Annotated in this window: 77 protein-coding genes and 2 pseudogenes (2 of these 79 cut by a window edge); 11 read left to right on the top strand and 68 right to left on the bottom strand. The window is 37.3% G+C overall.

What is annotated here, in order from left to right; translation table 11 throughout:
- The 12 genes from C1726_RS26440 to C1726_RS16090 form a co-directional block, all read right to left on the bottom strand.
- On the bottom strand, positions 1-981 hold the 5' portion of the coding sequence (locus C1726_RS26440) for a hypothetical protein (RefSeq protein ID WP_216629095.1). Its footprint begins 648 nt before the window's first position; only the first 981 of its 1629 coding nucleotides appear in the window; its start codon is at positions 979-981; its stop codon lies off the left edge, out of view.
- A 2-nt stretch (positions 982-983) separates the two neighbouring features.
- Complete coding sequence (locus C1726_RS16145) at positions 984-1655, bottom strand: phage tail-collar fiber domain-containing protein (protein ID WP_102274106.1); 672 nt, start codon at positions 1653-1655, stop codon at positions 984-986.
- A gap of 2 nt (positions 1656-1657) precedes the next feature.
- Positions 1658-2311, bottom strand: a complete 654-nt coding sequence (locus C1726_RS16140; protein ID WP_180968226.1) for a putative phage tail protein — start codon at positions 2309-2311, stop codon at positions 1658-1660.
- Positions 2304-3359 carry a baseplate J/gp47 family protein gene (locus tag C1726_RS16135; protein ID WP_102274104.1) on the bottom strand — a complete coding sequence of 352 codons (1056 nt, stop codon included), beginning with the start codon at positions 3357-3359 and terminating at the stop codon, positions 2304-2306. Before C1726_RS16135 ends, C1726_RS16140 begins: the two co-directional genes overlap by 8 nt.
- The gene (locus C1726_RS16130) at positions 3359-3769 is read right to left on the bottom strand and encodes a DUF2634 domain-containing protein (RefSeq protein WP_102274103.1); all 411 of its coding nucleotides are present in this window, start codon (positions 3767-3769) and stop codon (positions 3359-3361) included. The genes C1726_RS16135 and C1726_RS16130 overlap by 1 nt, the downstream gene beginning before the upstream one ends.
- 5 nt (positions 3770-3774) lie before the next feature.
- On the bottom strand, positions 3775-4128 hold the full coding sequence (locus C1726_RS16125; protein WP_216629073.1) for a DUF2577 domain-containing protein: 354 nt from the start codon (positions 4126-4128) through the stop codon (positions 3775-3777).
- Positions 4121-5083: an XkdQ/YqbQ family protein gene (locus C1726_RS16120; protein WP_216629072.1), complete on the bottom strand. Its 963-nt coding sequence runs from the start codon at positions 5081-5083 to the stop codon at positions 4121-4123. Before C1726_RS16120 ends, C1726_RS16125 begins: the two co-directional genes overlap by 8 nt.
- Positions 5076-5738 carry a LysM peptidoglycan-binding domain-containing protein gene (locus C1726_RS16115; protein ID WP_102274102.1) on the bottom strand — a complete coding sequence of 221 codons (663 nt, stop codon included), beginning with the start codon at positions 5736-5738 and terminating at the stop codon, positions 5076-5078. Before C1726_RS16115 ends, C1726_RS16120 begins: the two co-directional genes overlap by 8 nt.
- 3 nt (positions 5739-5741) lie before the next feature.
- The gene (locus C1726_RS16110; protein WP_102274101.1) at positions 5742-7931 is read right to left on the bottom strand and encodes a tape measure protein; all 2190 of its coding nucleotides are present in this window, start codon (positions 7929-7931) and stop codon (positions 5742-5744) included.
- A 24-nt stretch (positions 7932-7955) separates the two neighbouring features.
- Positions 7956-8351, bottom strand: coding sequence for a hypothetical protein (locus C1726_RS16105; protein ID WP_102274100.1), 396 nt, complete (start codon positions 8349-8351; stop codon positions 7956-7958).
- A gap of 2 nt (positions 8352-8353) precedes the next feature.
- A complete protein-coding gene (locus C1726_RS16100) occupies positions 8354-8695 on the bottom strand; it encodes a hypothetical protein (protein ID WP_102274099.1) in 342 nt (113 codons plus the stop codon).
- Positions 8696-8936: 241 nt separating this feature from the next.
- Positions 8937-9365: a phage tail assembly chaperone gene (locus tag C1726_RS16090; protein WP_102274097.1), complete on the bottom strand. Its 429-nt coding sequence runs from the start codon at positions 9363-9365 to the stop codon at positions 8937-8939.
- 78 nt (positions 9366-9443) lie between these two features.
- Between C1726_RS16090 and C1726_RS16085 the strand changes: the two genes are divergently transcribed.
- On the top strand, positions 9444-9770 hold the full coding sequence (locus C1726_RS16085) for a hypothetical protein (protein WP_102274096.1): 327 nt from the start codon (positions 9444-9446) through the stop codon (positions 9768-9770).
- On the opposite strand, the gene C1726_RS26245 is transcribed toward C1726_RS16085, so the two are convergent.
- From C1726_RS26245 to C1726_RS15980, 23 genes are all read right to left on the bottom strand, one after another.
- A complete protein-coding gene (locus C1726_RS26245; protein ID WP_180968332.1) occupies positions 9759-9905 on the bottom strand; it encodes a hypothetical protein in 147 nt (48 codons plus the stop codon). The genes C1726_RS16085 and C1726_RS26245 overlap by 12 nt on opposite strands.
- 64 nt (positions 9906-9969) lie before the next feature.
- Positions 9970-10494: a phage tail tube protein gene (locus C1726_RS16080; RefSeq protein WP_102274095.1), complete on the bottom strand. Its 525-nt coding sequence runs from the start codon at positions 10492-10494 to the stop codon at positions 9970-9972.
- 19 nt (positions 10495-10513) lie between these two features.
- Positions 10514-11827 carry a phage tail sheath family protein gene (locus C1726_RS16075; RefSeq protein WP_102274094.1) on the bottom strand — a complete coding sequence of 438 codons (1314 nt, stop codon included), beginning with the start codon at positions 11825-11827 and terminating at the stop codon, positions 10514-10516.
- The gene (locus C1726_RS16070) at positions 11827-12006 is read right to left on the bottom strand and encodes a hypothetical protein (RefSeq protein WP_102274093.1); all 180 of its coding nucleotides are present in this window, start codon (positions 12004-12006) and stop codon (positions 11827-11829) included. The genes C1726_RS16075 and C1726_RS16070 overlap by 1 nt, the downstream gene beginning before the upstream one ends.
- A gap of 2 nt (positions 12007-12008) precedes the next feature.
- The gene (locus C1726_RS16065; RefSeq protein WP_102274092.1) at positions 12009-12446 is read right to left on the bottom strand and encodes a phage tail terminator family protein; all 438 of its coding nucleotides are present in this window, start codon (positions 12444-12446) and stop codon (positions 12009-12011) included.
- On the bottom strand, positions 12443-12937 hold the full coding sequence (locus C1726_RS16060) for an HK97 gp10 family phage protein (protein WP_102274091.1): 495 nt from the start codon (positions 12935-12937) through the stop codon (positions 12443-12445). Before C1726_RS16060 ends, C1726_RS16065 begins: the two co-directional genes overlap by 4 nt.
- Positions 12937-13296 carry an ABC transporter ATP-binding protein gene (locus tag C1726_RS16055; protein ID WP_216629071.1) on the bottom strand — a complete coding sequence of 120 codons (360 nt, stop codon included), beginning with the start codon at positions 13294-13296 and terminating at the stop codon, positions 12937-12939. The genes C1726_RS16060 and C1726_RS16055 overlap by 1 nt, the downstream gene beginning before the upstream one ends.
- Entirely contained in the window at positions 13293-13688 is a 396-nt protein-coding gene (locus C1726_RS16050) for a hypothetical protein (protein ID WP_142385098.1), read from the bottom strand. Before C1726_RS16050 ends, C1726_RS16055 begins: the two co-directional genes overlap by 4 nt.
- A 5-nt stretch (positions 13689-13693) precedes the next feature.
- Entirely contained in the window at positions 13694-13963 is a 270-nt protein-coding gene (locus tag C1726_RS16045) for a hypothetical protein (protein WP_102274088.1), read from the bottom strand.
- A 16-nt stretch (positions 13964-13979) separates the two neighbouring features.
- Positions 13980-14999, bottom strand: a complete 1020-nt coding sequence (locus C1726_RS16040) for a major capsid protein (protein ID WP_102274087.1) — start codon at positions 14997-14999, stop codon at positions 13980-13982.
- 35 nt (positions 15000-15034) lie between these two features.
- Positions 15035-15349 carry a hypothetical protein gene (locus C1726_RS16035; RefSeq protein ID WP_102274086.1) on the bottom strand — a complete coding sequence of 105 codons (315 nt, stop codon included), beginning with the start codon at positions 15347-15349 and terminating at the stop codon, positions 15035-15037.
- 16 nt (positions 15350-15365) lie between these two features.
- On the bottom strand, positions 15366-15962 hold the full coding sequence (locus C1726_RS16030) for a phage scaffolding protein (protein WP_102274085.1): 597 nt from the start codon (positions 15960-15962) through the stop codon (positions 15366-15368).
- Positions 15963-16056: 94 nt separating this feature from the next.
- Complete coding sequence (locus tag C1726_RS16025) at positions 16057-17085, bottom strand: minor capsid protein (RefSeq protein WP_102274084.1); 1029 nt, start codon at positions 17083-17085, stop codon at positions 16057-16059.
- A complete protein-coding gene (locus C1726_RS16020; RefSeq protein WP_216629070.1) occupies positions 17069-18574 on the bottom strand; it encodes a phage portal protein in 1506 nt (501 codons plus the stop codon). Before C1726_RS16020 ends, C1726_RS16025 begins: the two co-directional genes overlap by 17 nt.
- Positions 18575-18590: 16 nt before the next feature.
- Positions 18591-19982: a phage terminase large subunit gene (terL, locus tag C1726_RS16015; RefSeq protein ID WP_102274083.1), complete on the bottom strand. Its 1392-nt coding sequence runs from the start codon at positions 19980-19982 to the stop codon at positions 18591-18593.
- A complete protein-coding gene (locus tag C1726_RS16010) occupies positions 19979-20497 on the bottom strand; it encodes a transposase (RefSeq protein WP_102274082.1) in 519 nt (172 codons plus the stop codon). The genes terL and C1726_RS16010 overlap by 4 nt, the downstream gene beginning before the upstream one ends.
- Positions 20498-20578: 81 nt before the next feature.
- A complete protein-coding gene (locus tag C1726_RS16005) occupies positions 20579-21115 on the bottom strand; it encodes a hypothetical protein (protein ID WP_102274081.1) in 537 nt (178 codons plus the stop codon).
- A 254-nt stretch (positions 21116-21369) separates the two neighbouring features.
- Positions 21370-21510 carry a hypothetical protein gene (locus C1726_RS26240; RefSeq protein ID WP_180968224.1) on the bottom strand — a complete coding sequence of 47 codons (141 nt, stop codon included), beginning with the start codon at positions 21508-21510 and terminating at the stop codon, positions 21370-21372.
- A 60-nt stretch (positions 21511-21570) separates the two neighbouring features.
- Positions 21571-21750 carry a hypothetical protein gene (locus C1726_RS16000; RefSeq protein WP_102274080.1) on the bottom strand — a complete coding sequence of 60 codons (180 nt, stop codon included), beginning with the start codon at positions 21748-21750 and terminating at the stop codon, positions 21571-21573.
- Positions 21751-21859: 109 nt separating this feature from the next.
- The gene (locus tag C1726_RS15995) at positions 21860-22327 is read right to left on the bottom strand and encodes a sigma-70 family RNA polymerase sigma factor (RefSeq protein ID WP_235822791.1); all 468 of its coding nucleotides are present in this window, start codon (positions 22325-22327) and stop codon (positions 21860-21862) included.
- A 57-nt stretch (positions 22328-22384) separates the two neighbouring features.
- Positions 22385-22573 carry a hypothetical protein gene (locus C1726_RS15990; RefSeq protein WP_102274079.1) on the bottom strand — a complete coding sequence of 63 codons (189 nt, stop codon included), beginning with the start codon at positions 22571-22573 and terminating at the stop codon, positions 22385-22387.
- On the bottom strand, positions 22570-22905 hold the full coding sequence (locus C1726_RS15985) for a hypothetical protein (protein ID WP_102274078.1): 336 nt from the start codon (positions 22903-22905) through the stop codon (positions 22570-22572). The genes C1726_RS15990 and C1726_RS15985 overlap by 4 nt, the downstream gene beginning before the upstream one ends.
- Positions 22906-23015: 110 nt before the next feature.
- Positions 23016-23294, bottom strand: coding sequence for a hypothetical protein (locus C1726_RS15980; RefSeq protein ID WP_102274077.1), 279 nt, complete (start codon positions 23292-23294; stop codon positions 23016-23018).
- A gap of 460 nt (positions 23295-23754) precedes the next feature.
- Here C1726_RS15980 and C1726_RS15975 point away from each other — a divergent pair, with 460 nt between their 5' ends.
- A complete protein-coding gene (locus C1726_RS15975; protein ID WP_102274076.1) occupies positions 23755-24138 on the top strand; it encodes a hypothetical protein in 384 nt (127 codons plus the stop codon).
- A 525-nt stretch (positions 24139-24663) separates the two neighbouring features.
- On the opposite strand, the gene C1726_RS15970 is transcribed toward C1726_RS15975, so the two are convergent.
- Positions 24664-25278, bottom strand: coding sequence for a hypothetical protein (locus C1726_RS15970; protein ID WP_102274075.1), 615 nt, complete (start codon positions 25276-25278; stop codon positions 24664-24666).
- Positions 25279-25377: 99 nt separating this feature from the next.
- Positions 25378-25644: a hypothetical protein gene (locus tag C1726_RS15965; RefSeq protein ID WP_102274074.1), complete on the bottom strand. Its 267-nt coding sequence runs from the start codon at positions 25642-25644 to the stop codon at positions 25378-25380.
- Positions 25645-25878: 234 nt separating this feature from the next.
- Here C1726_RS15965 and C1726_RS15960 point away from each other — a divergent pair, with 234 nt between their 5' ends.
- Positions 25879-26208 (top strand): hypothetical protein, encoded by a 330-nt coding sequence (locus C1726_RS15960; protein WP_102274073.1) that lies wholly within the window; start codon positions 25879-25881, stop codon positions 26206-26208.
- Between the two features lie 58 nt (positions 26209-26266).
- Here the strand turns inward: C1726_RS15960 and C1726_RS26235 are convergent, their stop codons facing one another.
- From C1726_RS26235 to C1726_RS15860, 25 genes and pseudogenes are all read right to left on the bottom strand, one after another.
- On the bottom strand, positions 26267-26437 hold the full coding sequence (locus tag C1726_RS26235; protein WP_180968223.1) for a hypothetical protein: 171 nt from the start codon (positions 26435-26437) through the stop codon (positions 26267-26269).
- 61 nt (positions 26438-26498) lie between these two features.
- Positions 26499-26729: a hypothetical protein gene (locus tag C1726_RS15955; protein ID WP_102274072.1), complete on the bottom strand. Its 231-nt coding sequence runs from the start codon at positions 26727-26729 to the stop codon at positions 26499-26501.
- 24 nt (positions 26730-26753) lie between these two features.
- The gene (locus C1726_RS15950) at positions 26754-26972 is read right to left on the bottom strand and encodes a DNA translocase FtsK (protein WP_102274071.1); all 219 of its coding nucleotides are present in this window, start codon (positions 26970-26972) and stop codon (positions 26754-26756) included.
- Positions 26973-26983: 11 nt separating this feature from the next.
- Positions 26984-27211 carry a hypothetical protein gene (locus C1726_RS15945; protein ID WP_102274070.1) on the bottom strand — a complete coding sequence of 76 codons (228 nt, stop codon included), beginning with the start codon at positions 27209-27211 and terminating at the stop codon, positions 26984-26986.
- A 35-nt stretch (positions 27212-27246) separates the two neighbouring features.
- On the bottom strand, positions 27247-27741 hold the full coding sequence (locus C1726_RS15940) for a YopX family protein (protein WP_235822790.1): 495 nt from the start codon (positions 27739-27741) through the stop codon (positions 27247-27249).
- A gap of 16 nt (positions 27742-27757) precedes the next feature.
- Positions 27758-28177 carry a hypothetical protein gene (locus tag C1726_RS15935; protein WP_102274068.1) on the bottom strand — a complete coding sequence of 140 codons (420 nt, stop codon included), beginning with the start codon at positions 28175-28177 and terminating at the stop codon, positions 27758-27760.
- A gap of 38 nt (positions 28178-28215) precedes the next feature.
- Entirely contained in the window at positions 28216-28758 is a 543-nt protein-coding gene (locus C1726_RS15930) for a site-specific integrase (RefSeq protein WP_102274067.1), read from the bottom strand.
- A 21-nt stretch (positions 28759-28779) separates the two neighbouring features.
- Entirely contained in the window at positions 28780-28965 is a 186-nt protein-coding gene (locus C1726_RS15925; RefSeq protein WP_102274066.1) for a hypothetical protein, read from the bottom strand.
- Between the two features lie 36 nt (positions 28966-29001).
- Positions 29002-29361, bottom strand: a pseudogene (locus C1726_RS15920) (DUF1064 domain-containing protein); the annotation flags it as partial.
- Positions 29339-29536: a DUF6011 domain-containing protein gene (locus C1726_RS15915; protein ID WP_102274064.1), complete on the bottom strand. Its 198-nt coding sequence runs from the start codon at positions 29534-29536 to the stop codon at positions 29339-29341. The pseudogene C1726_RS15920 and the gene C1726_RS15915, both read right to left, overlap by 23 nt.
- Before the next feature lie 9 nt (positions 29537-29545).
- Positions 29546-29731, bottom strand: coding sequence for a hypothetical protein (locus C1726_RS15910; RefSeq protein ID WP_102274063.1), 186 nt, complete (start codon positions 29729-29731; stop codon positions 29546-29548).
- A 118-nt stretch (positions 29732-29849) separates the two neighbouring features.
- Complete coding sequence (locus C1726_RS25930; RefSeq protein ID WP_142385097.1) at positions 29850-30098, bottom strand: hypothetical protein; 249 nt, start codon at positions 30096-30098, stop codon at positions 29850-29852.
- 196 nt (positions 30099-30294) lie between these two features.
- Complete coding sequence (locus C1726_RS26230; RefSeq protein ID WP_180968221.1) at positions 30295-30459, bottom strand: hypothetical protein; 165 nt, start codon at positions 30457-30459, stop codon at positions 30295-30297.
- Positions 30460-30510: 51 nt separating this feature from the next.
- The gene (locus C1726_RS15900) at positions 30511-31374 is read right to left on the bottom strand and encodes a DnaD domain-containing protein (RefSeq protein ID WP_102274061.1); all 864 of its coding nucleotides are present in this window, start codon (positions 31372-31374) and stop codon (positions 30511-30513) included.
- Positions 31375-31376: 2 nt separating this feature from the next.
- Positions 31377-31541: a hypothetical protein gene (locus C1726_RS26225; protein ID WP_180968220.1), complete on the bottom strand. Its 165-nt coding sequence runs from the start codon at positions 31539-31541 to the stop codon at positions 31377-31379.
- On the bottom strand, positions 31534-32349 hold the full coding sequence (locus C1726_RS15895; protein ID WP_235822789.1) for a PD-(D/E)XK nuclease-like domain-containing protein: 816 nt from the start codon (positions 32347-32349) through the stop codon (positions 31534-31536). The genes C1726_RS26225 and C1726_RS15895 overlap by 8 nt, the downstream gene beginning before the upstream one ends.
- Positions 32291-33172, bottom strand: coding sequence for a hypothetical protein (locus C1726_RS15890; protein ID WP_102274060.1), 882 nt, complete (start codon positions 33170-33172; stop codon positions 32291-32293). Before C1726_RS15890 ends, C1726_RS15895 begins: the two co-directional genes overlap by 59 nt.
- Entirely contained in the window at positions 33147-33344 is a 198-nt protein-coding gene (locus tag C1726_RS15885) for a hypothetical protein (protein ID WP_102274059.1), read from the bottom strand. Before C1726_RS15885 ends, C1726_RS15890 begins: the two co-directional genes overlap by 26 nt.
- A gap of 89 nt (positions 33345-33433) precedes the next feature.
- Entirely contained in the window at positions 33434-33637 is a 204-nt protein-coding gene (locus C1726_RS15880; RefSeq protein WP_102274058.1) for a YqaI family protein, read from the bottom strand.
- A gap of 326 nt (positions 33638-33963) precedes the next feature.
- A complete protein-coding gene (locus C1726_RS15875) occupies positions 33964-34236 on the bottom strand; it encodes a helix-turn-helix domain-containing protein (protein WP_180968219.1) in 273 nt (90 codons plus the stop codon).
- Positions 34237-34378: 142 nt separating this feature from the next.
- Positions 34379-35173 carry a BRO family protein gene (locus C1726_RS15870; protein WP_102274056.1) on the bottom strand — a complete coding sequence of 265 codons (795 nt, stop codon included), beginning with the start codon at positions 35171-35173 and terminating at the stop codon, positions 34379-34381.
- Positions 35173-35361 carry an excisionase family DNA-binding protein gene (locus C1726_RS15865; RefSeq protein ID WP_102274055.1) on the bottom strand — a complete coding sequence of 63 codons (189 nt, stop codon included), beginning with the start codon at positions 35359-35361 and terminating at the stop codon, positions 35173-35175. The genes C1726_RS15870 and C1726_RS15865 overlap by 1 nt, the downstream gene beginning before the upstream one ends.
- A complete protein-coding gene (locus tag C1726_RS26220) occupies positions 35362-35520 on the bottom strand; it encodes a hypothetical protein (protein ID WP_180968218.1) in 159 nt (52 codons plus the stop codon).
- 12 nt (positions 35521-35532) lie between these two features.
- On the bottom strand, positions 35533-35685 hold the full coding sequence (locus tag C1726_RS26215) for a hypothetical protein (protein WP_180968217.1): 153 nt from the start codon (positions 35683-35685) through the stop codon (positions 35533-35535).
- 11 nt (positions 35686-35696) lie between these two features.
- The gene (locus C1726_RS15860; protein WP_102274054.1) at positions 35697-35930 is read right to left on the bottom strand and encodes a helix-turn-helix transcriptional regulator; all 234 of its coding nucleotides are present in this window, start codon (positions 35928-35930) and stop codon (positions 35697-35699) included.
- Positions 35931-36087: 157 nt separating this feature from the next.
- On the opposite strand from C1726_RS15860, the gene C1726_RS15855 reads away from it, so the two are divergent.
- The 6 genes and pseudogenes from C1726_RS15855 (at position 36088) to C1726_RS15830 (ending at position 40398) form a co-directional block, all read left to right on the top strand.
- Complete coding sequence (locus C1726_RS15855; protein ID WP_180968216.1) at positions 36088-36441, top strand: helix-turn-helix domain-containing protein; 354 nt, start codon at positions 36088-36090, stop codon at positions 36439-36441.
- Positions 36442-36506: 65 nt separating this feature from the next.
- Positions 36507-37136 carry an ImmA/IrrE family metallo-endopeptidase gene (locus tag C1726_RS15850; RefSeq protein ID WP_102274052.1) on the top strand — a complete coding sequence of 210 codons (630 nt, stop codon included), beginning with the start codon at positions 36507-36509 and terminating at the stop codon, positions 37134-37136.
- The gene (locus C1726_RS15845; RefSeq protein WP_102274051.1) at positions 37129-37491 is read left to right on the top strand and encodes a hypothetical protein; all 363 of its coding nucleotides are present in this window, start codon (positions 37129-37131) and stop codon (positions 37489-37491) included. The genes C1726_RS15850 and C1726_RS15845 overlap by 8 nt, the downstream gene beginning before the upstream one ends.
- On the top strand, positions 37491-37871 hold the full coding sequence (locus tag C1726_RS15840; RefSeq protein ID WP_102274050.1) for a hypothetical protein: 381 nt from the start codon (positions 37491-37493) through the stop codon (positions 37869-37871). The genes C1726_RS15845 and C1726_RS15840 overlap by 1 nt, the downstream gene beginning before the upstream one ends.
- A gap of 14 nt (positions 37872-37885) precedes the next feature.
- On the top strand, positions 37886-39085 hold the full coding sequence (locus C1726_RS15835; protein WP_102274049.1) for a site-specific integrase: 1200 nt from the start codon (positions 37886-37888) through the stop codon (positions 39083-39085).
- Between the two features lie 255 nt (positions 39086-39340).
- Positions 39341-40398 (top strand): annotated as a pseudogene (locus C1726_RS15830) (IS3 family transposase).
- 209 nt (positions 40399-40607) lie between these two features.
- Here the strand turns inward: C1726_RS15830 and C1726_RS15825 are convergent.
- The 5 genes from C1726_RS15825 to C1726_RS15805 form a co-directional block, all read right to left on the bottom strand.
- Positions 40608-42185 (bottom strand): SagB family peptide dehydrogenase, encoded by a 1578-nt coding sequence (locus C1726_RS15825; RefSeq protein ID WP_102274048.1) that lies wholly within the window; start codon positions 42183-42185, stop codon positions 40608-40610.
- 21 nt (positions 42186-42206) lie between these two features.
- The gene (locus tag C1726_RS15820) at positions 42207-44153 is read right to left on the bottom strand and encodes a TOMM precursor leader peptide-binding protein (protein WP_102274047.1); all 1947 of its coding nucleotides are present in this window, start codon (positions 44151-44153) and stop codon (positions 42207-42209) included.
- The gene (locus C1726_RS15815; protein ID WP_102274046.1) at positions 44150-46105 is read right to left on the bottom strand and encodes a putative thiazole-containing bacteriocin maturation protein; all 1956 of its coding nucleotides are present in this window, start codon (positions 46103-46105) and stop codon (positions 44150-44152) included. Before C1726_RS15815 ends, C1726_RS15820 begins: the two co-directional genes overlap by 4 nt.
- Before the next feature lie 155 nt (positions 46106-46260).
- Positions 46261-46515, bottom strand: a complete 255-nt coding sequence (locus C1726_RS15810) for a heterocycloanthracin/sonorensin family bacteriocin (RefSeq protein WP_322091019.1) — start codon at positions 46513-46515, stop codon at positions 46261-46263.
- A gap of 329 nt (positions 46516-46844) precedes the next feature.
- On the bottom strand, positions 46845-51200 hold the full coding sequence (locus tag C1726_RS15805) for a S8 family peptidase (RefSeq protein ID WP_102275826.1): 4356 nt from the start codon (positions 51198-51200) through the stop codon (positions 46845-46847).
- 789 nt (positions 51201-51989) lie between these two features.
- On the opposite strand from C1726_RS15805, the gene C1726_RS15800 reads away from it, so the two are divergent.
- Entirely contained in the window at positions 51990-52517 is a 528-nt protein-coding gene (locus tag C1726_RS15800; RefSeq protein ID WP_102274044.1) for an RNA polymerase sigma factor, read from the top strand.
- Positions 52518-52605: 88 nt separating this feature from the next.
- Here C1726_RS15800 and C1726_RS15795 read toward each other — a convergent pair whose 3' ends face one another.
- The gene (locus C1726_RS15795) at positions 52606-54072 is read right to left on the bottom strand and encodes a methyl-accepting chemotaxis protein (RefSeq protein WP_180968215.1); all 1467 of its coding nucleotides are present in this window, start codon (positions 54070-54072) and stop codon (positions 52606-52608) included.
- Positions 54073-54313: 241 nt separating this feature from the next.
- Between C1726_RS15795 and C1726_RS15790 the strand changes: the two genes are divergently transcribed.
- Positions 54314-55436, top strand: the 5' portion of a protein-coding gene (locus C1726_RS15790; protein WP_102274042.1) for a short-chain fatty acid transporter. 197 nt of this gene lie beyond the right edge of the window; 1123 of the gene's 1320 nt are visible here — the first part of the coding sequence; it begins with the start codon at positions 54314-54316; its stop codon lies off the right edge, out of view.

Raw genomic sequence — 55436 nt, 5'->3', positions numbered from 1 at the left:
ATCATCTGCCCAAACCTTTAATTTATGGTCTATGTTTTCGGCTAAATCTACTGTTAGTGGAGTTTCACCATCATAAATTTTCTTGTCTTTATAAGTGAAACGTTTAGAGAAAGGAATTGGTGTCGATCCATCAGAAATTTTCGATTCAATATTTCTAATGGTCCCATCGTTAAACTGAACTTTAACTGTAACGGTATTATTTGCATCAGTATCTTTTGCGGTACCTTCAACAAGGATTTCATTTTGCCCTGCAGCCACTGATAATGATAAATTATTTGCTGTATTTAGTATTAACGTTGGAGCTTTATTTCCTGGTATTACAGTGAATACACTGGATTCCCTTATAGCAGAATTAATAGTGCCATCATTTGCTTGAACTGTAAATTTTAACGATGTCGTGCCTTCAGGAATAGTATATGTTCTTGATGTGCTTCCGCCATTACCTAAGGATATTGGAACTACTGCTCCGTTTCTATGAGCAAAGGGATAATAAGTAATAGGATAACCTTCCGCATCAAATGAAGCTCCCCAAGCTACAGTTACTGTTTCCCCAACCTTTAAAACCGTTCCAATTGCTGGGCTTATAAATGCTCCAGGTGTAGTTGGTTCTGTGTTGTTGTAGAAAATTTCTCCAATAGAAACAGTGTCAATTGTATAACCGCTCCCAAATCTAACATCGGAAATGAACACTCCATCGGATTGCACTTTTCCAACAAATGTCTGAGGGCTGTAAAACCAGCCAGAACCCGGAAGGTACGCATGGAATGAACATGTTACACGCAATTCCACCCCTAAATAATTTAGAATAGGGAAATCTGTAATTGTACCAGACAACAACAAGCCGCCTGTACTGCCGTTATACATAGCGAAATTAACTGTATTGTTTCCTGCATTCGATAATCTTAGCTGAAAGTAATTATCCGGCCTTCCATCGATGGGGTACGCAGATGTAACACTATTTTTTATAATAATTTTCGCCATTCTTAAATCACCAGCCTTTTATTAACACTGTCATAAACCCCACGAGTGACAACCACATCAACCAGCGTATTTAAATCCTCGGTAAATTGATTCGATGTAAAATTATTTGAGTAAGACTGCTCAAGATTAGTAAGCCGCAGCCCAATTTTAGAAATATCCTCTGTGTTCTTATCTGTTTTTTCACTAGTGACATTAAATCTGAGGACAAGCTCATCAAATTCCTCTCTTGACACATATCCCACATTGGAAATATTCGCTGTTATATTAGAAGCATTCGCTACAAAAATAGTAATTTCAAATTCGCTATTTATTGCAGTCGTTCCACCAACTGCAGGGAGATAATCAGCTTCCTTTGCCAGTGCTACAGCAAAAAGGATCTCACCCTCGTCCGGATCATATGCATATAAACCCATTTCCCTAAGGTAAAACCCTTGATTCAGTCCCTCATTTGTGATTGCTGACGATACTTTACATCGGTCAAACTCCACATTAATACCTGTGATCCATAAATCCTTAATCGGATTTTGCAAGACTTCTATTTCCTCAATGTTTTGGCTACCATGGGTGCCATCACCAATAGCAACCTTTGTAAAGTTAAGTCGTACTCCACTTTCAGCTTTAGCCTGTAGGATCTTTCCCTTTTTTGTTAAGACCATGCCTGTATACTCTGCCATTGTCACACCTCCATTTTGATAACTGTTATTGTCCGCATAGAAATAAATCCAGCATAGTATTTTGTCTGCTGGATCGATGGCTGCTTAAATGCTGCAGGCCGTATTTGGATTTTATTGCGGGTGGAGATAAGCCCCCCGAAGTTCATCCCTAAATTAATACTCCTTCGATGGGTAATACCTATACCTAAATTTAATGGGACTACCTTATCAAGTAATTCAGAGAGCTCTTTATAATATCTCACTTGCATTTCTGCAGAAACTCCACTTCCAAAGCTCATTAAAACTTCAAGATGTTCATTTATTATATCCAAATTTACTTGATACTCAGTTTCCCCTAATAAGGCATTCAATAGCTTTTTTAAATAACGAATTGTATACGGTTCCTTGCCCTGCATTCTACTAAGTAATCTACTCTTTCTAAACTGTAGAGTCTCATCTTTAGCAGCATTAATTTTCAACATCTTTTCCCAACGAGAAATACCAATCTCATTAGTTTCGTTTATAAACCGGGTTTTAAAAATATTGATTAAGTTCAACCGAACCTCATTAAAATTTTCATTTTCAACCCTAACTATTTCTTGCATTTCTTTTAGTTCATTAACTGTCGGAGGTAAATATTTTTGTAGTTTAATTTCTTGAATTAAGTAATCATTCACTGATAATCCCCCTTGTCGGAATATCATTTTGACCAAGAATTAAGTTCTCTGAGAGATTATTGATTAAAGTATTAGAAATATCTATGATACCCTCAATCTCTAATACTCTAGATTCAATATGAGAAATACGAACAGTAAGCTGCTGACTGCTCTCCCAATTCTTTTTTAGGTCAAGAAAATACTCATCTAAAAGGGTTAATATTTCATTTTCAACATAGGACCAGTCATAACCCGTGTCATAAATTAAATTGAATGTAATATTCACTGGAACCTCTGTTACACCAACAACATTCACAACATGACCAATCGGAGCAATTCCCATTCCTTCCCCATGATTGGTTTCCGGATCTATAGCAGTTTGTAATTCTTCAAGTAAAGCTGAAGTAGGTGAATTAAAATTGGTATCCATAATAACTAATTTCACATTATAGATATCATTTTTAACTCTATAGCCTTTTACTCCTCCAACACCTTGTAAATCATGGACCTTTTCTTGATAGTCTTTTCTATTACCACCATACGCTTGGGAATCGAAGCTTTCTAAATATCGTTTTCGTAAGTCTTCAGTTGCTTCTTCATCTTCTCCAGGGATAAGTAACTCAACTAACGCTGCTGATTGTAAACCATCAATGTAATTTACAGGTATTAATGGACCAAACCAATTATTACCTACTGTGCCCGGTGTTTCGCACTTCAATTTAAAAATGCCATCACTGATTTTTTCAGTAATGACATAGTTTAAGGAATCAAGATTAAATCTTGAGCCTATAGGTACATCAATATTAAATACTCCTTTTAATACCGCATTTGTAGCAGGTTCAGGAACTATTCCCCGATCTAAACAGAGCTTTATCAAGAATTCTCTAGTTGCTGTATCTCCAAACATTTCCCTAAGCAATCCGTCCATAGACAAATATAATTCGTATAACTGAATGGAATGCGGTGCAAGGGCATCGTAAATTATTGAACCTTCTCTCTTATCAACATCATTAGGTACCTTTGAGAGCGCATCATTTAATAAGTCATCTTGCTTTATATGTTCAAACATTAAATCGGCACCTCTGTTTCAATGGAAATTTCACCAACTACCGTATGGACTATAAAACTCACAAAGACTTTATTTTTTTGATGTGAAAACGAAAAAGCATCAACACTGTCGATTCTGTCATCTTGTGTTAATGCTTCTGATATTAGTCTTTTTAGTTCAGAGTACACATAAGGAATCGGCTGCCCAAATAACTTAGCAATTTCTGCTCCGTAATTCCAAGAATAGATTAAATGATCATATCGCTCTGTTCCAATTGCTTTATAAATCGCCTGTTCTATAGCTTCACGCCCATCCGTATAGCCGATTACACGCTTACGTACTAAGTCTAATTTATATGTTTTTGAAGGCCTCCTCTCTTCCTCAAATTCGATGTCTAAATCATCATTTCCTCCATTAACTCGAGGTATCATGAGCATTACTCCTTATCAAATACGACATATTTCTGACCACCTTGTACACGTAAGAGTTTTACTTTATCACCCATGACTAAACCATTATGAATAATAAATTTCTTACGACCGGTATATGGGTGTGCATGTAGATCAACAACTTCTGTCATATGATCCACTGTCATTTCTACTTCATAGTCTCGAACAGCACGAGTTAATATTAAAAGCTCATCATCTAACTCCAACCGTTGTTCAACCAATATTTTTAATGGTGAAATACCTGTTACCTCACCATATAAAATATGAACAGGATCCGTCGAGTTTACTGCTCCTCTGCCAGCCTTTTTCAAAACTGCTGCAAAATCATTTATATTACGCAATGAACTCACCACCAATTAACCTTAAGTCCATATAATGTTCATTTTCATTAAATGTATGTTTTACATTTTCGACTATCATGTAATTTGCAACTGTAATATCCCCTAAATAAAGTCCAACTCCTAAACTACTTCCGGCCCTTACACGGGGATCTCCAAATGCCTTTTTTATACTTAAATCACGTGTCTTTTGATTATAAAGCGAAAGTAATGCGTCAGCTTTTGCTTTGCCATTCACATTATTCTGGATCGTCTCAAATAATTGCAGTATTCCCCAATCATTCATCCTCTTGCTATCTTGAGCAATATAGATTTCACGGGTTCCTTTATCCTTATTTTCAAAAGATAATTTAATTTTGTTGTAGGTGTTTGAATCTATGGATGATGTATAGTCAAAACTTTCACCTGTCTCTTCGTCAATTAATAAATCTAGTTTCATTGATTCAATATTTTGTAGAGTGACTGCTCCAAAATCATCATAAAGAACATACATTTTACGAGTACTTTGCAGTGTAAAATCTAAAGCACTTTGTACCATATCAAAAAGTGTTTTATTGTCCTCAATTCTCGAAGGAATCTTAAAACCTGTATTTTCAATTTTTCCTGCTTTCATGTTGAAGTCAGCAATTAACATTTGCAAAAACTCGCTGGCAGTTTTATTTTTGTACACATATGTGTCTTTATTTTTAAAATACCGCAGCTGGTCATAACAGGTGACAGCAATTAAATCGTTACTGCTGCGCTTTTTTGTAAATACAAATCCGTAGAAGATTTTTACTCCATCATAAATAAAACGGACTGCATTCCCTTCTTGGAAATTTAACGCCTCATCTTTTACAACAGAAAAAGTAAGTTTACCTGGTACACCCTTTCGTGTGGTTTCCCAAATAACCCCTTCTTCAGCAGCCACCTCCATTATTTGTGAACCATTTTGGATGATTAATTGTGCATTAGCCAAACTTAATCACCTGCCCAATATTAATCATGTTTGGATTCTTAATGCCGTTTAATTTTGCAATTTCATCAACTTTTGAACCATCCCCTAAAACCTTCTTACAAATAGCCCACAAAGAATCACCAGACTTCACAGTGTACGTTTTAGGAGGCGTTTTACTAGTTGGTCTAGTTTTAGTTGTCGTTACCTTTTTGGTAGTCTGAGAGCCGCTTGTATTGGTTTTAATAACAAGTTTTTTTGTTCCATAATCTCTATATTGTTTCAACTCTATTCTGACGGTAATATCAAAACCTTCTTCAGCATCTTCAATAATTTCATACTCTTCAAGTGTAACCTTCAAGTTGGTATCAAAGAGTAAATCACCATTGGGTTTAGAGCGAGTAACAATAAACTGGAATGGTTGCTTATCTGTTTTAAATTTCTCAAACTTTTCGAGGAAAAATGTTGCTGGCTGATATCCATTTGGATACACAGCAAAAGGATATTTTACATTTGGCAATAAAACATCAAAAGACAGCTCGGTTAATCCAGCTGTCTTCAACATATTGACTTCACCTTCATTGATTAAAGTGATCGTCTTATTCTTATTTCGTATTTTTGTTGATAACTTGGATGGCGCAACAGGTAACTGCACATCATCCATATATACGCCATACATCTGTTATTCCCCCTCAGCAGCAATATCGATTGCTTCCTCTAGTTTCTCAGTAAATTTATCGATGATACCATCGAGATCAAGTTCAGAGTTAATTGTGTTCTGGCTGCTAAAATCAACTTTAATCTCTGCTGTTGTAAATCTATTAATTACTTCTTGTTCTGCAAGATCACGGAGATATTTCAAATCTTCCTCAGAAGCTTCCATGGAGTCGGCCATTTTTTTCGTATTTCCAGCAGTGTCTGAACCTTTATCACCGATTTTATCAAGTGCATCTGCCACTGGAAAATTATCTAATACCCCTGCATTACCAAGAAGATCATCCATCTTGAATGCACCACTAATTTTATCCTCTACACCTTTTCCCCAATCATAACCAGTATCCCAGGCGTTCGAGTACTCAAAACGGTCTAATTTTACTCCTAAGTCAGCAAGTACACTATCCATATCCAATTTGTCATAAAGAACCTCATAAGTTCCATTTCCGTACTTTTCTGCAGCCCAGTTTGTCATTTCACTTAGGGTAGAACGCCACCCTGAAACAGTACTTGCTAAATTCGAACCAAACACAAAATCTAGTGCTTTGGCTATTTTTTCAATTACACCAAGAACGTTATCAGCCAAATCCCCAAATAAATGAATGATGGATGCAACAGGATCATTAAATACATTCCCTAAAAAGTTTGCAAATGTAACCCAGTTATTATAGAGGAACTCTATAACTCCAAAAATAATTTCTAATAATCCCATAAACACATTCGCAATAAACGCTCCCATAACAGCAAAAGCACCTGAAATAATTCCAGTTGCAGAATAAGATGTTCCCGCAAATTTGTTTATTGCTGCAACTGCTAGATAAATAACGGATATCACAGCAATTATACCTAGAATAATCCATGTGATAGGACATGCATATAATGCTGCGTTTAACCCATATTGAGCTGCTGTTTGCATAAATGTTGCTCCTGCTGCCATAGTAGTTGCCGCAGCTTGACCCGCTGTTCTTAAAGCTAAAATTGAATTCCATGCCGCTACTCCCATCAAAGCAACTTTATGGGCAATCAGTACCCCTGTATAAATTCCTAAAGTAGTAGCTAATCCCATTATCACTGGACCGATTATTGACCAATTATCATAGATAAACCCACCTATGGACATAAATACAGAAAGAGTTGATAATACAACATTTGATAGAGTATAAAACGAATTAACAATTCCATTAATTGCACCATGAAATTTATCATTATTTGCTATTTCGTTTATCTTTTGAAGCACTGGTTGGAAAGCCAAAAAAGAATCACTCTTAAAATTCTCCCACAGTTGAGAAAATGTAAGTGGCATAGAATTAAACTTTTCATTAATTTCATCAGCTGCCGAAAACATTGCACTCTTAATTATATCAGCCGTAAGCAAACCTTCAGCTGACCATTCTTTCATACTTCCTTTAGGATCGATTTTTCTCATTTGTTCCTCAATCGCTTGGGCGAGTAACGGAGCGTTTTCCGTAATTGATCGGAATTCATCCCCCTGTAATTTACCTGCCGCCATTGCTTGAGTAAGTTGATACATTGCCGCAGTTTGTTCCTGTATACCCTGCCCGCCAATTGCAAAGTTCTTATTCATTAGTTCTGTAAAAGCAATAATTTCATCATTACCGGTAAATGCCTTTCCTGCAAGAATGCCGAGTTTGGATACAACAGCAGCAGTATCTAAGTATGAACTGTATGAACGTTGAGCAGAATCGAATATCATGTTTTGTAAATTGTCTAATTCTTGTTGAGTGCTGTTTTCATCTAGTAAAAGATTTAAACGGGCCGTTGTATTTGTCGCCTCATCCGAAAGTTTAATAATGTTCCCTGATGTATGAATTCCTAAATAAGTAGCTACTATCGCTCCTAGCTTGGTTAATAACCCATTAGCAGCTGAAGTTCCTCCGCGTATATTGTTATTAAGTATTTGTTGCTGGCGATCTGCTTCTCTTATTTCTTGTTCAATCCGGTTAAAAGCTGTTTCAGCTCTTACTAATTCTTGTCTAGCAGTTTGAATACTACCTGTATCAATTGTATTTCCAGAAGCCCTCTGCAGGCTTTCAAAGGAATTTAGAACAATATTCATGGCGTTATTCATAGATCTAAATGCTGGTGACATACCATCATAAATCTGTATAGCTGTCCTAATTGTTGCCAGATCAACCACCCACTTAAATAAAAAAACGCAACTTCAAGTCGCGTTTAAATGTTTTTTTATATACAATATCCAATGGTCTATTCCGTCAATATAATCATTTAGGTTACCTTCCAAAGTCTCATACTCATATAAATCTATTAAAATTTGCATCCACGTTTTTCTTCCTTGTAACCTTACCTTACCAATTGGATAGGTATTGTATGTTACAGAAATTGCTTTATTACTCATTCTTGTTAACCTTATACTTTTTGTTTCCCCACATCGAAAAAGTTTAAGTATTAATTGATAGATAAATTGCATTTCTTCTTCCGAAATACTACAATACTTACTTTTTTCTATATCTCCTAAAACTCTCTTATAGATGCTCATATTAATAAACGATTGTTCATCTTTAGCTCTATATTTTTTGGAAAATACACTAAATAACATAATCAGAACAACCTTTTGATTAATGCCTTATACAATTTTTCATCAATTTCTATAAGGCTTTTCTTTCCATCCTTAAATTCAATGGCAATTACATGTGTTCCTTTTGTTTTTGCAGTTAAACCAACTAGCAATCCAACTGGACCCAATAAAGCTCCACCAACTAAACCCCTAGTAATTCCACTAGCAGCACTTTTTCTGTGCTCTTCGGTGATGACCTCATAACTATTTACATTCTCTTTCGTTAGTTCTATTGGTGTTTTTGGTGTTGGATAAATTCCTGGTGTAACAAACCCCATAACTATACTTCCTTCGTAATCGCCAGCAATTACTTTATTTTGAGCCATATGTATCCCTCCTTTTCCACAAGTATACAAAAAAGGAGGGATACTTTCTATTTCTTCTTACCACGTCTACCTTTTCTCTTGGCTTCTTTCTCAGCTTTCTTCTCTGCCTCTTGTTTAAGTTGAACAGCAGCTATAACCATTGCTTTTTCATTCTTTGGAAGCCCATCAAACTCAGAAGGCCATTTATGCAACTTATGAAGGCAATAATAAGCTATGTTAGCCTCATAATCACCTTCATTTATTAGTTTTTTGCTTCTTCAACCAAATCTTCCATTGGTACTTCAAAACCATTTACCTCTTGGACTTTTGCTAAGTAATCAGCATACTCACCAGGAGTTAACATTGTTTTAAGAAGAGCATCTGCACCCATTACACCATAACTATTCTGCAGTTCTGCTTCATTAAGGTTAGGAAAAACTGTACATCTAGCAGCCAACTTTCCAAGGTAAGCATTATAATCTGTTTCTGGAACAAACTGGTTCCGTTTGCCTGGAACCGGAACCTTTTTAGTACAAGCTTTTCTTAGAGCTTCGTCTTCAGTAGAAGTAATGCCGCAGATTTCCCACTCCATCGGCTTTTTATTTTCATCTAGGAATCTTTTAGATGCCGCATATTTAACATTTTCGACTTTCACAGCATTTTGACTTAAAAATGCACTAAAATTACTCATTTAATAATCCTCCTAAAATTGAAATAGGTATTTTATCCTTTTATGTCGAATAAAAACATAAGAAAGGGGGTGGAAATAATGTCTAAATTTAAAGTCAAGGGTTTAGATAAATTACAAAAACAGTTAAAAAATATGGAAAGTGCTGCAAAGGAACTTGGAAAAACTACCAGTATTTCTTTTGATGAATTATTTATTACATCATTCATGAGTAAAAACACAAAGTTTAATTCATTTGATGAGTTTTTAAAAGCTGGTAGCTTTAAAGTTGAAAGTCAAAATGACTTTGAAGCTATTCCTGACGATGAAATGGATCAACATGTTATGAAAAATACCAATTTTAAAGATTGGCAAACGATGTTAGAAACTGCTACTCAAGAATATATTCAAAAAAAGTTAGGTTTCTAGTTTAGTTTCAAAATTCAATTCAAATTTATTAATCTGCTGAAGAGTTTCTTCTAATTGGTTTGAGAGGCTAGCAGCTTTCCTTAACAATTTTTGAAACTCTTCTGCATTTTTCAATTGAATACTTAAATTCACCATTTACAACCTCCCTTAACGAAAAGACACCCTCAATTTGAGAGTGCCTTAGAATAATCATCCAATGTTATTGCATGCCTGATAGCAAAGTAAATTTCTCTGGAATTTCCCAATCGTCAAATGTAAAATCCATATCCTCATCTAAGTATTCTGCATCTGCATCAAACTTAGTTAGTATACCACCATCAATATTGCAATCTTTTAAAATGACGGTTTGGCGACCTGCACCTGATGTAGGATCTTCATTAGTGACTTGAATATCGAAATAGATATCTTCTCCCGTCTTTTTAAAACGGTAGAGCAATTCACGGAAAATAGAAGTATTATAATGAAATGTTGCTGATCCACTTCCAGTCCATCCCGTAGCTTTATTTCCTTTACCGGTCTTGCCAAGGATCGGAACCTCACTTTTAGTTTTTTCCATTGATGCTTCCAGATTAATTGCTTGCATAAAGTTATATCGAATACCTTCCATCGTTACAAAACATTCCGCAAGAGAAGCACTAATTGTATCTTTGGCATTCATACTTTGGGCAAACAATTGCAAATCTAATTTTAAAAAATGTTTATTGTTTTTTTCTTTTTCTTTCATTTCAATACCAACCCCTTTCTTAAGCAACCATCACAGTCATATATAATTGAGCCATTGCATTAACTGGAGTTACATAATCAGTAACAACAACTGATTTTTTAGTTTCCCCTTTTTCTACAGTCACATTATCAGGGTCAAAATCTTCAAGGGCTCTTAATCTTTCTAATTCTTGATGGTGCTTGGTGATATCATTCCAGAGTGCAATCTGACCACCTTTGTCATTCGGGACTTGTCCAAGATATTTAGTATTAAACAAGACAGCAATATCATTGCCTATCTGATCAAGAACACGAATAGTTTGATTACTAGAAAAATCAACATTTTTATCAACAGTGAAAGAGATAAATGTATTGATGTCATCCAGTACCCGCACTTCATCCCCAACATTATGGAAAGTAAATTCTCCTCCATCAATCGCTGCTTCTAATTGTGGTTGGCTAAATTTTGTCTCAATAGCAAACTCACCATCATATTTCTTGTTAGTGTTTGACTTATTAACTGCACAACCAGCTGCAGCACCAGTTACCCAAAAAACTGCTGAAGCAATATTCGTATCATCAATCACATCATTTTTAACAGAAATAACCCCTTCATGGTCCACATCGTTCTTTTTATGGAGGATACATTGAAATTTAACACCTACTTGATCACGCATGCGCTTTGTAAATTCCGCATATAGGCTTTTAACCGGATTCTCAATAGATAAGCATCCTAAAGCATTAAAGGAGTATGGCTCGAGTGCATTTAGCGCTGCTTGATGCTCAGCACCTTCCACTGGATCACCATTCGTTCCAAGTGTAAATGGCATACCTACCGTTGCTTGCAATGCCACATTTGTTTTCCAGCTTACATAATCGTTGTCTAATAAGTTATCTGTATTAGGCAACACAGTCTGTGAATCCACTAAACTAGTACCCAAATAAGTTAGGACATCGACTTTTCCTGGATCATCAACATTTGCAGTAACAACAGTTGTTAAGTCATTTCCTCGAACCCCTTTATATTTTGCTGTAGCATAGGTATTCGAAGCCGCCACACCATTTTTCATCAACTTATAAAAGTAGGCTGTATGGATATTTTTAAAAAGGTCACGTATACCTCTTAGTTTTTCATGGGTATAATCGTAACCAAAAATTATCCGTGAGTTTTTCTGCAGTTCTGCTTGAGTCACAGTAAAAACCTCATCATCCTTTCCCCAATCTAGACGAAGAGGTAAAGCAGCATATCCACGATCACTCAACGTTGCAGTTGCTCTGGCAACGCTAATGAAGTTGATATACGTACCATTAAGCTTCTTATTTTGCGTTAAAAACGTACCGCCGCCCAATGCCATTATTTTTTCACCTTACCTTCTAAAAATGTTTTTAATTCTTCATCCACTTGCGCTACTGTGTAATGCTGTCCATCAATCAAGATTGCATTCAATACATCTCGATATTCAGCATATTTTTTACTATTTACAAGTTGTTCCTTCCGAAAAGTAGTTTTCATCTTTTCTTTTTCTTTTGCCATGATTAACCACCACCTCTTTTTGTACGTGGAAAGATTTTCAGATCTCCCATATGTGGGATTGGATCCTTTGCTTTATAGACATGCATATTGTAGTTAACAAAAAAGTGAAGTACTCCATCAACGATTTCACCATTCAGATTAGTTCCACGAACAAGGTCTCCATTAACTGTGATGTATTCCAAGGCATCAGTTAATTCTTCGGCAACCTCATTCAATTCAAAATTTTTATCTTGTGTACTTACTGGAAAGTAATGAATGTCGAAAAAGTGCTCTTTAAAGTATCTTTGGCCTATAATTTGGGTCTGTCCATACCTTAAGAACGCAATAAAAAAACAAGGCTCTATTAAGCCCTGCTTGATTTCTTCACTATAAATTTCGTAACCATCGCCAAATTCTTGATAAAGTTTAATAGAGATACCATCAATGATACCATTAATCATCCAAAGCACTTCCTTATGAATTCGGTAACTTTCCGATTTACAATTTGCTGTGCTTGTGATCGTAATTCATCCTCAGAAATTGTCAGCATAAACCTACCTCTTACCCAACCTTTATGATTGCGGGTTCGGTGCCCATATTCTACATATGGAGCATAGTTTACAGGATTAATAATCTCAATTTGAAAAGTATTTCCTGTTTTGGTTACAGGCAGCGCGTGAGCGTAAGCCTTTGCGTTTTTATTAGATGTTGCAGCAGCAGCTTCAGCATGTGTTTTAGCTGTCCAGCCCCGTCTTAAGGTACCCCCTTTTTTCCCCGATGAATTAGGGTATTCCCCAACAGGTGTACGCTTAATTACCTTAGCAAGCAGCCTAGCAGCCAATTCCTTAGCTACATCCTCACAAAACTTTTCAAACTCACTGCTTTGTAGCTTCTCCATCTTCTTCTGTAAGTTTTTTAACTGTTGAAAATCTACACTTCCCCATCTAGCCATTATGCCCATCCTTCAAAAAGCTTTAGGACAATTTCTTGATGAGTAGGATAAACTGCTGGAAACCCACTATAAGAGTATTCAGTAGTTCTTTGGTTTTGTGTAACCACTATTTTAGTTCCTGGTTTAATTTCAACCTCGGGTGCAATAAATAACTTTGTCACTTGTGATATTGTAGCTGCATTGTCCCTCTCACCAGTTGCAGATACAGTTTTAATAGATAAACGGCAAGGTTGGTCTTTAAGAATTACTACTTCAGTCTGCTTGGTCCTCTTTGTTTCTGGATCTTTTACAGATTGAAACTCTTTAATAGTACAAACTCCCTTATAAAGTTTTTCTATGGCTTTTCTTCGTGAATTCACCATAACAGTACCCTATACCTTACAAAATCAACTTCATTATGTCTTAAATATTGAACAAATGCGTTGAATTGTGCCTCCGGAGTACTATTGACCTCAACAACAAAAGTGACGTTTGTATCACCTTCTTGTACTTGCTTTTCAATTAGACCAAAGTCTATGGAATCTATATTTAATAGACCCATAGACTTTTTTGTAAAAAGAAATTCACCAGCAATCATGTCAATGGCAATTTCTAACAATCCTTCTGGTATAGCGTTTAAATTTGTTTGATTTTTGATAAAATTTGTCACCTTTTCAATACTAAAGGTAATTACCATTTCATCTGTATTACTAGGGGCAGTTGAAACTGTAATTCCTAAAGATTGCAAACGATTTTTGACTTCCTGCAGCAATAGAATCACTCGCTTTCTTCAGCTAGTTTTTCTTCGACAGCAGCTTGTAACTCTTCTTTTTCCATTTTTGTATAACTTTTTATTTTCAATTCTTTCGCTTTTTCTTTTAAAGCCTCAAACTCGAGATCTTGTTTAACTTCCTCTACAATTTCCATCATCTTATCTGAAAAATCCTTTTTATCAACAATAAGCTCATCACCATTATGGTAACGAGCTCCTTTAATACGAATTGGAAATACAGAATCTTTTATTTTCACTCGAAGCTGTGTAGTCATACAGTTTCATCCTTTCTTACGCAATAGGTTGCGCTTGAAATACATTATTTGCTTCAGGGAAAGAAGGAATAGCAGTAGCAGCAGCTTTTGTCCATGTAGAAATTGGGTCTTTTCCTTCTTCATATACCATAGCGATTACCTTATCTACTGTAGAAACATTTGCACCTTCACGAATCATGCGGCTTTCTTCAGGTGTTGGTCCGTATAATGTTTCACCAAGAATACCATCACCGAACATAACGAATTTGTTTTCGCCTAAATAACGGTGGGTAGTATAGGTACCATTTGCTTCTTGCCTACGATATTTTGAATCGTAGACAGCAATCGTTGGTAAATCATGTTGTTGTAAGAATGCATTTAAATCTTGGCGAGTTGGAATACGACTAGAATCCTTACCAAATAAATAACCGATAATTTTGCTATTACGCAAAATTTGAGTTAATACTTTTGTAGATGTCAGTGCTCTGGTAGCTTTTTCATCTAATAAATCCTGCCAACGTTCTAAAGTTCCAATAATATCAGCAGCTGGATCAGTCCATAAATCAGTACCAGCTAAAGTCTCTTGATGTTCAGTAGGTACATGATAATTTACAGTCATGTTTAAACCATTCTCGTTCAGTGTAACTTTGCCTGTTGTCAGTGCCTCCATACGCATTAATTCAATACGTGCTTTAACACCGGCAACAAGCTTATCGATGTCATTGAAAACTTGACCAATTAAATATTTTTGCTCTCCTTCAGTTCGAGGGAATTGAAGAGCAATCAAATCCTTTTCTGTAAGTTGCATTTTACGCTTAACGTATGCTGCCTCTAAAGCCTGCTTAGCAGCTTCACGTGAGCCAATTTCTGCTTCTGTATCAAATGCATGAGCAGAGGCGACTACAGGTAGTGAACTTGCTCCTACTAAATAGCTGAAATCTAGTGTTTCATGTTTCACTTCAGGGAATAGCGTTTCCCCTAACAGTGGCTTATATTGACGTTCTTTAACATAATTTAATACTGTTTCTGAATTAAAAAGCTCTAACACATCTGGCATATTGATTTCCTCCTATCAGTCAAATAAGTTACGTTTTATCGAAATGTAATTTTAGTTAATGCTGCTTTAGCCTCTGTTGAAGGAGCGGTATGAAGACGCGCTTCATAGACATATGCTTCAACGATTAAAGAACCTGGTTGCGGACCATTTGTCACATCTACATCTGTATACAAAATACCTTTGGCAGTTGCATCATTTGCTGGAAGGAATGTTCCCGCTTTAACGACCTTTTTACCGTTTGTATCTGCAGTAATACCTATATCACTCACTTGATAAGTAAAAGCTTGCACTTTGGAAGATGCTAAGAAATTAATTCGATTTGCTGTTTGAATTGGTTTTACATATGGCATTTAATTATTCCTCCTTTTATCCCCATGGACTATTATCACTTTTGTTGCTTGATGCTTTTTCGTTTGCCATTTTAGCGAAGTTCGCACCAATATCTGTTGATTTGTCATCATCGTTATTCCCACCACTTGGAACAAATCCTCTAAGAGTTGGCTTGTTTGGCTTTTCCGGAACAAACAAAAAGGACTTTGATGTTTGCAGTTCTTTAATCTGCTCATCAAGCCCTTTAGAGACATTACCATCTTCACTTAATTCAATTTTTGTTTTGTCGATAAGCCCAGTTACTAGATCCGCATCATGAACCTTTCCAGCTAATGCTAGTTTAAGAGCACTGGATAATTGAGTGTCCTTTAATTTTGTTTCAAAAGATGATTTATCATCATCATATTGCTTTTGAAGATTTGCAAGCTTTGTTTGAAGATCCTCATTACCAGCAGCTTTATCCTTTAAGTCTTTCAAATCCCTGTCACGCTGAGAAATCTGATCATTAAGGTCTTTTACCTCATTGATTTTATCATCCAATCGACTCTTAGGAACCATTTGCCCAAATCCACTGATTACCTTATCTGCTTGTTCCGCTGTTAAACCTAATGCTATCAACTGCTCTTTATTCATTCTTATTTGCCTCCTAATTCGTTTTTAACGTGTAACGACACGATAGGTGTTGTCACTCATTCTTTAACGTCTACAAGTGCAAAAAGACGAGAATTTATACTACAAATCTCTCTTTCCATTCAGAATATTTAATTTTGCTATCAATATAATAAACTTTTCCATCTTTTCCTCTAGCAATTCTTTCACTAAAGTCATCCTCAAAATACGGTGCCGTTGTAGTTCTGCACCATGGGTGGAATGGGTTAGCTGTTACTCCAGGCTCAAACTCACTCATTTTGAATACCATACCATCCATTGATTGACAGATATCACTTGTCTTGCTATCTAACGTTGCTACAATTTCATAACGTTCTACATTCAATTCACTATAAGTCTCTTTTTGTGCAGAAGCACTAAAAAATGCTGATTCAGTCATTACTAATCTTCCGGCATTCTTTCGAGATGTATCTAGCTTTTTTGAAATCGTCGCAATAACCTTATCTGGGGCCAAACCTCTAGCAATAGATTGTGTAAGTTCTGTATGCAATGTATTAACTAATAGTTGTTTATCACGCCATATTTTATTACTAAATGTTCTGCTGTCAGCAGTCCATGGCTTGCTAATGATTTTTGTAAGGTTAGTTTCGTCTAGTGCATGCATGGTAAAACCTACTCCAATTGCACTTTGGATTTCAAATGCAGTATGAAGAAAAGTACTTTGATACGTTTCTTTCATTAAGCGTTCTACGCCTTCAATTTGACCACCATAGAGCTTTTCTATATGTTGCTGCAATTGGAATTGCAAACTTTCTAATCGGCTAATATGGACTCGTGCAGAGGCGTTTTCAAGCTGTTTCATCCATATTGGATTGAGAGCATTCTTTTCACCATATAAAATGTACTCTTCTACTGTCCATTGAAACTCCCTTAACTCATGAGATTTAAGTAATCGTTTTGCTTCTGTTATGGATATTTCATTATTAGCTGCAAAGCGTAAATACCAATTAGCTATGTCCTTCTCAATCTCTGCCATGGTTTGAATATACGCCTTTTCCATTTCAATGATGTAAGTTTCACTTTTATTGAGTTCAGCATCTAGTAACAACTCAAAACGTCTTCTCCAATAATCACGAATCTTTGCCATCTAATTCACCTTTATTTTGGTTGAAAGTAGCATTATAGCTATCATACTCTTCCATAGTTTCAAGGCGTTCTTTCTTGATACGCTCAAGCTCACGTTGCACATCATCGACATATGGATGTTGTGAAATACGAGTCTCAAGTGATAAATCAGTAGATTTACTTAGACTTTCTATTACTTCAGATTCATTTACTAACGTGTCACGATTGAAAATAAACTTTACCTTTTCCCCTTCGAAATCGCCTTTTCCTGTATTTATTAAATGCTGATTAATAAACCATAGTAAATCCTCAAACGCTGCTTGAAATTCAGTTTCTATTCCATTTGCGTCTAATTCAATATCACTGTACATGCTTTGAATATTCATTTGGTTTGGGTTATTGCTCATTCTTTCATCTTTTGCATCATATCCACGACCATTTTCAATAAGCGCTTTTTTAAAGAGTTTTAGAATCGATTCATAATTATCTTTGTTAACCTCAATTTGAAGTGTTTCAACGCCACCCTTTGCTCCATCTGAACTACGCACTTTGACTGCTCCAAATTGGGATAAATTCCTTCTGAATTCCCCTAAATCTTGTCCATCATAGTTATGCAACACTAAAATGGTTGAGCGAGCATCTTCCTGCATATTATTCTGAAAATCACTCAACATTGAATTAATACCATCTTGCAAACTCTTCACTCTGCGAATTAAAGGCATTTCTTTACTATTAAACTTAAATGCTATCAAGGGAATCCGTTGCCAATTTAACTGCTGTTCACTTCCTTCTTCATCAATTGCAGTTAGATAAGAAGAAGGTATTTTTTCAACATCTAGTACTAATCGACCGTTAAACCATATATAGCTTGTAATCCCATCCTTACTATATAGATCGACACATTCACGATTAACTTCTGTTTCACCTTCATACACAGTAACGTTATATAAATGCAGGAATGCATCTAATTCAGTGTGAGAATTATCTCTCCAAAATGGTAAAATTTCAAAGCTATTAAAATGCTTAAATTTAAATTCACCAGATTCGTTATAGTATGGATAAAGATAGCTTATGCCTGCATTTAGAGCATCCTCACCCACATTTCTTAGCGTTCGATGAAACCGCTTATTAAACACCTCTTGTAGCAATTCAAGATATCTCTTATTTTCAGTTTCTATCGTTAATGGTTTGGCAAGCTGATAATTCACTTTCTGATCAACCAATTTTGCATATTGATTATCTAAAACTTGGTTATTTGGCAAGTTATCTACTCTTTCTAGGCGACCACTTTTACCTATTACCTTACGTTCACGCTTCATTATGTCTTGGTTACCATCGTAGTAATTAATTCCGATTTTCATCCACTTTAATCTTTCAGAAGACTTAAATTTACTGATTTCTTTCTCTAAAACACGAATATCACTTAATACTTTATTTGCACCATTAATAATTATGTTTTTAAAACGTTCACTCTCAGTATTGCTTCCTTGGAAAGGAAAGTATCCTGTCACGTTATCACCTTCTCTCTTAATCAAAACTGAATAAATTGCCCTGTCCAATCTTTTCTGCAATTCCAGTGGTAGCATCTGGGGCATCGTCATGTTTGTTTTTGCCTTCACGTTGGTACTCAGTCATTGCTTTATAATACTCTGGCCATTTAAAACGCCAATCAGCAGGAAAATAGATGTGATCCATAACCCAAGTAGCATTTGATATAATACGAGCTGCTTTGTTTTTTGATTGATGAAACGGCTCAATTCTCGTTTTATTCGAATGATACTTATCTCTTAAAATCCTTTCAACAGAACGAGCATACCCTCGACCACCATTATTCGACTCAATATCTGCCCAGTTCACTTTACCCTCAAACAACATCTTTGCTTGTTTTGGTTCCGTAATTTCCATTCCTTCTTTAGTGTAGAGCACATCTAAAACATAGGCTTCATTACTAAATGTAACGCCGTAATTAATAGAGCATAAGTAATCTTCTCCACTGTCTGCAGTATCGGTATAATTCTTTATTTCCTTGAATTGAGGTAAATCACCATCATATGTTTTGAATGAGCTATATAAACGTCCTTTTACATCTATCGGCTCTTGCTGATAGTTAGCCGCAGCTATTTCTGGTCCCATTGCTCGTATCTTACTGTCATATGATCTACGACTTAATACTTCTTCACACAACATTGTTCCATCATCTTGCAAAGCTTTTAAATTTATATGTCGTACTCGTTTACCTTCTTCAGCAAAATGCTCTAACGCCTTTCCAGCTAGATCCTTAGATGCCCAACGCGTCATTATAATGATGATTTTCCCACCTTCTTCAAGACGGGATAACATTGTATTTGTGAACCATTCCCAATGTTTTTCGAGGACCATTTCATTAAATGCTTCTTGGGAGTTTTTAATTAAGTCGTCAATAATAAGTAATGAAGCACCAAACCCTGTTGCTGTTCCTGTAGGAGAAGTAGCAAGATAATTGTTATACCCACCTTCAAGACTCCATAAATTCATAGAAGCATCCCCTTGTTTGATACGAGTAGTAGGGAAGATATCTCTATATACAATTTGGTCTTGATCAGCTTTTTCCTCTAATATTCCATTTCGAACAGCTTTTGAAAAGGTAGTAGACAAAGTTTCATTGTAAGAACCCGTCATTATCTTTTCTTCTTGATTCTGTCCAAATACCCATTGTGCAAACATTGAAGCTGTTCTTGACTTACCATGTCGAGGCGGCACATTAATTATGGCAACTTCATCGTCAGAATAATAAAAGTCTTGCATTTCATCACACATATCAATCAGATACTGCCTATTCTCTTTATAAAACTTCGGAGCAAGTAAGTGACAAAAATAAAAGAACTCACGTCTTGCAAGTTCTAGTTTAGCCATATGTTTAATTACATCTAAATCAGTCATTTATTTATCAACTTCTTCAAATCCTCAGTAGATAGTCCTTTGAGAGGGTTATTAACTTCCATGCTGCCACTATGCTCCACATCTTGTTTATCTCTCCACTTATCGGGACGACGATTTTTCAGCCAGAATATTTGAGCCGTAACATCAGGAGCTACTTGTTTTTTCACTTTCTTAGTTACTCCTAATTCATACTCAACAACCTTTCCCTCATCATTTATATAGGGTTTAATCGGAATTTGTTCATAAGTGACTTCTTCAAACTCGTAACCTAATGCTCTTTTTAGCAAAGCATTCTCAACTTGAATATCGATAACCTCTTTACCTCTTTTTAAGGCGTTAGAAATGTTAGAATACTTCTTCTTCCAATCATACAAAGTTTCCCGTCTTATACCGATATTTTGAGCAATCTGTTCATCAGTCAGCCCATCCCTTGCCCATCCTTCAAGCTTAATAAGACCTTCTGGTTCAATCCATTCAAGGTATTTTCCCTTAGCACCAGTTTTCTTCTTATTCACTTTCCCAATGGCATCACCCCATTATGCTAATTGCTTTATAAAATAATAAAAGCACCCCGTAGGATGCCTTAATACGTAAAATTAACGAACGTACACATAATCAAAGTAATAATTATCACTTTCATTTTTCAGATTTAATTTAATAAATACATTTGCTTCATTGCTATCTTTTCCTAACTTTACAGATGCAAATTCAAACTTATCTAAAGGATATTTTTCTAAAAACTCTTTAGCAGTTATCAATCCAGCACTTATAGCTTCTTCCTCAATTTGTTCGCCATAAGGGACAGTGTTAAAAAATTGCTTAGCCACAATAAAACTAACAATCTCATCCCTTTTTAGTCGTCTCACCTTTGAAACGGACTTGTCGTAAAGTCGTTCACTATCACAAATCACTGGCTTTAAAAATAACCGGAAAGCTGTAAACTGCATAATTTCTGGTTCATCATCTTCATAAAGATCGATATATGATTTAGGACTTTTTAAAATTGCATTCTCAAGATCATAATATTCACTTCTCGAAAATTGCGTAGGATACATACCTTTAGGCGTTACGATTAGTAAAACGTGCCTTTTACCTTTACCCTCTAGTTGATTTAAATATTCATTGATAGGCATACACCACCACCACCTGGGTCCATTATAGTTTTATAACCTCCGCCTCCTGGATCAGCTGAATTTCTATTCCAGCCGCCACCACCTGGATCACTCACTTTTATTCCTCCTTTCCATTATTCAAAAACCGAAATTTTCCATAACCTCTAAAGTTTCCTCGTAACTTTCTTTTTGTAATCTTTCAAAATCAGTTTCAGAAATAACTCTAAACTTTTCCATTAATCATCCCTCCTTATTTGACAAAAGGATATACTCCTTCATAATTTTAATTTAAGCTTTTTCCTTATGGGTATGCTGTAACAGTCATCACACACCCCTTTATTATCTAAGTACTCACGTTCATCTGTAATTTCTACTCTGCAATTCGAGCAAATCATTTTTTCAACAGCCTGCTCCATTGCCTCATCTCCTTTTTGCATACAATATTCGGTAGATTTAGGCAAATCCCTGCAACAATTTTACTTATTTCTAATCGCACCACGTACTCTTTTGTAAATGGGGCGGTTAGTACCCATTAATTCAGCAAGTTCGCGATCAGAAAGCTTTTCATTTGATATATTATTAGAGGATTTATCTTTATTCTTGAGGTCTGTCATATGTTGTAGTTCTTTAGAAGAAAGATGATCAGCAATTTTCATGTGCATCACCTATTTTCGAGAAAATAAAAAAACCCCACCGAAAGGTGGAGCTCTACACTAAGACAGCTTACCAACCAAAGTATTTTGCCGCGCCGTCCTGCCTCCCATTTTACACTGCGCATTTTTCGCCATGCAAAAGTTTGGAAAAAGTCGTATTTGTGCCGATTTGTGCCTTTATGTCGGAACGAAGCTTGTCCACTGAATCTCGAGAGATTTCAAGATGTATTGCTATTTCCTGCCTTGTCATTCCACTTAGCATGCAATCGTAAACAATCTTTAGGATTTCTCTATCTAGGTAATCACCAGCACTCTCAATTGCATAGACTCTTCGTTGATATTCTTCTAATCTTGCAACTTGTTTTTGTTCTCTAATATCCATATCCCTTAATTCAACTTGGCTTTTTCCTGATGATCCCTTTGGTAAAGTAGCTTCAATTCCATATTGAGTTATTCCCCATGATCTCATAGGTAAGGACTGACCATATATTATTTTCTGGAGGCGTTCAATCTCCCGTTTCATCATGCGGTAATCACGAATTAATTCTGATACGTTTATTAGCCTGGCAGCTTCTTTCAAATGGACCCCTCCCAATGGTATAATTGAATTGGGTGCCGGGAGAAGTCCTGGCTTTTTTTATTGTATACCTAGCCTTTGTAGCTTTTTGGCTTCTGCTGCCTTTTTCCCTCTCCACTTATAATCCACATCTATATTCGCAAAGTTTTTATCGATCTTTTTATGTTCCTGTGGTTTGATTGGATGCTTTTTAATATAGTCTTGTCTTTCTTCTTCGGTCATGTACCAAACTTCGACTTTCCCAATCATATTGGCTCGACTCCTTTCCAGCCTGCTTCATTGCATTCTTCTATAAAGTCTGCATAACCTTCATTCCACAAATACATAATAGCCTCATCCATTAGTGTTCCTATCCAACTGATTTCAGTATCACTTTTATCTGATATCATTAAATATTTCAGTTTTTCTATAAAAGAGTTAATCTCTTTAATTTTGACTTGTTGAATTTTATTTTCTGAATAATGTTCAAAGATAATCTTTGGATGATTCTCAAATTCTTTTACCAGTAGTTCTTTATCAATTTTTATAATTAAATCATCTTTGTTCTCTGTAATGCGAATACCGGGTACGGTTTTCCCCACGTTGACTCCTCCTTCTAACCTTTCTTTAATTCTTTTATTTCTGTTACAACTAATTTCCCACTCCTATGCAATTGCAGTCTAATCAACAAGTTCTATCTTTTGTTTACTTATTAAACGACTTCAATCTCAACTTCAACAAATTCAAAATGTTTCATTATGTTTGTGTAGCCGAAATTACAAACAGCATTCTTGCCATACCTTTCGTAAATCAACTGTTCATGTATCTTCAAATTCTCTATATGAGATTCTTTATCCTCGATTATCAAAGCTTTATTCAAATCCTGAGTAAGCCAGTCGAGTTCCTCTCCATCTGCTTCAAGGTAATAATCACCGGTCATATCTACTTCTTTTGATTCTTCTCGTAACCTTAAAACCCAAGCGTCTTTCATTTTTATCCTCCATTTCATTACTTTGGATTTGTGTCTGATAAACACTTNAAGGGTACTTTAATTTATACCGAGCAAGACCAATCCTCCACATAATTGACTACACTCAAGATTCAGGTTCTTGCTCGGCTTCACATTTTAAATTGCGACACTCTCCATTTTTCCTGTCAACTCAAGAACCTTCTATCTTTTGTTTCTATAATAATCAAACCACGACAGTTGTTCCGAGGTAATCAAACCTTCATTTTCTCTTCCCTCTTCTTACCCACCAGTAAAGTTTATTCTTTCAAATTTGCCAAGTGATTTATTCCCTTTAAATAATTTTATATATTTTTATTTAAATATAACTTTTTTACTATACTTGTAATAATTATGCTAATATTATCCTGATATTGCACTATATTCTAAAATAGCGATAAGAAAAATTTCATTAGGATCTAACAAAAATCTGGAGGGATTAAAGGTGAGTCTTTATCAAAAAGAAAAGAGAAAAATAATAATATGTTTATTAGTAGGCTTATTTTTTGATATAGTTTTTGTTATAAAAATAATTGAAGAACCTTCTACGGACCTTTCATACTTTTTTACATGGTTTGGAATATATACTCTAATTGCCTGTACATTATATCCGTTAGGTTTCGTATATGTTTGGAAAAAAATGATGAAATCGGAATTAAACTCTCACAAATTCGATAAAAACTTACCATATACTTTTAGAGAGCAGAGAGATGGTTGGGCTTTTTCTTTTGCAGTTACTATTTTCCTTATGTTCTCCTTTGGTTGGATACTAGGACCATTTTTTGCATATAGCCGTTTAAAGGATATAAAAATGTATGAGCAGTGCTAGTATTAGCTGTAAGCTGATCACCAACGTTTCCTAAATGTGTTTTTAGCTGAACCATAAATTTTTGAAAAGAGGATAAAGGGGCTAAAAGCAGAATCCTTTTTCACTTTTATCCACCATTATCTTAAGAATAACTATTTACTCCTCTTACAATTACTCTAAATAAACCTTAATTTTTCCTCTCATATCGTGGTTATTAAACTCTTCCTATCTTTTGTTTAGTTTAAAGTGAAAAAGAAACTCGGTATCATCCTATTCTTTGCAGCTTTATTCGGAGCTACTTCTGCTTCAGCTGCATAAATAGAACCGCAAGGATGTTCAATAGGCACAAGCAAGTGTGAGTTTGATAAATAATACTTATATAGGCTGACTTTCTAAGTTTTATTTAGTTAGTCAGCTTTACATATGATTTATTTTCCTATCATATCGTTTCGCTAAATACTCGGAATGTGACAATCCTAACCAAACTTTAAATAATATTTTTGGGTTCGTTATAGGTTGAACTAATCTCCTTCTCAATGACCATAATTATGGTCCGATACGATTTACAGTAAGCGACGCAGATCTATATCGGGCACTACCAGCCTCAGATACGGCCCTTATAAACACCGTTTCTCCTGCAATTAAATTTGTTTGAACTGTCCTTCCTATTGTGTTTACCATAACAATATCTCCTTGTATGCTGCTAATAAAGGTATCGATTCTGGATCCTACAATCATTCCAGTGGAACTGCCTTCAATCCAGAATCCAACGGATTCTCCGGATTCTAGCAATACGGTGATGTCAGCGCTAATTTCATAAACACCATTCATTTGGATAGCAATAGTATTCGTTGCGGGATTTGGCAAAGTATTTAAACTAGGTCCAGCAGGTGGATCAAACTCTATAAGACCACCTACCATAACTTCTCTAATTGTAATATCCCCATACAATGAACCGAATGCAGGAGTTACTCCTGGGCCTTGTTCGCCTTGTATTCCTTGAATTCCTTGAATTCCTTGGGGCCCAGGTGGGCCTGGAGGACCTTGAATACCTTGAGGTCCAGGTGAGCCTGGAGGACCAATTAATCTTGGGAGCTTTGGCGGTTTTGAACCAGGACTAAGTGGACAGCACCCCTGAAAAGGTTGGTTATTGTGAGCCATATCAATCACCTCATAAACATTTCATCTTATAAAATATGTTTGTGAGTTTAATAAGGATTGGACGACTATTACATTTATACAGAACCTACCTTGTGTTTATTAACCCCAATGATCATGACGCTTTAAAATCTCAATAACTTCACCAATGTAAGGTTCATCAAGATTAATAACTACATAGTTGTTAAAAGGATACTTACCTTCCTTCTCCCTTCCGTATTCAATCCAGCCTGCAACATTATTGAATTGAATGCGGAAATCTTCCTTTGATCTTCTAGGTACATATTTTTCAAAATCTCGCTCATTAATGACAGTGAAACGACGCTCAAATCCTTCTTTAACCGTTCCTTTAAATGCACTTTCCGGCATCCTCTTTCCCTCCTAATCAACTAAAAACCCAAAATAGAAAAGCTCCAATTGCTGCTCCAAATGCTATTAATAAAACGGCTGCTAAAACAAGGGCTCCTTTTATTTCATTACCGTTATAGATAAAGCAACACTCCTATCATTTTGTTAATTCATACGCCTTTTATCGGTATTGGACATTGTTAATTCATATGCCCAGAGTGTGATATACTTTTTATAAAAAACAAGGTGAAATTCATGAGTGTTTTGAAAGTAAAACTTAACCCTAATCGTAAATCTTATATAAGTGTTTATTCTGACGGCCGTGTGTATTTTTCAATGTCGGTAAGAGAGAACTATAAACTATTTCACAATTCTATTGCTGCAGTTAAATATTCAAATCATCAAAAGAAGATATATTTGTATCCAGATTACCCAACACATCCAATGCCTCCTGATTATACTGGACTGAAAATAACTAATGCTTACGCTAAAGCTAAAAGACTAAACATGAAGCCAGGAAAATATGTTTTTGTTAGTCATGGTAATGTTGTAGCCTTTCAGCGTGTGCCTGATGATTTAATTTAGGTGAAGAGTTTAGAATCAAACCCTATCAATTTGTATAGTTAATCAGTCGAAATGAATACTAAACACTCCTAATAATTTCAATAGCCTTATCAAGTGATATTTTTTTCAAATAGCATTGATAGCCTAATTCCAAAGTCCAGACCGTTCCCTCACTTAGGTGGTTTTTTTGCTGAATTTCAACTAAGCCTTTACCTTCATTTCTCATTTTTAAATAACGTTCGATTGTCATTGATTTTCATCCTTTCTGCTTTACTTCATGAGTTCATAACGAAACATATTGCTTATTTGGTTTAGTTAAATTCCCTTTTCGATAAAACATAATGTTTATATAGCTGTTCAGCATTGAATAAAGCATCATCTTCATTGTGGTATTCAAGCAAGCCTGTTTTTGTATCTTCATCAGGAAAGAAGCAATATTCTTTATCTCCATCGAAAATTATTGCAGGATGGAAAACTTTAAATGTTGTTTTTTCATCAGCATTCAAATATGTTCTTTCAATCGCGGCAAAAGGCGGCTTCATATTATCACTCCTTAATTAACTGGATTACTCTTTTGTTTCTTTGATTAATACAGTTCTTGGTACGCCATCAACATAAGGAGAAACAACTCCTTCACCTTCCAATCTGTCCATTATTCTAGCCGCAGACATGTAGCCAATCCTAAGTCTTCTCTGAATCATCGAAACAGAAGCAGCTTGCATCCTAATCACAGTATCTTTTGCAATTAGAAAGTTTTCTTCTTCTGTGTTTTTATTAAATGGCATAAGTATCTCTCCTATTCTTCGTGATATTCATATGCTTCTTGAACAGTCTCGAACTGTTCAGTAGGTAATACATCTTTAGCAACTTGACACCAATACCCTAGGTCCTGAACAGCTTCCACAAGTTCACTTATAGCTGTTTCTTGTGCTATAGCTTTTCCGTCCAATGTCCATTCGCCACGTTCATTTCTTTCTAAAGTGTGAGCGTTCTTTTTATGCAAGCAGACTTTTAGCCTTTTCACTTTAATTCCCCTCCTAACCTAGTAAACTTAATAATTCAAGAGTTGATTAACTCTGGATTCTCGTAAATGTTTCCGATGACTTCAGCTTCCATCGTATTTAGAGATGACGGCTTTATCATCATTGTTTTTCCTCTTCCGTCACGCACTCTGTAACCAATATTAGAGGCGCTCTCCCACCATTCAACAAGGTAATTTCTGTTGGTTGAAACTTCCTCACCAACCCAATCAAATTCACTAGCATATTTACGTCTTCTAACTTTGCATTTTAAAATATCCCCCTCATAAATCTCCTTGCCGTTCTTGTCTTTTAGGCCTGTGTACTGCATTAAATTAACTCTTGGTACTTGTTGCGTACTACCAGGTAAAGCTGTTTTTCTGTTTGTTGATTCCTGTATGGTCGTGTACCACCCACCCTTTTCATGATCAACTTTTGCTCCAACCTCCACTCCGGAGGAAAATAAATTCATTGTCTCAACATTCACCATTTCTTGCCGCTTCGTAAACCAAGCCCGAAACTTTATCTCACGCACGTTCATTCCTCCTTACTCATCGTTTTGCCAAAACCATATGGCTTGCGAATTTATCAATATCAAACTTTATTGTTGCGTCATGGGAGATGTACATCCATGCTCGACGTAAGACTGGTTCTTTTAATTTGTAATCTCGGGAAAAGTAATAAAAGTATTTTTCATCAAAATCCCCTGTCTGCTCTAACAGTGGACCTCTCGAAGCTAAATGCCTTCTAATGCCAGAAACAAGTTTCTCCCACTCTTTTTCTGCGAAACTAACACTACCGCCCTTGTACCATTTCATTGCTCCATAATCCGTATTGTCATCTGGATCACCAGTATTGATTGGTCCGTGCTCTCTTTCTAAATGTTGCTCATAAGTAAGGAGCATTTCTTCGTAAATTTTCACGTGGTAGAAATAACCTCTATCCTCCGGCTGAGGGTTATAAATTGCCATACTGCACCTCCAAATTTTTAAGAAACTTATTACAAAGTCTATAAACTAAATCCGTCTACCTTTTCATCGATGATATCCTGAGTAATGCCGATATATCTCATCGTGACCGCAGGACTGCTATGATTAAATATTTCCTGCAGTGCAGCCACATCTTTGTATTTCTTGTAAAAATGGTACCCAAAGGTCTTGCGCAGAGTATGCGTGCCTATCTCTTCTAGACCTACTTCTATAGCAGCAGCATTTAGTATCTTCCACGCCTGCACTCGGTGAATCCGATCAGTTCCCCTCCTTGACTGGAAAAGAAACGCTGCTTGATCTTTATCAACCGTAAATTTACTAATGTGTTCATGGAGATCGTTATTGATTCTAAACCGTTTATATTTACCTGTTTTCTGCTCAGTGATAACGATATGACTTCTGCCCTTTACGTCTCCCACACGAAGTGCGAGTAAATCACTAATGCGTAATCCAGTGTTAATACCCAAAACGAAGAGAAAATAGTTTCTGTAATGCTGGCGCATTAAGACTTCTTTCATTGCCGCAATCATTGCAACATCTCGAATTGGTTGAACGGTTTTCAACGTCCTCACTCCTTTAAGATATTAGTTTGCTGCTAATCCCTTAAACTCGTAAGCTCCAGCTGCTTGGTACAATACACCGTGCTTTTTGCTATATGGATTTTCTTTTCGGATATCTTGCTTGGATACGCCTTCTTCATAGATGACAATTACTTGAAGCAGTTCTCGATCAAGGCTTGCTGCGTTTGTTTCGACAACTCTTCTTGCCAACAGTTACACCTCCACAAACTGACCATTCACGTATTTTAAGAGAGTAATTGATTCCATGTATTTCAGTTCAAAAAGCTTTTGTTTGATTGCAAATTCCTTTGTGATTGCACCTTTTATATCAATTATTTGAGTACTGCCATCCAGGTTAGTTACTTCAAAGTCTGCAATATACTCAATCTTCCGATAAGTTTTTCCGTTCTTCTTGAAACTATCTTGAAGTAGGTACCTTGGCTGCAACTTGAAATCTTTAATTAGCTTTGCATGTTTTTTCCACTTCAATTGGTTGTAGTAAATGGACTCTGCCTGTGAATCAAATGTGATTCCATCTACCACTGTTTTTTTATTTCCGTACTTTGGTGTAGATTGCTTCTTTTTACGATATTGCTTGTACGACATCCTTTGCATTTATTTCATCCTTTTCTGACTGCTTATCAAGAAGTTCATCAATTGTAATCTGACCCTCTGGAGGGCTATTTTCTAACTTTTTTACTTTAATTTCGCATACTGGGCCGATTCCCTTAGCAATGCTTCTCGGGCTCTTTAAGGGACGATTGCATACTGGACAGTTCATTACCTTCACTTACCTTTCTGAAGCAAAAATCATTAAGCATCCAAGTCCATATCCATGCTTCTTAAATTCACTTGCTTGCTCCCAACCGCGTTCCTCATGCGCTTTAATAACTGATTTCAACTTACCCTCGGTCAACGCATATGCAATCTTCTTTAGCTGGCGTGGCTGCTGTGATTTCCATCCTTTAGTAGCCAAATTTCACCCTCCGTTCTAATTCTGTAAGTGCAGCTGTTTTTAACTCTGTATATCTCGCTATGTAGTACAGCTGACATAAATTAATTTCACTGAGATTCACTCACCGATCCCTACACGTTCAATTATTGAAATATTCCTTTCCGAATATCTCTTTGATCTTTTCAGCAGTTTTAGGACCAATACCAGGTGTCTCTGAAAGCTTTTTAAATTTATCAGCTACAAAACCTACTGTTTTCTGTCTTCCGCGGCTTTCACCATGCTCAAGCCCCAACTGATATCCTTCTAGCTTTCCTCTTTCGAAAGCCCTTTGGATAACTGGATTCCTGCTCATGACGATCTGTATTTCTGTGCATAGCATTCCATACACGGTCCTTCAACCACATATCCATTTGGCTCCCCACAGTAGTTGCAAAACTTTGAATAAGTTTTCCACTCGTTTTTACACTCTGGGCATTCCATAGCAACAAGTTTCTTTTCCTTCCGGCGTACTACTCCATGAGTAAGGCATTTAGAGCAGCGTGTAACTGGCTTTACATTTACTAAAGTCATGATTTGTCTCCTTTCTAGAACCATTTATTTTGGTCATTCTGGATATCTATTTGCCGAAATGAAGCCATTATCAGCTCATGCTTTAAATCTTCATATCCAAGCTCATAAACTGAGATTCCTTGCTGTGACTCTGTGATGCCTAAAGATAATAGATCCTCAAGAATAAAATTCCGTTTCATTTCTTGGTGAACGTTTACCTTTTTACAGAATCATTGAGATTTCTCATTAACTTAACCCCCTGCCTTCATTCTTTTCAGGGTTTCTTGGAGTTCTGCCCTCTTTTGACGTATATCATCACTTGGCTGTTGTTTTGGCTTATCTGTATTTTGTTGATTTTCATCAAACCAGCTCGGAAGCTTTTCAGTTCGAAGAGGTACAGCGCCTCTCCTTGTTTTTTGTCGTTGTTGCTTTTTCCTTTGTTCATGAATATTTTGCTCATTTTCAACATCTTGAATGGTCTTTATGCCTTTTTTTGCCCAACTGTTTAAGATGCTTCTGGCATAAGGATACTTCGCACCAGCTTCCGCAGCTTTTTTAAATGAAGCACATATAACTTCTTCATTAAGACCATCTTGATCAATAAAACTATTAATCTCCTGAATTTGAATAGGATTAGGTTGTCCACTGAAACAAAGCATGTATTCATCAAAATAATTCACACGTGTAGCAGTAGATATATTTGTTTTGTTTAATTTAGTTTTGTTTAGTTTATTTAATGTGGAACTACCCGTGACATCATCTATGACACTATCTGTGACACTAACTACGGAATTTATTTCCGTTGTTCTAATAGGTGCGGAAATATTTTCCGTAGAGAAGAAAGAAACCAACTTATAAATTGGAGCCTTGCCTCCCTTTCTGGAAACAAAGTCGATTCTATTTTTCTGTTTCAATTCATTCCTAACTTTCCGAAGGGTGCGATCTGTCAATCCTGTTTTGACGCATAACACCGATTCTGCCACTGTAAATGTTTCTATCCATCCAGCTTTATTATTTATGTGCATTAATGCATACCATAAATTAATTGCTGAAGGTGATAGTTCATTTAGTTCGAGCCAATCATAGAATGCGTTCAACTCTTTGATGTAATTCACGCTTATTCCCTCCTCTCACACACAGCAAATTTCTTTTTAACTGATTTCACGACATAATCTGGATAACGCTGCATATACTCTAGTACAAGCTGTTTTAAATGTTCTTTGTCCTTCGCCTGCTCAAATATCCAAGCAGGCAGGAGGACATTTGTTTTATAATCATTCATAAATCAAGGCTCCAACTTCAACGGTATCTGTAAGCTTTTTAGTTCCCCTACAGTAATCACATTTATTGCACCGAACAGGTTCTGTTTCACCATTCTTCACCTGTAGAATTCTCTCCATCTTCATTTCCAAGTACTCATACTCAAAATCAAATCTGCTTTCATCGAAGTGTACTACTGCCTTATTTGGTGGAGTTTCTTTGGTTACTGCTACTATATAAGGTGTATAAGTTTGACCTATATTCTCTTGCAGCACTCTTCTGTATACAGCCATCTGAAGAACATAGTCCCACGCCTCGATAAATGACACCCATCCATTGTATTTATCGTTCCAGTATCGTTTCTGAAGTTCCTGTGTGGTCTTCAAATCACTGAAAGTCATTCGTGAGTGATTGACACTATCAACTTTGATTTTCCAATCCGCCCCCCACAAATGAGCCGTATATATGCACTCTTTCTCACCTTCCATAGCAAACAAAGCGAATGGATCTACCTTTAAGGCTTCTATCATTCTGTCAGCCGTCTCAAAATCTGAGTACTTACCACCTCTAGATTTGAATATAGAGCCGTTATTCTCTTCGATAAATGTTGAAAACTCTTCATCACTTTCAAAGGCAGCATGTACATATGAACCCACTAACAAAGCGTTGGAAGAAGGAGGAGAATAATCCCCCTTAAGCTTTGCTAATGCCTTAGCTTCACATTCATTGAAAAGCTTAAATTGGCTTACAGACATATACTGCTTATCAGCTTCAATCGAATAGTAATTCTCCTTGTCCAACTGGATCTTCTGCTTTTTCATCAGGCTCATCAGGGTTCACCTCTGCCTTCTTCTCCTCTTTGAAGGCTTCCGATAATCCACTGCTACTTTCTTTTTTAACCTTTTTTTCAAACCAATCTTCAACCTTACTCATTCCATCCTTAAGGGAGTTAAAGATTTTAATAAGGTCTACATAATCTACTTCGGTAAAAGCATCTGCATTATATCCAAACCTAGTTTCTATCATTTCCTGAGTTACCTTATATTGATTTTTGAAGGCTGTTAGTGCATTAGCTATACGGTCCTTCAATGGTCCCTTGTTATTTCCTGTGAGTGTCTTATTACATTCAGCAACAGCCGCTTCAACAATATCCCCAGGAATAATTCCTAAGATGCACGACCTCACCCTTCTTGCTCCATTGTTTGCTACCAATTCATAAATATCTCTTGGATCTGTCAGTTTGGTTATTTTCCCATTTGCTTTACGGCTATGTAGAACAGAAAATACCTTTTCTTGTCGTACATTGGTTTCTAAATCCCATGCATAAGCTAAAGCAACTGATTCACCTTCGCGTTGTTCAAGTTCTTTTACTCCAAAGGATAAATTCCCCCAGTTTTGAGCTAATACTTCTGCCAATCTAATAGATGGACCCTCAACAACTTGCTTACCCCTTGGATATCTATATACAGCTGTTTGTGCTAATGATGAACGTTTACAAGCGTCTAAAATGCGTTGTTCTGACTGAAATACATTCCTCGGAAACTGGCGGGCCATAAATATCTGACCTTTGACTTCCTCCATTTCACGACTACTTGAAGCCTGTGCAAGTACTCCTCCTTGCTGTTGGCTAAACTGCTCTGATAACTGGTTCATTCACTTTTTCCTCCCTTAAATCGAAATCAAGTGATTCGTACACTTCAACTAAATCCTCAAAAACTCTAGAGCCATCCAGTACGGGAGCATTCTTCTTGAGGACCTCATAAAAGCTTTTCAACTCTGGATTTGTTGGTTCAAATACAGCACCTTTTTTAGTATCAAATGACACAAGCTTGTCCTCCTTCAAATTTTGGGATAGAATAAACATAAGAAAATATTTTTAATATCACCGACTCCTGCTGCTAACAGGAGTCTTTTTCATGCTGTTTTAAACTTAAATCCAAACTCTTCAACCAAGTAACGCTCAAGGTTATCTTTCAAAATGAGCTCTCCGTCATACTCAACAATTTCATCACCATCAAGTACTTCATCTCCAAAAAAATCTGTTCCGTTATGCTCTGGCTGGGCAATCATATTTGGATAACCGGTACGTTCAGTTTGAGTAATCATTGGATGATCCATGGCTCTTCCTCCTCTCTATGTACTTTTCAAAGAACATGGTGCTTCATTCGCACCGTGATAAGTCGAAACGAACGGATTGGTGGGAGACGGTAGATATCCGTTCCGACTCATCACGGCAAGAACAAAGGTTCTTGTCGCTCTATCAAATATGTGATAAAATGAATTCATACCGTAATTCTGGTGCAGTAAGTTAAGTAGCCGCTTAGCTTGCTGCTTTTTCATTTTTGTTACCTCTAATTGAAAAGAACTTCAAAAGCTCATATTTACACTGGCTATGTAACTTCAACCAAGTTCCTGCTTTAATTTTCAATGCTCTTTCCTCCCCTCTAGAAATTTATAAAAGTAATAAAACCACCTATTAACTTAGTCAATGTATGAACGACTGTATTAACATCAACTCCACATAATATCGCTGCCAAAAACTCTGGCACATTAGTTACTTGGCACCATCTAGCTGCATCAGATACCTTTAATTCCATCTTGTCGTTTTCTATTTTTGATATAGTACTGCGCGGCATGAACATTTTCTCTGCCATTGCTTCTTGACTTAAACCAGAAAGTTTTCTAGACCTTTTAAAAAATTCCCCTAATTGTTGCATGACTTCCATCTCCCTTCATTGTTCTAAATCAGAACATGTTCTATCATTGAACAGGCGATTTAATAGTTTAGTATTAAAATTTAATATAAGAAGAAACTAGCACCGATTTTTGAGCCTGGCAGCTTCGTCGGTGCTGAACCTCTCAAATGGCTACCTTTACACTTTTTAATAGAATTTCTGCAAGTTTTACCTGACCCTTACCTGTAATCAGAGTGGTTAATTTTTCTACATCTCCCTCTGTTCTGGTGACAATGGTTGGTTTAACATCAAACAATCCTTGCTCGATAAAAACTTGTTTAGGATTGTTGTATTCACGACCTTGCTTAATGAGATAACCATTTTCTCGAAGCCATTCGAACATTTTGTTGCGGCCGATTTTAAGTCCGTGTTTGTCGTACATCATCTTTGCAAATGCTCCAATACTTATTGCACCAGATGAATTGGATACCACTTTTCCAAAGTTGGTATATGGGAGATCGGCTTGCTGTTGAGCAATCACTTTATCTCTTTGCTGTTCAGCTTGTTCACGCATTAATCGTTCTTCTTTGATAGTGGTTAGTAGCTTAATCCCGAAATCGGGGTCATTTAAGATGTTTTCAATTGTTTGTGGAGTTCCATATATTCCGTGTTTTCTAATGGAAGGAAGAACATCTTGCTTAATCCACTTCTTGAACATCTTTGCTTCAAGCTTCCGGCTAGCAAAAATTAACTCATATAGTCCAGATTCGTTGACGATTGACATTTGCTGTTTTCCACCAGGGGTGTCGGTAATGGCTACCCCCTTTTCATCTGATTCAAGTTTTGCTATTGCATCACGACTATTACTGATTTGTAGAATGTCACAAACATCTTTTGCAAAAAACCAAGGTTCATCATTTTGAATGAGTGTTCTTAAATTCAGACCATTGAAATCAAAAACTTTTTGCAGTTGATTCATTACATAGCCTCCAAACTTTTTTGTTCCAATCCTCGCATCCAAGCGTCTATTGTTTCGATATTAAAAAGGATGCGGCGGCGAACTCTGACATGAGGAATTTCTTTTTGGCGAACCATTGTGTAGATCGTGTCAACATGGACACCAATATAATTTGCAATTTCTTGAGCTGTTAAGGTTTTTCGTTGCATTTAAATCACTCCTTTCGGCTCTGTGTTATCCAAAATCTCAACAACTTCCATCAGCTTTGCGATTACATCATCATTCGAATAATCATCATTTAGCATCATGGCTGATTCTAGGACTTTGAGTTTGATTTCAGCCCAGATCACTTTGTTCGTGAGATTCATGGTGGCCACTACTTATGAAATCTGAATAACTTGCTGCTGGCACAGCTCGCTTAGTTCTTTTTCCAAGTTTTTAAGTACTTCTGGCACTTCTGCAAAAGTTACATTGTTAGTTGCTAGTGTTTTTAATAAATCATTGATAAGTTTTTCTTTTTGTTTTGGGCTCATGGGTAGACTCCTTAGGCAGTTTTAATTTTGTTCCCTTTCGGAACTTGATAAGTAAAAAAAATAGCATCTACTGTTGTTTCAAGAGCATCCGCAATTCGTTTCATTACCTTCATGGAAGGATCTTTCCTTCCTGCTTCAATGTTAGTATAGTATGCTCTAGAAATTTCTGCCTTAGAAGCAACGGAGTCATGTGTTAATTTGAGTTCATTTCTTCTATTAATAAGGTCTTTTCTTTGATGACTCAATTACTAACCCTCCTTTTAGTTCCGTTTAGGAACTGTATTTGATTTCATTATAGTTCCTATATGGAACTATGTCAACATAAATTGTTCCGAAAATCTACGTTTCTTTTAGGAACATTCTTTTGTACAATTGATGTATATTGTTCCGGTGGTGATATTAATGGAAACATTTGCTCATAGGTTTAAACACCTTAGAGAAAAAATGGGATGGACTCAAGAAGATGTTGCTGAAAAGTTAGGGTTATCGCGTCCAACCATAGCCGGTTATGAATCAGAAGAAAAAAATAGGACCCCTAGAGAGGAAACTTTACTTAGAATTGCAGATTTATTCGATACAACTATCGATTTTCTTTTGGGGAGAACCAATGATCCAGAACCACATTCTAATAAAGAGAAAGTCAATTCTGCATTTTATAACTATGAAAAATTAACAAACGAAGAAAAAGAATACCTAGATATGCAACTAGAGTTATTCAGAGATATGAAAAAGAAAAAAATAAATAAAGGCATGTAGCCTTATTTATTTTTATCCAAAAACAGAACATATATTCCTATAACACAGTCTTTGGAGTGATTTTTTTGCTTACTTTGTATAAAAAAACTGATTTAGAATTACTGATAGAAAATTTATATATGGACAAGGGAATTCTAACTCCATCTGATTTATCAATTAAGAATATAAGTGAATCTTTTAATTTTCATATTAAGTACATAGAAAAAGTACCTTCTAGAGCTTTGTGGGACGAGGAAGATGCAATGATTTTCTTGGATCCATTATTACCCGAAAAAAAGCAACGTGCCCTTTTTTTTCACGAAATAGGTCATCCTTTAAGACATATTGGAGCTCAAGAGAGAATGAAATCTAAATTGTTTATGGATCTTCAAGAAAGCCAAGCAAATCAATTTCAACTTTACGCCGCAATACCTACTTTTATGTTGGATTCTATTGAACTACCAAACAATGAGTCTTATGCAATAAAGGCAATTGAAGAAATATTTAATATACCTTTCTCATTGGCAGCAAAGAGAATGGAACAAATTAAACAAAGAGTATTAAGGCAAAAGATAGATATAGCAATAATTGAAAAAGAACAAAACAGGTACTCTAAAGTTGTTCAAGATTGGTCGGAGGAAACCAAAACACTCTTACAGCAATTAGAGAATCAACTCATACAAAAGAAATCAAAAGGAGTGTTAACAAGTGTCTAGACAGGCTGTGTACTATGAGGAAATTGACGGTAAGCAGTTTCCATACTGGTTTGTTATCAACATAGATAATGGAGAAATAGATTGGAATAAAGACACCTTTTATTTTGAAATAAAAGCTCCTTTTGAAAAGTTTAGTAAATTTGATTTTGATGAATACCTGATGGGTGTGTCTATCGGCTCTACAGATATCGTCAGTTCTAATGTACACAAATCAACTTTAGGAATAACGCTGAAGAATATCAAAAAAAGGATTACTGATCATGATGCTAGTCCTGAGCATGTCCGGCAACTAATTTTTTTAATGTCTGATATCGAAGAAAGTCTTTCATATTTTAATAAGGATGGTGCATTTTAATGCCTCAACAAAGACTTTATTATGAATATGTAAATCAAAAATTAATTCCTTATTGGTATGTTCTAACTTTTTCTCCAAGTGAATTAAACTGGGACAAGCATGTATTCTATTATGATGCTATTAAACCTTTTGAGTTTATCGGAAGAGATGAATATGATGAATCTTTGAATGTGATTGCTATTAAACTATCTGATTTAGTATTTAATATTGATCTTCCTGGGAAAATTGGGATTCATTTAAATGAGATACGAAAACGCATCGAGAAAAAGGGTATTGATCCAGCGGTGATTAATCAACTTATCATTCCAACTCCTGAATTAGATAACTTTGTCAAAATACTTCCAGAACATAGGAAGATAAATTTTATTATTCAAGATTAAATGGAGGTAAAACGATGGCAAACATCCGCCCAAGAGGAGAAAAATCATTTGTTCTTACTGTAGAAGCTGGATACGATGCTAATGGAAAAAGAGAACGGCGTTATAAGACAATCAAAATAGAAGATAAAGCACTTTTGAAAACTAAAAAGAAATTAAATGATTATCTAGAAGCAGAATATCATAAATTTAAAACTGAGGTTGAAGCTGGCGAGTATATTGCACCAGAGAAATTAACATTAGAGTTATTTGTTACAGATTGGGAAACTAAATATGCTGTAAAAGAACTAGCAGAAACTACACTGGCAAACTATTTATCTCATATTAAAAATCATATATTACCCGCAATTGGCCATATGATGTTAATTCAAATAAAACCAATGCACATAATAAATTTACTTGATAAAGCAAAAAGAGCAGACGGTAGTGATAAACTGCTTTCCGAGCGAACCAAGCAAGATATTTACTTAGCATTAAGGAATATTTTTGAACGTGCTGTGGAGTGGAAAATCATTAAAGATAATCCAGTTAACACAGTTAAAAAGCCTCGAATAAATGAAGATCAAGAAGTAAACGTATATGACGAAGATGAAATTTCAGCTTTATTTATTGCTGCAGAGAATGAGCCTTTTCATTGGAGAATGTTTTTAACACTCGTTTTGGCAGCTGGATTAAGACGAAGCGAGGCACTAGGATTGGAATGGCCTATGGTAAACTTTGATAAAGGAACAATTGATATAAAGCAAGCTATTACAAAAGGAAGAAAAGGTCCAGTAATCAAAGGACCTAAATCAAAGAAATCCAAACGTTTAATTTCTCTTCCTTCATCTGTCATTAATGAATTTGAATCGTACCACCTTCACTGGAAGAAAGAAAAAATGAAAATGAGGGATATGTGGGTTGAGGAGAAGTATAAATGGGTCTTCTGTAATGAAGATGGCACTCACTTTTATCCAGATACTCCAACTACATGGTGGACACGTTTTACCAAAAGAGTAGGAGTAAGATATATCAAACTCCATGATCTCAGACATACATCTGCTACTCTTTTAATAAACCAAGGGGTCCACGCAAAAATTATTTCGGAGCGTTTAGGTCATTCAGATATACGAGTAACAATGAACACATATGGTCATGTCTTAAGAAAAGCAGATCAAGAAGCTGCAAATAAGTTAGATGATCTTTTTACTAAGAAGTCTAAAGTATCGAATTCATAAGTTGTCGCCGAACTGTCGCCGAACTTCGGCGACAACCTTCATTTTGTATCCTATAGGAACCTATAACCATCCTAATAAACCCTTGATACAATTGACTTTAACTAGGAACATTTGTTTCATTCCAGTACTGTCATGTGCACTGGCAGCGTAGAGGTCAGGGGTTCGAGCCCCCTATGCTCCATATGAAAAAACCTTGTATATGAGCTGCACCCCCATTGTTAGACACCAACTAACAATTGGAGGTGCAGTTTTTCTATGGCTAAATTTAGTGTAGAAGAGAAGTTAGAAGCTGTAAAAAGATATTTAAATGGCAATGAGAGTACAAGAGATATTGGTAAAGAAATAGGAGTTACTCACCGTAATCTTTTAACATGGGTGAAACAATATGAACATAATGGCGTTAAAGCCTTCATTAAACGATGTACAAATTACACTCAAGAGTTTAAACTAGACGTACTAAATTTTATGACTGAAAATGGTACGTCCTTTAACGAATCAGCAGCTGTCTTTAAAATAGCAGCTCCTTCAACAATTCCTGCTTGGAAAAAGCAATTTGAAACACAAGGAATTTCTGCCCTTCAGTCGAAGAAAAAGGGGCGTCCATCTATGAAAAACGTTTCAAACAAACAACCAAAACAAGCATCCACTGAGGACTCTATTAAAACACTTGAAGCACGCATCAAACAGCTCGAAATGGAAAACGAGTATTTAAAAAAGTTGAATGCCTTAGTTCAAAACAAGGGAAAATCACCAAGCAAGACAAAGCGCAAGTAGTCTATGAATTAAGGCATAAATATCCGGTGAAAGCACTTGTGAAACTCGCTGGTATCCCACGCAGCACGTATTATGATTTAGTGAAGCGAATGAATCAACCAGATCCAGCTGCCAATTTGAAAGTGGAAATCAAAGCGATTTATGAGAAACACGAAGGTCATTATGGGTACCGTCGTATTCGCGATGAGCTATCGAATCGTGGACAAAAAGTGAATCATAAGAAGGTTCAACGCATCATGAAAGAGTTAGGTTTAAGATGCTTAGTGCGTATGAAAAAATATAAATCGTATAAAGGTGCGGTTGGTAAAATTGCACCCAATATCTTAGACCGCCATTTTACAGCTTACGATAACTCGGTGATGGAGAACTTCTTTGGTATTATGAAGTCGGAATTCCTATACTTAAAGGAAGTTGAAAGTGTAGAACATTTTAAAATAGAATTAGAAAAATATATCAATTACTATAATACGAAACGGATGAAGGCAAAATTAAAAATGAGTCCGGTGCAATACCGAACTCATTTTACTCAAGCTGCCTGATGAAATAACCGTGTCTAACTTTAAGGGGTCACTTCAATATCAAGGGTTTTTTCTTTTTTTTACTCATTTATTTTCTTGTAATTATCAAGTTGTCGCCGAAATAAATTTTTGCTATTTTTACACCGCATTCCCGACTTGTTTTGAAACATTTAGTTTTAATAAAGAAACTTGAGACGGTATGGGAAAAGGGGTGAAACATTTAAAGTGAATTAGCTGTGCAAACTTCCCCTCAGCCAAGGGCGAGAGCGGTAGAGACCAATTGGAATTTGGATTAGGCTGGTCTTTCCTTGCTCATCCATTTTATAGAGTTCATCACTAGAATTCGCATCAAATCCAAGAAGCGGGTGCCCACCCATCCCGAGAGCTGATGCAGCCAATAGCAATCGCTGCACGAGCATGCCTGCTTCCATCTGTTGGATTCGATATCCCCTGTATCCTAGTTCTTTTTTATAGAATTCCTTGTCACCAGCCACATGAAGGCAAAGTGGTACTTGGAGCAAATTTACATTATCCAGAGACATGCCAGTCTGCAAATGGAGTCGATGGTCTCCTGGGCAAATTTCTCTTAGCATGTGTTCTTTGCTGTCATAATAGTAAGCCCCATTTGAAATGCCTTCAACATTATATAAACAGCTGTAAATTGTTACACGAGGGAAGCAGCTTCTATATGCTTCATCCAAATCATTTCGGTATGGAAAAGAAGCCGTTGCTTCTAGAAGTAGGGTAGCCAGTTGTTGTTGACTTACCATCCCCAAAACGAAATCTATGTCGGGAGAAAATCGGTTTTTGCAGGTCTCGGCCAGATCATACGACAGGGGCTCTATATGAGGTAATACCACTCCGGGATCCACACATTCCGCAATCCCCCTCCCCTCATTCACCCGAAATGTCCATGTGGAATCCAGCTTAGAAGCTTCGTTCATCGCAGTGATCATCGGATATTCTCTGACATTAAGTGACCGCTCGAAATGTTCTGGGTGAATCGCTGGCAGCTCTTGTCTCAATTCCTCCGATAGAACATTTTCGTAAAGGTCCCTTCCGTTAGTAGACCAGTTCGTGGGTTCTACCGATAGTGGGATTACACTGTAGACGCTTTCCTCTTGTTCGGATAGTCCAAGCAAATGATTGATTGCGGTATCAAGAAATTGAAAGTACACCCCTGAGGCGAAGCCAAACCGTTTCGCTACCTCCATTAACTGTCCAATCAGCACACCAGCATCCAACCCTTGGAGCCGATACGCAAAGTTGTTGTATTTAAAGAAATTTTTCCAGAACATTGTCGACACAAAGACAACGCCAAAACACGAGGAGATGTCACACCGATTGCCCAGAGCCTTTTCAATATAAGAATCAAAATTCCCTTCCCTCAGCAATACCAGGCTATGGTGTGCTGCATCATAATGATAGACTCCATCACGGAGTCCCTCCACCTTCAAATACACGTACAATTCATTAGGGTACAAGGCTCCGCCAGAAGGAGCAAACCGCCGATACGACTGCAAAGGGTAGGAATCTTCCTCTGTGGAATCCATGGGAAAGACTGATTGGCTCAATTGAGTAAAACCGAATACATACCAGAGAAAATGACCGATTCTATTAAGATCCAGTCTTGCGGGAGATTCTTCTCCTGTAAGCGTCAGCGGTACTTCCGTAGACAATGGAACAACCGGTAATCCACGGTAGAGTTTATAAGCAAGCGGCGCATCCTCCCAATCAGCTTCCCAGTTCGGCTGATTTGCCTTATCAATATCAAAATGAAGATTGTGCAGAAATTTTTCCAGACTCATTCTCTACCTCCTAATCACTGCTTAAGGAAACGGATGCGGATGTGGATTGAGTTGTTCTCGTGTCAATGGTTTATTTGTATACCCAAGCTCCATAGGGACGCGAAGTACCCTCTCAAGCCCTGTCAGACGGGTAAGGTGATGTCCGAATGTCATTGGCAGCATCCCCGGAATTAGTACTTTTACGCAATACAATCCGTTTCGTCTCGTTTCCGGTGTCGTCTGGTCTACTATAATTACATCAAGGTTTAGCTGTCGGAACACCTGAAGGATGTCTTGCAAATCACCGGTAAGATCCGTATGATTCGACTTCCACTTAAACTCCTCCTTAAAAGTCCGCATTGCACCATTGTCATCAAGCAAAAAGCTTAAGCGTTCTTCTGCTTGCGGCAAACCGTATAACATGCCGTGGTCATCCATCTGGCGTACAAGGGAAGAATCATGCAGCATTCTTTCATACTCCTCGTAGTTCGCATCAAATTTTTCATCAAGGTTCAGCATCATTCCAGCAAGTTCGTGAACCGCGCTTTTCACTGCCCGTACCGGATCCAGATGTGCTCCGGCAGCACATATAAGATTCAATCCCTTTACTTTTCTGTTTTTAGCCATTGCCCAAATACTTGGAATACCATGTTCCATCGTGGAGTTATACAAATACAAATCATACCCAGCGACCGCTCGCATCCGTTCGACCATTAATTCCAACTCCTGGTCGTCAGCTGTAAAAGGATCGAGTCTTGGAAGGTTTAGCTTCGCGTACCAAGTCATAAGGAATGAATCACGTTCGACCACTTCCATAATTCCGTAGAAAATGGCCTCCTCTAAACTTCCTCCAAGCGCACATCCATTGGAAGTTTCATAGATAAAACCTTGTGACCCACATCCAACACTGTAATAGGCGAGGAGCTCTGGAACTAGAATTGGACGCTCTTCTAACAGTGAATAACCCCATACCCAATTTATAGAACGTGAAGGATCAAACGATTTAAACGGAAAACCAGACTGCGCATATTGTTCCTTTGCATGTACCCCTACCTTCAATGGATTGAGCGCTTGATGTTCCAGGTTACGAAAACTATCATGAATGACTGTCCGTTTGCCACGCGGCTCCAAACCGCAGTACCGCTCCAATCCCTCTAAAATGGCTGTCAACACGCTTTCTGCGTATGTATGAGTCCGGCCAGCTGTTCCCTCGTCCCCAGCAAACATAGGCAGATTGACACTCGCATCAGCAAATGGAGTGACTAGATCATACATTCTACTATTCAAAAGGCCAGTACGATTATCCAGATAGTCTTTAAGAATAACCTTTTTCATCTCATCCAATGGCCGGCAGCGGAAACTGCTCGAGCTGATTTTCGGACTTGGCTGCAGTGAAATTCGGGCTAATGTCTGTGAATCGTCGGGTAATCGACTACAGATCGGACACAACGGGTCTGGCAGAAAGGAATGCAAAGAACATTTCAGTGTTTTCAAGTCAATTAAATACACCCTGCCTTCCGAATAAGCCATGTCACCTTGTAATAAATTTTGTACCTCATGCCCAATCAGGTAAGCCATTTGCAATAGTCCAGTTCTTGAAGCCCACGGGTCACTTTTCATTCCTCCTGCCACAGCCAGACTCTGTTGTACCTCCCACATTTCTGTCCGGTCACGTCCTCCCTTGAGACGCCTCATGTCCGCACATTGAGAGCAACCAGCTGCACCTGGACGTACGAGCGGACCAACTACTCCCTCTCCAAATGAAATGAAGCCTCTTAGCCAGGGCGTACCAGTCTTTCGTAACACTTCTTCCGCCTTTCGATGAACAGAGGGTTCCCAACCATCATTCAAAACAAGGGCAAAATCAGTATTTTTGGGAACTTCTTCTTCAAAATTGGTCTTACGAATAACATGTTGGTATGCTGATAGTTCCTCACTTACGAGGTCCGCCAGCACGCCTTCTCCGATAACCCAAACGAAGGAACTCAATGTGATTCCTCCTCTAGCAGCAAAACACCAAACACTCCGTCTAGCTGCTCTTTAAAAACAGGTTCAAGCTCTATTTCGAATACTAAGACCCGTTTTCCATTCCGTTCCAATATTCCCATAGCTTCCTGCAGGGTGTCCGCTTGTATCCTCTCCTCATACGCAGGAATGCTAAGACTAACCGGCATCTTCTCTTCCAAAAGTACGGACGTTGCCTCACAGGCTAGTTCATTAGAGGAATCCGGTTTGTTTTGTACTTTGATAAGTGCCTGCTGTAATGCCTTCCGTAACGCCATTGTTATATTTAAATCTGCCCTGCCATACCATCCATCTTTCGTACCTACCCATACTACAGGAAAACCAGATACCTCCTTTCCTGTTGCGATAATTGGCGCTCCCCGCATCGTAGTCAGTGCCTTTAAATAGAACCGGCATCTCTCATCTTCTATAAAACTCAACTGTACTTGAGAAACACAATACTTTGGATTAAGTTGTTGCTTGCTAAGTTCTTCTGCCAAACACTTTTGCAGCCCACGGCCAACACCTTCCACAAACGATTCACCAGCACCAACACCGACAATTTCCTCCGGTACGACTAAACGTCCTTCAACATTTTTATTTATTGGCAAAGTATTAACGATCAAACTGATCATTCGGGACATATACATTTCAATCCCAGTTAGCCCTGCTTCTCTTCGTGCCTCTTCATGAGTCAAACCTGAACAGACAATGTCTTGCATCAACTCAGCCGGACCCTCCGACAACGGGTCTACTGCCTGAACGCGGCACTGAGCTAACGGAAGCTGCTTTAAATCTCCCTCCTCCCAAATATGGAAGATACCCGATTCCTCTGACGTCAGCTGGTTGAAATAAAGAAGTAATTTACCTGGATCAACTTTCTTTAAGCCTATTTGCAGCCGGCTTTCGACATCTTCAATCCATTCAGCAGAAATACCGCTTGTTACCAGTGGATGAGGCAAAAGTGAATGCCAGTTTCCCTCCAATGTATCCAAATCCAGAAGAAATACCCTATTCCTCTGTTCCAATCCCATGACTCCTGTAATCTCTTTAAACATTTCAAACACGATCACATTGGCTAACAACGATCCTGGAGTGGCAGAGAAGGGAGGAAGGTGCTTATTTTTGACTAAAACAGTATGGTGTAAACGGCGCCACGCTGTCTCCCAACACACCTCAGAATCTGGATGTACTAATGGACCTGCTAAGCCTACCTGCTGCAGACATATGGCGGGAAGAAACAACTTCTTCTCTTCCCTGCAAACAGTATGAAGTTGACTAAGTTCCTCTAGTTCTCCCTCCTGACTCACATACATAATCGAATCAAAGGGCTTCACTATTTCTCGCCATCCCTCCTTCTTTTGCGGAACTTCCTCTAAGTCAACCTCTGGGTCTATTTTTCGTACATGTTCCACGAGTTCTTTTAACCTCTGTCTATTGGTCGGAACCTTGTCTGTGATTAGGACCCGGATCTTAGTCAAACCCGATTCAATCAACGAAGAAACCAATGAATTTAAAATAGGACCCGAGCCAACTGCCAACACTTTGGCCTGACGGAAAACTTGAAAACGTGCCGCCCCAGAACCAACTAAATTATCCACAAATTCAATTTGAGATGCATACTTCTTAATTTGATCATCCGACAATTGGTGCGGAAGGTCTTGGCTCAAATCTCGTACATACCCATTTGCATATAGCACTTCTGCAATTTCATATACTCGATCCCGGTATGGGCCAGGCAATCCGTTAGTCAAATGCTCTAACGTATACTCCCCATTGAACATCGGCAACAACTTCTCAATCCATTGATCGATCCCACTGCCTTCAATACGGAATGAACTTAAGTTGTTTCGAAAATACACTCCTCTGTTTGGTTCAGGGAGATAAAACGTGTCTCTTTTCACTTTCATACGCATAGAAGGGTTCAAATTTGCCATTTCTCTCCTCCATCCCCCTTGTGAACATCAATATTCAATATCACTGTCACTAACATCGTATGTATTTCAATTTGTCCGTTATGTCTTATCTTATAGAGAAAGACCCCTGCAAAAATGCACGGGTCTTTCTCAAATAGAAAACTAAGCTAATCGGCTTAGCTGCCTCCACCGCCACAACGGCCGCCGCCGCATCTGGAGCAATTTGAGCAGCGAAAACAGTTAAAGCAGTTAGAGCAGCGGAAGCAACTAAAGCAGTTAAAACAATTAAAGCAGTTAAAACAGCTAAAACAACTAAAGCATCGGCCAAAACCAAATCCCAAACCAATAAATTGTCTATCCTGATCAGTATAGTACTGATTTTGATCCCAAGGGACTGCCTGTGTCGCTTGGAAATCACCAACATTCAACATTTGAAGTTCACTTTGGAAATTATTCATTTTTTTCCTCCTCAAACAAATTAATAAGGGATGCCAGCAACTTGAAACGGGAACAGCCGAGTAAAATCGAAAAAGAACTGTATACCATATTAATACATTAAATATTTGGAATATTCATCATCAGATTATGTACAATAGTTGGGTATTGTTACTGATACAAAAGCCTAATTTAACGGAACTAGAAAAGACTCCCCCTATGCTCCATACGAAAAAACTCTTAGTGCATTAGTGCATCTAAGAGTTTTATTCATTTTCATAATGAAACAGGCCCATTACAGATGAATGGGCATGATGAAGATTACTTAGTTAAGTGCATCTCCGTTTTCTTCTTCATTTTTGTCAGGATCCTTTTCTTCTTTGCTGCCTTCTTCCTTATCGTCTTCCTTATCTTCTTTCTTTTTCTCATTAATGTACAGCTTGCCATCAGCAACTTTACGTGTTTCGTTGCCAAATTCATCCGTTACTTTCACTTCTATTTCAGCTCCAGGTGCCACTACATTTGATGTAGCTGTATAGTACCCAACATAATGTCCTGGATCAGTTTCCATCATAGGTAGCTCTGTTGCATTAGCAATATCACCAGCATTTGTTAAAGGCATTCTAATGGCAAAGGTTGCTTTAAGCCCAGGTGCACTATCAAATTCAATCTTTACGGACTCACCCTTCTCCAATTCTTTATCTTCGGTTGGAAGAAGATTTTCAATTGCTGGAGCAGTGTAAAAAGCATTAACTGTAACTGATTTCTCAACTATGTTTCCTGCTTTATCCTGAGCCACAACAGTAATAACATTCTCACCTTCATTTAGAAGGATACGAAGAGAGAATTTTCCATCTGCAATTTTCGCGTCTTGCCCATTTACTTTAACAGTTTCTAAATGCTCATCAGAAACGTTTCCTTCAACTGTTACTGTTTCCTTGTTCGTTTGCGATTTATCTTCTGGTGAGGTAATTTCAAGGTCAGGATTTGTTTGATCAAAAATGATTTTCACGGGATTAGAAGCATCAGTTGATCCTAACTCTGTTGTTACTTTTGCAGTTAGGATGTTCTCTCCTTCTGACAGTGTAACATCAGCAGAGAATGCTCCCGCTTCTGTTGCTTCTGTAGCAGCAATCTCTTCACCATTGTTGTAGAGCTTAACAGTAGCTGCTGGTGAAGCTGTTCCTTCGACCTTCACTGTACCTTCTTTTGAATAGTCACCGTCTTTAGGAGAAATAATAACTGGCGCAGTCACTTCATAATTGACAGTGGCACGGATCATATAATTTCCTTCTTCTTGCGGAGAAGGAGTCCATGCTCCACTAACCAGCTGCCAGCTTCGCTTTGCATTTGGTCCATTTTCATCTGTCGCTAAGCCAGGAGAACTTGTATTAATTGCACTTTGAATGTAAACCATGTAGAAATCACCGTTCACCATAATTCCGTGCTCGTTTAAATCAACATGTGTCCATTCACCGTTTCTTAGAGCTGTTGCATCAAATGGTCCTGCTAATTTTTTCCCAGGAGCTCCATCTGGACCACTTGCATCATAAACTTCAACCTTGAATCCAGTACCTCCTGGAACTGGCCACTCAGTATCCCAGAAACGGAATAACCCACCAGTAACCATGGCACTTTCGTGTCCTTCTGCTAGAGACATTTTAACAGCCCATCCATTGCCCGCATCATAGAATGCACGTGCATTTTCTGCTGTTCCATCATCATAGCCGATTTCTCCAGCGTATCCGATAAATGGTTTTAACTGTACATTTTGTTCAATTGAACCTTCGCTGATTGCAATCTCAAATTCCTGACTATAGTAGGAAGGCGCCATTACTTTTAACGTATAGGTCCCTTCATAAGCTGTTAATGAATACTCACCGCTAGCATTTGTTTCTACTGGCTGAACAGCGGCATCTTCAACTAAAAGAAGCGTTGCGTTTGATACTGGCTCCCCAGTTGCTTCGTTTGTAACAGTTCCAGTCACCGTTCCTCGAGGGATTTCCTCCAGGACAAAGTTAGCCGTAACTTCACCATCTTGCGGGATATTTACAGTCTGAGATTGTGAGCGATAGCCATATGCTTCCGCCTGAACAGTAAAGCTGCCTGATGCATGTGTAAATTCATATGTTCCATCTTGAGGTTTAGTGAACACAGATCTGCCAGATTCTAAAACACTTACCTCAGCTGTTAATGGAAGAAGTGCAGGTGCAGGCTGTTTTTGGCTGCCTTCGTCCTTTACGATCGCATCCTTCTTAGGTAGAATTTTGTTTGGATCTACTTTTTCATCCTTTAATGTGGCTTTAGAGTCGTCTTTAGCAGTATCTGGTTTTGTTATACCAAGGTTAGCTTTATTAGATGCCTGAAGAGGTGTACTAGCAAGCTTTACATCATCAATGTACCAGCCTGGTCTAACTACAGAACCATCCGTTGTTACGTTAAAACCTACATAGATTCTTTGACCCGCATATTCGCTTAAATCTACTTCATCGTCAATCCAATCAGCTGTGATATCATTAACGCGAAGCATCTGCGTCCAGTTTTCCATGTCCGTCGAAACAAACACATGACCGAAATCATAGTTTTTCTCTAGGTTGTGCCACTGTTTAAATTGTAAGAATGCATTCCCTTCTGGAAGGTCAATTGGCGGCATAACTAAAGTCATGTTTGCACTGGCATCATAGTTTCCTGCGAGGTTAGTAGCAAACACCTTTTCACCAGATGCAGCCTTGCTTGGTCCAGAAGTTGGCACTCCCCATTGCCAGCTGTTTTTTACTCCGTATGATGTCCAGCCAATTGGTTCTGATTCAAAATCTTGAGAATAGCCGACAGTAATTCCAGGCTTAACGGAAACTTGGTACGTATCTGTTCCAACTTCGTTTCCACCAAAATCATTGACTTTCCATTTGTATGATACTGAAGGAACGGCAATATCTTCACCAGGAATGGCTGCCGTATATGTTCCATCTTGGTAATCTCCAGAAACTCTGCTTGCTTGGACAGTCGCCCAGCTGCCATCTGATTTTAAGTATTCGAGGACAACATTCAATACACTAACATTGTCAGTTGCCTTCAATTCTAGAGGCAGGTCCATTCCTGCGTATGTTTCCTGAGGCGCATGATGTTCTACAACTGGTTCCTCATTGTCATTGCCTTCTTTTGCAACTTGCCCCTTTATTTTTCCAAGACCAGATATGACAGAAGAAACTGCATCAAAAGCATTAACAAGACCTGATCCAAAGCCATTATTTGGTGATGTCGGATATGTTCCATTTGTTAGCGGAGTAGCTGTTGTCGTTAAAATCTCTTCTATTTCATCCACTGTTAAGCTCGAATCTACTTGCCTAAGCAATGCTGCAACTGCTGAAACATGAGGTCCTGCCATAGAAGTCCCATTCCATCCGCCTTCATAATTGCTTCCTGGAACAGATGAGCGAATGTTTACTCCTGGTGCAGAAATATCAGGCTTGATTTCTTCATAAGGAGATGGGCCTTGAAGCGAGAAGCTTCCTAGTCCATTATTTATATCTGTTGCACCTGTAGCATATGATTCTGGATAGTTAGCCGGGTTGGCAATAGAGCCCGGTCCCCCAGGATTTCCTGCTCTAGTATTTCCTGCTGAGAATTCAGGGAAGATTTCCGCTGCGCGCCATGCTTGAACCATTGGGCGGTACCATTCATCAAGCCCTGGACCTCCACCCCATGAGTTATTAACAACATCTGGCGCTTGTTCAGGATGCGGGTTTCCTGCAGCATCCTTTGGTGCTAGTATCCATTCACCCGCAGCTAAAAGATCACTATCTGATCCTCCACTCGCTGTAAAGGCTTTAACGGCAATCCATTTCGCACCAGGAGCGACCCCGATTTGATTCGAACCATTTGGCTCACTTCCCACCATTGTACCCGTTACATGTGTTCCATGACCTTGATCATCATATGCTGCTGCTCTTCCTGCTGTAGCATCAAACCAGTTGAATTCATGTGAAGGAGAATTTGGATTGGCTGGATTATAGCCTCGATATTTTTCTTTTAATGCCGGGTGATCCCACTGTACACCTGTATCTATGGAAGCTACAACTGTGCCTGAACCATCAATTCCCAATTCCCAGACAGCCGGTGCACCCACTCGGTCAATATTCCATTCAATTGAATTTGTATTCGCTTTCGGTTCCTTTCCAAGCTGCATAGATGGTTTTTCTGCAACTTTTTCAGGGATATGAAGTTGTCTCATTTCATTTGGAAGTACTTTTTCTACTTCTGGGAAGGCAGCAACTTGTTCCATAACATCTTTCGTTGCTGTAACTGCGATAGCATTGACAATGTAGAAGGATTGGATTTCTTTCGCTTTCCCTTCTTGTTCTTGCTTTTGGAGGAAGTCTGCTACAGAGCCTTGAGTTTCAATGGCTGTTGATCTTAATGCTGAAAGGACTGCTGATCGCTTCATGTATTTTGCTTTTGCAGGAGTAAGGTTTTGATTTAATGCATTTTTTTCTGCCTTTTTTGCTGCTGCAGCCGGATCGGCTTGTTCTTTAAATTTAATTAAGAATGTGACTTCATCTTGCTTATCGAATTCATCTTGTAACCTATTGCTAATTTTGTTTTCAGAAGATTCTGGTGGAGATTTCTTTAGAGAAGTGTGCGGTGAACTATTTCCTTCTGCATGCCCCATATTCGGAAACATGAGTGGGAGAATTAAAAACGCGATTGACAGAATGGACAGCAAACGAAATCGTACTTTTCCTTTTTTCCCCACAATAATTCCTCCTCATTCATTTGTTTAATTGCAATTAATTAACACTAGCCTCCAGTTAGAAAATAACCACCTCCAGCTGGGGTCATGACCCCCTTGTTACTGAAACTTTAGCTAATAAAAAAAAAGAAAGTTGTCGAATACTCAGGAAGGAAAAGTGTACCAGATTAAAATGAGAGGAATGCATTAAGAGGGAAAAAGATATTTAGTCTGAAAGGTTCAGTAATAGAACATACTACTTAGCTGAAAATACTCTATTTTCAATAGAAATCCATTATTTGAGAATATGTATTAGGAAAAAATAAGAAGAAGGAATGGAAGGGGATTTTTTCAAAAAAGTTCCATGGTTAAAACGAAAGGGAGCTTTAGACTCTATGATTTTCTGCCTAATAAAGAATTTATTAGACAATATAAATCTGAAATAGTTAATAAGATATGTAACCTTTTTGAAAATCAAAAATAATACGTTTGAAAAGCAAAAGTAACATACTTAAAGATTTAATTACAAATTTTATTAAAAAAGGATTCTATTTACCTACATTTTAAACAGGTATAGGAAGATAGAAACAGACTCACAATTACTTTATGAATATAAGAAAAACGGTACTGGAAAACTTTTCTAATTGTTAGTATTGTAGACAGTATTACATAAAACCTGTTCATCATATCTTTCTTTTTCAATCTTTTCGTCTAAAAATTTGCTTAAGGGGCGTCGGCAAAATGAAAAAATTTTCTGCAGATACTTTTGAACAACTATACAAAGAATATAGTGATAAAATATTCAGTTATATTTACCTCCTTGTAAATGACAAGGAGGATGCTGAAGATTTAACCCAGGACACCTTTATTAAGGTTTATAGAAATTTGGATAAGTTATATGGTAAATCCAATTTATTTCCATGGCTATTCAGTATTTCTAGAAATGTAACGCTCGACTATTTCGGGAAAAAGAGCTTGTTAACAACATTTTCTTTAGATAAGTATCAATTTGAGTCAAATCAGCAGACGCCTTTAGAGTTAATTATGAAAGGCGAGAGAATGAATATATTATATGAGGCAATTCATAATTTACACCTTAGTTATCAAAAGGTGCTTATTCTTAGGAAAATTAAAGAACTTTCTATAAAAGAAACCGCGGAGATATTAAACTGGAATGAAAACAGAGTAAAAATAACAACTTCAAGAGCTATAGCAGCATTAAAAAGAGAATTAATGAAAAAAAGGAAAAACTACGATGAGATTATTTGAATATGCTTAATTAATGTCAAAAAACCACGTCATAATGACATGGTTTTTAACATTTTTTTCATGTTAGCTTAACAATCTATTACCGAGCTCACTTTAAAAGATTCGAAAGATTTTGTGTAGCACGATTCGTTTCTTGAATTAAGCGTGAAAGTTGTTCTTTGTTATCGGTTTGTGATTGAACGGTTGCTGAAATTTCTTCCAGAGAGGAGGAAGCTTCTTCTAATATAGACGCAAATTCATTTACTGCTACTTCAATCGCATCTGTTTCCTGGTCAATATTTTTGGCAACTCCGCGGAATGACTGAATTTCTTGTTGAAGATGTTGAATAGAATGCTGAATGGATTCAAAAATCGATTGATTCTTCACCGTTCCTTGAATATTTTCGTCCATTTTACTAGAAACAAGATTCATTTGATTTTGTGTTTCACGGTTGTTGATATGAACTTGATTTAAAGTAGCAGAAATTTGAATGGCTGTTTGATCTGAGGTTTCCGCAAGCTTGCGAATTTCTTCAGCAACAACAGAAAAACCTTTTCCTGCTTCTCCCGCTCTTGCTGCTTCAATCGATGCATTCAAAGCAAGCAAATTCGTTTGAGCAGTTATTCCTTGGATTGCTTGGATAGAACTTAAGGATGACTCAATATTTTCACTTAATTGGTTCATATCCTTTTCCATCAATTCAATAAACTGCTTAAATTCCTGCATTTGATCGCTCATGATTTGAGATTGTGAGCGGCCCTCTTCTATTTGGTCTGTCATTTGATTGGTAGAGTCATTAATTTGTATCACACGTTCGTTCATTGATTCTACTTGTTTAGAAGTACTTTCAATTGAATTCATTATATTGCTGATCGCATTTCCTTGTGATTGTGTTCCTGCTGCTATCTCCTGCAAGGCAACATTAAGTTCTATCGTTACCTGCTTTTCCGATTCCGATTGTTCCTCTACCATCTGCATATTACTAGCAATGATTTGTGAGTTTTCCTCTAAAACTATGCGCTGCCTGGATTCACTTTCCAGCTTTTCTTCTGCCGAAGTCTGCAGCTTTTCAAGATCGGACTCAAGTTTCCCCATAATTTTTTGCTGAAAAAACAACACAATGACAGCAAGAGAAAATAGTAATAAATAAGTAGAAATATCAGAGGAATAGATCTCGCCATTTAGAGCAAAGGCAAAAGCCAATAAGCCAACTCCAAAAGCCGTTCCTATTAGATAAAGAACAATATTCATATAAAGAGCCGAACAAACTAATAAATAGTAAATGAGTGATAGATTATTCTCAGAGGGACTGATTAAAATAATCATTCCAAGAATAATAGTTAAACCTACTATTGCGAAATAAGCAATTTGTTTCGTTAAACGTTTGGATAGATGTAAAAATGCGATAATGGAACATAGCACTGCTCCACCTATAGCGATTGTCAAAATAAGCTGGAGTGCTTTTCCTAAACTGGCTTCAACTACCACACCTAGAATAACTGAAATGATTAACATAATCAGTGTGATTCTATTTTTCTTTCTTAATGTTTCTATTTGTAACTCTTTGATTGACATCCTCATTCTCCTTCAATACATTTCCGCATCTATTTTACTAGAAAATTTTCCAATTGTATATAGTTCCCTATGGCGATGGACCTAAATGAAACCTTGGACTTGTTTAACAAACAGTTCCTATCTTATTTTCCTTATAATTATGATGGTAAAAGTTAATATCACAAAAAAATTGAAGGAATATAAAGAATATTATAGAAATATTGAATAATAGTTATAAGAATTACTAGAAAGGAGAAAATCAATGAAAGCACTCGTTTCATTTTTTAATCGAGTCATGCAGCGGTACTTGCCTGATCCATTTTTATTTGTCATTATTTTAACTTTTGTCGTGTTTGTACTTGGCCTTATATTCACCGAAAGCGGACCTTATCAAATGGTTCAGCACTGGGGGAATGGATTTTGGGGACTGCTAGTCTTTACCATGCAAATGGTTCTTGTTTTAGTAACTGGACATGTTCTTGCAAGCAGCAGAATTTTTAAAAAGGGATTAGGAGCACTTGCTTCTACAGCTAAATCACCGGGACAGGCCGTTATCATTGTAACGGTTGTCTCCCTTATTGCTAGTTGGATAAACTGGGGATTTGGTCTTGTCATTGGGGCTTTATTTGCAAAGGAATTGGCAAAAAAGGTGAAAAATGTTGATTACCGGCTTTTAATTGCAAGCGCTTACTCCGGTTTTGTTATTTGGCATGGGGGGATTTCAGGCTCAACACCATTAACCATTGCCACAGAAGGGCACTTTTCACAAGATTTGATTGGGATTATTCCAACAAGTGAAACGATTTTTTCTGGTTTTAATCTCGCCATTGTTATCGCTTTATTCTTAGTCCTTCCAATCGTTAACCGGCTGATGATGCCTTCTAAAGATGAAACAATAACTGTCGATCCCGCCTTATTACAGGACGATATGCAGGCCGCTGCAATTGAAAAGGCGGACATGACTCCTGCAGAACGGCTAGAGAATAGCCGAATACTCTCTCTGTTAATTGGTCTATTTGGGATTGTGTTTTTATTCTACTATTTTGTTCAAAATGGTTTTAAACTAAATCTTGATATTGTTAATTTCTTATTTTTATTCTTGGGCATTCTTTTCCATGGGACGCCAAAGCTTTTTTTAGAGGCAGTTATGAATGCCGTAAAAGGTGCAAGCGGGATCATTATCCAATTTCCTTTTTATGCCGGTATTATCGGAATGATGACAGCGTCAGGATTAGCTGCAGTTATCGCTAATGGATTCATATCGGTATCTAATGAATTCACATTTCCATTATTCACTTTCTTAAGTGCTGGCTTAATTAATATCTTCATTCCATCTGGAGGAGGTCAATGGGCAGTTCAAGCACCTGTCGTGCTGGATGCGGCTA

The sequence above is a fragment of the Cytobacillus massiliigabonensis genome (assembly GCF_900199725.1).
Lineage (GTDB): Bacteria > Bacillota > Bacilli > Bacillales > Cytobacillaceae > Cytobacillus > Cytobacillus massiliigabonensis.
This window is presented reverse-complemented; position numbering and strand designations above follow the sequence as displayed.

Coding starts and splice junctions, on each gene's coding strand:
- C1726_RS16135 (WP_102274104.1), bottom strand. CDS start 3,359: ATGTTTGAACATATAAAGCAAGATGACTTATTAAATGATGCGCTCTCA.
- C1726_RS15840 (WP_102274050.1), top strand. CDS start 37,491: ATGCCTCAACAAAGACTTTATTATGAATATGTAAATCAAAAATTAATT.
- C1726_RS26220 (WP_180968218.1), bottom strand. CDS start 35,520: ATGAATCTCACGAACAAAGTGATCTGGGCTGAAATCAAACTCAAAGTC.
- C1726_RS16065 (WP_102274092.1), bottom strand. CDS start 12,446: ATGATTAATGGTATCATTGATGGTATCTCTATTAAACTTTATCAAGAA.
- C1726_RS15810 (WP_322091019.1), bottom strand. CDS start 46,515: ATGTTGAATGTTGGTGATTTCCAAGCGACACAGGCAGTCCCTTGGGAT.
- C1726_RS15965 (WP_102274074.1), bottom strand. CDS start 25,644: ATGCCGGAAAGTGCATTTAAAGGAACGGTTAAAGAAGGATTTGAGCGT.
- C1726_RS16105 (WP_102274100.1), bottom strand. CDS start 8,351: ATGTTATTTAGTGTATTTTCCAAAAAATATAGAGCTAAAGATGAACAA.
- C1726_RS15890 (WP_102274060.1), bottom strand. CDS start 33,172: ATGAACCAGTTATCAGAGCAGTTTAGCCAACAGCAAGGAGGAGTACTT.
- C1726_RS15990 (WP_102274079.1), bottom strand. CDS start 22,573: ATGATTGGGAAAGTCGAAGTTTGGTACATGACCGAAGAAGAAAGACAA.
- C1726_RS15835 (WP_102274049.1), top strand. CDS start 37,886: ATGGCAAACATCCGCCCAAGAGGAGAAAAATCATTTGTTCTTACTGTA.
- C1726_RS15865 (WP_102274055.1), bottom strand. CDS start 35,361: ATGCAACGAAAAACCTTAACAGCTCAAGAAATTGCAAATTATATTGGT.
- C1726_RS16070 (WP_102274093.1), bottom strand. CDS start 12,006: ATGGCAAAAGAAAAAGAAAAGATGAAAACTACTTTTCGGAAGGAACAA.
- C1726_RS15800 (WP_102274044.1), top strand. CDS start 51,990: ATGAAAAAATTTTCTGCAGATACTTTTGAACAACTATACAAAGAATAT.
- C1726_RS16005 (WP_102274081.1), bottom strand. CDS start 21,115: ATGCCTATCAATGAATATTTAAATCAACTAGAGGGTAAAGGTAAAAGG.
- C1726_RS15880 (WP_102274058.1), bottom strand. CDS start 33,637: ATGGATCATCCAATGATTACTCAAACTGAACGTACCGGTTATCCAAAT.
- C1726_RS15915 (WP_102274064.1), bottom strand. CDS start 29,536: ATGAACTGTCCAGTATGCAATCGTCCCTTAAAGAGCCCGAGAAGCATT.
- C1726_RS15895 (WP_235822789.1), bottom strand. CDS start 32,349: ATGAGCCTGATGAAAAAGCAGAAGATCCAGTTGGACAAGGAGAATTAC.
- C1726_RS16060 (WP_102274091.1), bottom strand. CDS start 12,937: ATGGCTAGATGGGGAAGTGTAGATTTTCAACAGTTAAAAAACTTACAG.
- C1726_RS15980 (WP_102274077.1), bottom strand. CDS start 23,294: ATGAAAGACGCTTGGGTTTTAAGGTTACGAGAAGAATCAAAAGAAGTA.
- C1726_RS16000 (WP_102274080.1), bottom strand. CDS start 21,750: ATGAAAATTGCTGATCATCTTTCTTCTAAAGAACTACAACATATGACA.
- C1726_RS26225 (WP_180968220.1), bottom strand. CDS start 31,541: ATGAATGATTATAAAACAAATGTCCTCCTGCCTGCTTGGATATTTGAG.
- C1726_RS26215 (WP_180968217.1), bottom strand. CDS start 35,685: ATGAGCCCAAAACAAAAAGAAAAACTTATCAATGATTTATTAAAAACA.
- C1726_RS26245 (WP_180968332.1), bottom strand. CDS start 9,905: ATGGTGAATTTAAGTATTCAATTGAAAAATGCAGAAGAGTTTCAAAAA.
- C1726_RS16025 (WP_102274084.1), bottom strand. CDS start 17,085: ATGGCAAAGATTCGTGATTATTGGAGAAGACGTTTTGAGTTGTTACTA.
- C1726_RS15855 (WP_180968216.1), top strand. CDS start 36,088: ATGGAAACATTTGCTCATAGGTTTAAACACCTTAGAGAAAAAATGGGA.
- C1726_RS16075 (WP_102274094.1), bottom strand. CDS start 11,827: ATGGCATTGGGCGGCGGTACGTTTTTAACGCAAAATAAGAAGCTTAAT.
- C1726_RS15970 (WP_102274075.1), bottom strand. CDS start 25,278: ATGGCTCACAATAACCAACCTTTTCAGGGGTGCTGTCCACTTAGTCCT.
- C1726_RS26230 (WP_180968221.1), bottom strand. CDS start 30,459: ATGAAACGGAATTTTATTCTTGAGGATCTATTATCTTTAGGCATCACA.
- C1726_RS15795 (WP_180968215.1), bottom strand. CDS start 54,072: ATGTCAATCAAAGAGTTACAAATAGAAACATTAAGAAAGAAAAATAGA.
- C1726_RS15955 (WP_102274072.1), bottom strand. CDS start 26,729: ATGAAGCCGCCTTTTGCCGCGATTGAAAGAACATATTTGAATGCTGAT.
- C1726_RS16100 (WP_102274099.1), bottom strand. CDS start 8,695: ATGGCTCAAAATAAAGTAATTGCTGGCGATTACGAAGGAAGTATAGTT.
- C1726_RS16040 (WP_102274087.1), bottom strand. CDS start 14,999: ATGCCAGATGTGTTAGAGCTTTTTAATTCAGAAACAGTATTAAATTAT.
- C1726_RS16030 (WP_102274085.1), bottom strand. CDS start 15,962: ATGAATAAAGAGCAGTTGATAGCATTAGGTTTAACAGCGGAACAAGCA.
- C1726_RS15805 (WP_102275826.1), bottom strand. CDS start 51,200: ATGTTTCCGAATATGGGGCATGCAGAAGGAAATAGTTCACCGCACACT.
- C1726_RS16115 (WP_102274102.1), bottom strand. CDS start 5,738: ATGTATGGCGTATATATGGATGATGTGCAGTTACCTGTTGCGCCATCC.
- C1726_RS16045 (WP_102274088.1), bottom strand. CDS start 13,963: ATGACTACACAGCTTCGAGTGAAAATAAAAGATTCTGTATTTCCAATT.
- C1726_RS15935 (WP_102274068.1), bottom strand. CDS start 28,177: ATGGCAATTTATAACCCTCAGCCGGAGGATAGAGGTTATTTCTACCAC.
- C1726_RS16080 (WP_102274095.1), bottom strand. CDS start 10,494: ATGAAAGAAAAAGAAAAAAACAATAAACATTTTTTAAAATTAGATTTG.
- C1726_RS15825 (WP_102274048.1), bottom strand. CDS start 42,185: ATGAGTCTGGAAAAATTTCTGCACAATCTTCATTTTGATATTGATAAG.
- C1726_RS16090 (WP_102274097.1), bottom strand. CDS start 9,365: ATGAGTAATTTTAGTGCATTTTTAAGTCAAAATGCTGTGAAAGTCGAA.
- C1726_RS15870 (WP_102274056.1), bottom strand. CDS start 35,173: ATGAATCAACTGCAAAAAGTTTTTGATTTCAATGGTCTGAATTTAAGA.
- C1726_RS15960 (WP_102274073.1), top strand. CDS start 25,879: ATGAGTGTTTTGAAAGTAAAACTTAACCCTAATCGTAAATCTTATATA.
- C1726_RS26240 (WP_180968224.1), bottom strand. CDS start 21,510: ATGGAGCAGGCTGTTGAAAAAATGATTTGCTCGAATTGCAGAGTAGAA.
- C1726_RS16085 (WP_102274096.1), top strand. CDS start 9,444: ATGTCTAAATTTAAAGTCAAGGGTTTAGATAAATTACAAAAACAGTTA.
- C1726_RS26235 (WP_180968223.1), bottom strand. CDS start 26,437: ATGACAATCGAACGTTATTTAAAAATGAGAAATGAAGGTAAAGGCTTA.
- C1726_RS16145 (WP_102274106.1), bottom strand. CDS start 1,655: ATGGCAGAGTATACAGGCATGGTCTTAACAAAAAAGGGAAAGATCCTA.
- C1726_RS16130 (WP_102274103.1), bottom strand. CDS start 3,769: ATGATACCTCGAGTTAATGGAGGAAATGATGATTTAGACATCGAATTT.
- C1726_RS15875 (WP_180968219.1), bottom strand. CDS start 34,236: ATGCAACAATTAGGGGAATTTTTTAAAAGGTCTAGAAAACTTTCTGGT.
- terL (WP_102274083.1), bottom strand. CDS start 19,982: ATGACTGATTTAGATGTAATTAAACATATGGCTAAACTAGAACTTGCA.
- C1726_RS16035 (WP_102274086.1), bottom strand. CDS start 15,349: ATGCCATATGTAAAACCAATTCAAACAGCAAATCGAATTAATTTCTTA.
- C1726_RS15950 (WP_102274071.1), bottom strand. CDS start 26,972: ATGCCATTTAATAAAAACACAGAAGAAGAAAACTTTCTAATTGCAAAA.
- C1726_RS15815 (WP_102274046.1), bottom strand. CDS start 46,105: ATGGCAAATTTGAACCCTTCTATGCGTATGAAAGTGAAAAGAGACACG.